The sequence below is a fragment of the uncultured Albimonas sp. genome (assembly GCF_963977235.1).
Lineage (GTDB): Bacteria > Pseudomonadota > Alphaproteobacteria > Rhodobacterales > Rhodobacteraceae > Albimonas.
Genome location: NZ_CAXBOD010000028.1, coordinates 1 through 56336, shown reverse-complemented (window position 1 = coordinate 56336; position 56336 = coordinate 1). Strand labels below are relative to the sequence as shown.

Here is a 56336-nt window from a genome sequence, read left to right as displayed (position 1 = left end):
TTGTTGGGATACAGGATTTTCCGCTGCCAGGCGTTGTTGAGGTTGATGATGTCCCAGGTCTTGGTCCCGCCCGAGCGCAGGTTGTTCACCGCCGAGGGATCCGAGATCAGCATCTGCGGGTTCACGTTCGCCCCGGTTTGGGTCGAGAACGGATCGAGCACTGGCTCCTCGGTGTAGCCTTCCCAGGAGTGGAGGTTGAGGTCCATGCGGAAGCCGCCGGACTTGAGCTCCTCGACGGTCTTCGCCCAGAGGTCGTCGGCGTAGGTCGCGCCCGGACCGGCCTTGACCCGGCCGCCGGCCATCGAGGCGGCGAAGCCGGCCCCCAGACCGGCGAGGACGGCGCGGCGCGAGGGACCCCGGTGGGGGGGCAGGAACTGGTTCTTGTTCATGCGGTGACTATTCCCTGTCTGGTCGATCTCCGGTCGGGGCTGCGTCCCCGATCCGCCGTTGGGCGCCCCGGCGACCGCCCCACGGCCGCCGACGCGCATCGCTGGTCAGGCCGCCGCCCATCGGGGGCGGCGAGGCAGATCTGCCGCCCGTGGGGGCGGCGGCGCAGATCTGCCGCCCACCGGGGGCGGCGGGGTCACTCGGCCGCGATGCCGCCGCAGCAGCCGGCGTCGGTGCTGGCCTCGTTGCGCTCGGGCGGCATGTTCAGCGCCGGGTTCATGTCGAAGAAGCCGTTGGGCATCAGCGTGAAGCCGGTCTTGACCACCGGCTGCACCGGGAAATCCTCGAGCCGGGGCATGTGGTGCAGGCCGAAGACGTGCCAGGCGACGATGTCGGCGCCCTCGACGGGACGCTGCTTGGCGATCCAGGCGGGAATGCCCTCGCTCCCGTCGGAGTGGTTCATGAACTCGCCGGCGGGGAAACGCTCCTCGGGGTCATAGGCGGTGACCCACAGGTCCTTGTAGATGAAGGGCATGCGCGAGCCCGACGGACCCTGCGGCTTGTTGAAGGCGGTGATCGAGCGGGTCGGCTCGAGCTTGAAGGCCGTGGGCCGGCCCATGCGGTTCTTCCCCTGGGCCGAGACGAACTTCCAATAGCGCTCCTTCTCCGGCGCCCGGGCGCGGCCGCCCTCCTGCGCGAGGGGCGTCTCCTGGATGTAGAAGGCGTTGCCGTAGGGGTTCTCGGGGCCCATCGGCGGGGCGATGGTGTCGCATTCCACGACCGTGCAGGCGTCGCCGTCGACCGCGAGGTCGATCCGCGCGCAGAACGTGTGCTGGTGGATCTGGCCGAGCACGCCCGGCGCGACCTCGGTGCCGTACTTGCCGGGGTTCCCCGGCTCGCAGCCGACGGTGTTGATGATGCCGGTGGCCTTCATCTCGAACTCGATGGTGCCGTCGAGCATGAAGTACCAGTAGGAGGCGTATTCGTAGTTTCCGACGGTGGAGATCGACGAGATCACCAGTTTCCGCGCCCGGCGCACTTCCGTGCGGTCGGTCCGGAAATCCCAGTGCTTCCAAAGGACGCCGTCGTCTTCTTCGTGGATGCAGATGGCGTTCCTGATCTTCTCGGGCGCGCCGTCGATGCCCGAGACATACCCGTCGAGATAGTGGATCGCGCCCAGGCAGTCGCAGCCCAGCTCCAGCGAGTTCGCGAGCTTGCCGAGGCCATATTCGCCGATGTCGAAGACGTTCTTGCGCGCGTGCTGCTTGGCCGGAGAGCCGTAGGGGACCACCATCTCGGCGATCGAGAGGCGGTAGAACACCGGCCGGCCGTCGAGCTTCACGTCATGGAGCGTCAGCCCCTCGCGGCCGTTGAAGCCGATCACCAGGTCCCAGTCGGCCCAGGTGATGCGCCGGCCATCCATGTCGAAGCTCACGCCCTCGGGCTGGACCACGTCGATGGGCTTGAGGTCCTTGCGGAAGCCGTCCTGGAACTGGGCTTCGTAGTTGACGTCCTCCTTGGGGACCTCGCGCACGCCGTAGTCGTCGATGCGGATCACTTCCATCTTCTTGACGTCGACGACCGGGTTCAGCCCCTCGATCGGGTGGGCGTAGAGGTTGTCGTAGGGCCCGGACTTGACCCAGCAGAAGGTGTGGGCGACGTGCTTGCCCTCCTCGCCCTCGACGCCGAAGTTGCCCGCCGACCAGGGGTCGACGCACACGAGGCTCACGTCCTCGATCCCGCGTTTGGCGCAGGCGGCCTGGAACTCGGGGTTCTCCTTCACGGTGGCTTCGATCTGGAGGAACTCCTCGGCCATGATCATCGGCCGGGCGCCTTCCACAAAGGTCTCGGACAGGATCCTGCCGGCCGAGAGCGAGACCACGTATTTCCACACGCCGATGCGGCCCATCTCGAAGACGTTGACGCGCGCCTCGCGGGGGAAGTCGTCGCCGGGCTCGAAGGCGCGGACCTTCTTCTTCGAGGGCTCCTTGAGCTCGATCATCTCGAAGCGCAGGGCCTCGGTCGCGCGGGCGGCGCGGACAAGGGCTGCGGCGGCGGCGATCTCGGACTCGGTCAGCGGCTCCAGAGGATGGGTGGGCGCGTGATCGGCTGCGATGGGGGTCTCGGGCTTGTTCATGTCCATCCTCGACTTCGGCGCCGTCGCTCGCGGCGCGAGGGTCTCCGTTCGGCTGCGCCGGAGGGCCGGCGTGCTGGGCAGGGGAAGGCTGCGCCTCGGATCGTCTTGCTGTCGACAAAAAATAGGCACGAGGTTTGTGTCTGGTCGAAAACTGCGCAGTATTGTCCGGACATGCCTGCAATAGAGGCGCCCGCTCTCGCATCGCGCGAGCGGGCGCGGCCAGGCTCCGCCGTGAGGCTGGCGGGCCCGGGGCCGAAGCCCTAGTCCAGCGCCTCAAGCGATTCGGGCAGGATCTGGCCGCCGTCGACCACCAGCGTCTGGCCGGTGACGTAGCCGGCCTCGTCGGACGCGAAGAACAGGGCCGCGTGGCCGATGTCGGCGACCGAGCCGATCTTCTTGAGCGGGATCGAGGCGGCCATGGTGGCGAGGTAATCCTCGCCCAGCCCGTCCAACCCCTCGGTCATCACATTGCCCGGCAGCACCGCGTTGATCGTGGCCCCGACCTTGGCGAGCTCGATCGCCGCGGTCTTCAGGAAGCCGAGCTGCCCGGCCTTCGAGGCGCCGTAGTGCGCCCACCCCGGGAACCCCGTCACCGGCCCGGTGATCGAGGAGGTCAGCACCACGCGGCCGCCGGGCTTGCCCGCGAACACCGGCAGCACGGCCTTGGTGCACAGGAAGGCGCTGCGCAGGTTGGCGGCCATCACCGCGTCCCAGTCCTCGGGGGTCATCTCGGCGATGCTCACCTGCGGGAACACGCCGGCGTTGGCGCACATCACGTCGAGGCCCCCGAAGGTCTCGAGCGTCGCCGCCGCCAGGCCCTGCACCGAGGCCCAGTCGGAGACGTCGCAGGCGTGGGTCGCCACGGTGGCTCCGCCCGCGGTCAGTTCGGCCGCCGTCGCCTCCAGCGCCTCCGTCCCGCGGGCGGCGAGCATCACCTTCGCGCCGCGGTCGGCGAAGACCTTCGCGATGCCCTTGCCGATGCCCTTCGACGCCCCGGTCACCACCACCACGCGTCCCTCGATCGATGTCAGCACGATCCCGTCTCCTTCGCTGCATTGCCGAGCGGGACGCCGCAATTCTTGTGCCATGCAGCATGGCTCGCTAGCGTCCGGGCGTCTGGCGCCGCGCTTGCACGTCCTGACAAGCAGCGGGCAAGCGACGGGCAAGCGGCGGACAGGCGGCGCAGCGGAAGAGGGGACGACGGCGGATGACGGGGCTCTACACGGACGCGTTCCTCGAGGATCTGCGCGCGCATGCCGGCGCGCTGGCCCCGCAGTGGGGGCTCTCGCCCGCCACGCAGGCGCGCCTGCTCAACATCTCCGAGAACGCCACCTTCCGCCTCGACGACCCCGCGGCGGCCGCCCCCGTGGTGGTTCGCGTCCATCGGCCGGCCTATCACTCGCCTGCGGAGATCGCCTCCGAGATCGCCTGGCTCGAGGCGCTGCGGGCCGAGGACGTGGTCGCGACCCCCGCCATCCTGCCCCTCGCCGCGGGCGGCAAGGTCGCCACGTTCGCGCATGACGGCGAGACCCGCCACGCGGTGGCCTTCGAATGGATGGAGGGGGCCGAGCCCGAGGCCGGCGCGGGCCTTGTCCCCGGTTTCCGCGACCTCGGCGCGATCTCGGCCCGCCTGCACGGCCATGTGCGGCGCTGGGCGAAGCCCGCGGGGTTCGTCCGCAAGACCTGGACCTGGGAGACGACCGTCGGCCCCGTCATGCACTGGGGCGACTGGCGCGCCGCCGAAGGGCTGGACGCCGAGGGCCGCGCGATCCTGGAGCGGACCTCGGAAGCCCTGCGCGCGCGGCTGGCGGCCTATGGCGAGGGGGCGGATCGGTTTGGCCTGATCCACGCCGACCTGCGCCTGGCGAACCTGCTGGAGAAGGACGGACGCCTGGGCGTGATCGACTTCGACGATTGCGGCTTCGGCTGGTTCGCCTACGACTTCGCCGCCGCGATCTCGTTCCTCGAGACCGAGCCCTACATCCCCGACCTCGCCGCCGCCTGGCTGGAGGGCTACGCGAGCGTCGCCCCCCTGCCGCCGGAGGCCGAGGCGATCCTGCCCCACATGGTCATGCTGCGCCGGATGCTGCTGACCGCCTGGATCGCCTCCCACGCCGAGACGCCGACCGCGCGGGAGCTGATGGCGGGGGGCTACGCCTCCGGCACGGTCGCGCTCGCCGAACGCCACCTCGCGACCGTCTGAGGAAGCCGCCCATGACCGCCGAACCCCGCGCGATCCTGTCGATGAACGCCTTCTCGGGCGAGGCGGGGGACGATCCGCTGCTGGCCCGGCGACTGGCGAACATGGGGGCGGCGGCGGTGCTGTTCTACGACCGGCCGGTGGAGATGGTCTCGGGGCAGGGCGCCTGGATGACCGACCGGGCGGGGGCGCGATATCTCGACTTCTACAACAACGTCCCTTCGCTGGGGCATTGCCACCCCGCCGTCGTCGAGGCGGTGCGCGAGCAGATCGGCCGGCTGAACATCAACAGCCGCTATCTGGTCGAGGTCGTGGACCGCTACATCGAGGCGCTGAAGGCGACCCTGCCGCCGGAACTGTCGAACGTGGTGCTGAGCTGCACCGGGTCGGAGGCCAACGACCTCGCCCTGCGGCTCGCCGAATGCTGGACGGGCAAGCGCGGCTTCGTGGTCACGCAGGCCGCCTACCACGGCAACACCGCCGCCACGACCGAAATCTCTCCCAGCGCCTGGAAGAAGGGCGGCGGGTCTGCGCGCATCCGCACGGTGCCGGCGCCCGACCCCGCCGTCTATGGCGAGGATCTGGCGGGGGGCTTCGCGAAAGCGGTCGCCGAGGCGGCGGCGGAGCTGGAGGCGTCGGGCCACGGCTTTGCGGGGATGATCTGGGACTCGATCTTCTCGTCCGACGGCGTGCATGCCGACCCCGAGGGGGTCCTGAAGGCGGCCGAGACCGCGATCCGCGACGCCGGCGGTCTGCTGATCGCCGACGAGGTGCAGCCGGGCTTTGCGCGCACCGGCGTGATGTGGGGGTTCGAGCGTCACGGGCTTGCGCCGGACATCGTCACCACCGGCAAGCCGATGGGCAACGGGTTTCCCATGGCCGGAACCATGACGCGGCCCGAGATCCTGTCGCGCTTTGTCGAGGACTTCGGCTATTTCAACACCTTCGGCGCCAACCCCGTGGCCGCCGCGGCGGGGCTTGCGGTGGTCGAGACGATCAAGGCCGAGGGCCTGGTCGCCCGCAGCGCCGCCGCCGGCGCCCGCCTGAAGGGCGAGCTTCAGGCCCTTGCCGCCGATGACCCCCGCATCGCCGGGGTGCGCGGCGCGGGGCTGTTCCTGGGGGTGGAGCTGGGCCGCGACGGCGCCCCGGACGGGGCGCTGGTTCGCGACGTGCTGGCCGGGCTCGGCCGTCGCCGGGTCCTGATCGGCGCAGCCGGCCGCTTCGGCGAGACGCTGAAGCTGCGCCCGCCCCTGATCCTGAGCGACGCCGAGGCGAGCCTGTTCGTCGAGGCGCTGGCCGACACGCTGGCCGAGACGCCCTGACCCCGGAAGGACCCCCGATGCCCGACTTCGCCGCGCCCGACGAGACCACCCGCATCAAGCTCGACACCGGGCACGAGGTGGTCGCCTACGCCTGGGGGGAGGGGGAGCCGGTGGTCCTGCTCTCGGGCGGGCCGGGCCTGCCCTGCCGCTATCTGGCCGAGCCGCATCTGCGGCTGGTCGAGCAGGGGTTCCGGGTGATCAGCTACGACCAGCTCGGCACCGGCGCCTCGCACCGGCCGGAGGATCCGAAGCTGTGGCATGTGGCGCGGTTCGCGACCGAGGTGGACCAGGTGCTCAAGGCGCTGGGCCTCGAGAAACCGCACCTGCTGGGCCACTCCTGGGGCGGCTGGCTGGGGATGGAGTTCGCCGTGACCTGTCCGGGCCGGCTGAAGAGCCTGACCCTCGCCGACACCGCCGGCGACATCCCGCATCTGGTCAGCGAGCTCAACCGCCTGCGCGGCGGTCTGGGGATCGAGACGGTGCGCATGATGCAGCGGCGCGAGGCGCTGGGCCAGTACGAGCACCCCGAGTATCTGGCCGCGATCACCCTGCTGAACTACCGCCACATGTGCCGGCTGGACGCGTGGCCCGAGCCGATGACCGCCTCGGTCGAGGACTGGAACATGGCCCCCTACTTCGAGGTGCAGGGCCCCAACGAGTTCCACTACATCGGCAATCTCAGCCACTGGAACCGGCTGGAGGCGCTGGGGGGCTTCGACGCCCCGGCGCTGGTCCTCTGCGGCGCCCACGACGAGATGACCCCGGCCTGCGCCCTGCGCCTCGCCTCGGCGATCCCGGGCGCGGAGATCGAGGTCTTTCCAAACAGCGCCCACTGCCCGTTCTACGAGGAGCCCGAGGCCTATTTCGCCCGCGTCGGGGGCTTCCTGAAAGCCGCCGCGGGCTGAGGGCGCAGCGCCGCAACGCGACGCCTCGTCCGCTCGTCGCCGCGGTTCCGGGCGGCCCGTTGCGGGGTCGCGCCGGGGCGCGGCGCGCCCGGCGTCAGCCGATCCGCACGCGGCCAGGGCAGCGCGGGGGAGGCGGGCCGGCCGCCTCAGACCTCGTCGAGACCGGGGATGACCAGCGGGGGCAGGGGGGGCGCGTCGTCCCCGTCGCCCTCCTCCGGCTCGGGCTCGGCATAGGCGTCGAGGTCGAGGCTCGGCGCGTTCAGCGGGCGGATCGCGTCGGGGGCGGGCGTGTCGTCGGAGCCCAGCGGCAGGGGGGCGGGCAGGGGCGAGGCGAAGGCGGTCTCGTCGAAATCCAGCTCCAGCGACAGGGCGCGCAGGGCGTAGGCCTTCAGCTCGACAAGGAACTCCGGCGCGTTTCGGGGCACGCGGCGGTGGGAGATTGCGCCGGGCTCGCCGGGCCAGGGCTCCTTGACCGCCACCTCGTCGCGGGCGTTGAGCGGGTCGATCAGACCGGCGAGATAGTCGGCCATCCCCGGCCGGGAGGTCGCGACCGCGATCGCGCCGCGGGCGTCGATGCGCCCCTCGCCCAGCCGCGTGCGGCGGCCTTCGGGGTCAAGCCAGGCGATCGCGATCGGGGTGGCGGCGGCGTCGTGCATGCGCTCGGGATCCATCGTCTGGTGCTCCTCAGATCTGGGCGGGGGCTTCGGCCCGGTTGCCTGCGAGGGCCACGTCGGCCTGCGCCGCGTCTGCGCCGGCCTCGCCCTGGGCAGGCGGCGGGGGGCCCTGGACCAGCGCGCGGACGCCCTTGCCCGCGGCCCAGGCCTCCCACTCCAGCGGCTGGGTCTTGTAGGCGTGGTGACCGCCGGTCTCGGCCTTGATGTATCCGCCCGAGGCAGAGTTGGCCTGGAAGATCCGGGCCTGATCGTATTCGGGGTCGTCGGGGTCGATCAGCCCTTCCTCCAGCCGGCGCACCAGCTCGGCCTGGTAGTTGTGCACGTTCTCGTGGACCACGGTGTCCAGCATCTCGAGGAAATCGTCCATCATGGCGCTCGGGTGCCCGTTGATCCGCACCGTCTGCATCGCCGCGTTGAAATAGCCCGAGGGCGCGGGCATCGCCGCCTCGAAGATCTCGACCGTGGCGGGGGCCATGCCGTAGATCTCGCACTCCACCGCCACGGTGCGCTGCAGAGCCTCGACCCGCGCCTCGAGGGGCAGGTCCTTCCAGTTGGCGCGCGCGGCCTGCAGGTCCTCGTCCTCGGCGATGCGGCGCGCCAGCTCCTGCTGGCGGCCGGTCTCGAGGGCCAGGAACTCCGGGCTCGGCGTCATCGCCTCGTAGAGCCTGGCCTGCAGCGGGGCCTCGTCGGGGTCGAGCCTGCCGCGTCCGGCGCGCAGGTCGGCGAGAAGTTGCAGCTTGGCGTCGGTCGAGAGGGCGCGCAGCTCGTCCATCGGGCGGGCCGCAAGCTCGGCCTTCGCCTGCGCGCGGGCGGCCTGCGCCTTCGCGGCCTCGACCTCGTAGAGTTCGGCTTCGAGGTCCGCGGCCAGGGTCGCGCCGTCGCGGGGATCGACCGAGCCTGCGGGCAGGGTCACGGTCGCGCGCGCGGCGTCGAGCTGGGCCTTCGCCGCGGCGTCGAGCGCCGGCACGGCGGCCAGCGCGCCGGCGAAGTCCTGCAGGCGCATCTTCTCGTCGACGACGACGCGGGCCTCCTCGCGCGCCCTGGCCAGGCGCTTGAGTTCGGGCGTCAGCGGGGCCAGCGCCTCGGCCTGCCGGCGGGCGGGCCGGCCGGCGGCCAGGGCGGCGTCGACGGCGTCGAGGGCGGGGCGGGCCGCGTCATGCTCGGACTTGAGCGCGAGAACCTTGTCGACGGCGTCCAGCAGCGCGGGCCAGGCCGCGTTCGCCTCGGCGTAGCGATGGCCCTTGTAGGCGGCTTTCCAGGCCAGGTAGCGCGGGCCCAGGACATGGATCGCCTGGGCCACGGCCTCGGTGCTCGGGACCATGGCGCAGGCCGTCGTGACGTCGCCGCCGCGGGCCTTCCAGCCGGCTTTCAGCGTCGCGAGCTCGGTGTTCAGCGCGTCATGGGTGGGCCTGTAGGCGTCGAAGGCCCGCAGCGTCGCCTCGATCGCGTCGAGCTTCTGGCCGGCCTCGTGCCAGCGCTCGGCGGTCTTGAGGACGGTGAACTCGGCGGTCTGGGCGTCGAGCTCGGCGCGAAGGCGGGCGCCCTCGGGGTGCACGTCGGTCGAGAGGGCGCGGGCCTCGCGGAGCCGGTCGGCGAGCGCAGGGTTGACGCGCGCCTTCACCCGCTCGCCCAGCGCCCGGGTCGTCTTTGCGGTCTTCTTGCGCACGGACTTGATCCAGAGGGCGATCTTGCGGGCCGCCTGCCACCACGAGATCGCCTGCATCCAGCGCCGGTCCGCGGCGCTGTCGCGCGCGAGGGCCAGCGTCTCGTCCATCCGCGCGAGGTCGGCGTCGAGCGTGGGGCGGTTGGCCTCGGCGATGGTGCGGGCGGTCTGGCAGATCGGGTCGGTCCTGGCGATCACCGTCTGCAGGGCCTCGAAGGTCTTGCGCGCGGCGTTCCGCTCGTCCGGCTCGCGGGCCAGCATCGCCCGCGCCGCCGCCTCGAGCGCGTCGAGGCGCGCCTGCCAGTCGGGATCGCCCTTTGCGTTGGCGTCCGCGAAATCCTCGTGGGCCGCGACCAGCGCGTCGCGCGCCTTCAGGCCCCTGGGCGTCGAGGCGCGCACCTCCAGCGCCTGGTCCAGCAGCGGCTGCGCCGCGCCATAGGCCGCGGCCGAGGCGGCCTGGTTGGCGCGCGCCGTCGTCTCGAGCGCGAGAAGCGCGGGGATCTGGTCGACCACGTCCTCGGCGGCGCGCAGCGCGGTCTCGGCGGTGTCGAGGTCCGCGGCTCTGGCGGCGGCCTGGTAGGTCCGGTCGATGGCGCGCACCGCCTCCTTCCAGTCGGCGAGCCTGGGGCTCGCCGCGGCCTGGCCGGGAATGGGCGCCATCGCCGCCGCCACAGCGTTCCAGCGGGCGTAGATGTCGTCCTGGCGCGTCTGCGCCGCGTCCGCCCGGGGCTTGAGCGCGTCCAGCGCGTCCATCGTGGCGTCCAGCTCGTCGGCGAGCGTCAGGCAGGCGGCCCAGTCATGGGCGTCGCGCGCTGCGATCATCTTCCCGTCGAGTTCCCGCCATCGCCGGTGCAGGGCCAGCGTCTCGGGCAGGGCGTCCGGGACAGGGGCCATGGCCGCGCTGCGGGCCTGCAGCGCGCCGAGCCGTTGCAGGGCCTGCGCCTCGTTGGCCTTGAGCGCGTCGAACTCCGGCTGGCGGGCGACCAGGACCCGGGCGTCGATCACCGCCAGGCGCAGCGTGGAGAGCGCGCTGTCGTAGGCGTGGCGGGCCATCTCCTCGTGGTGCCATCTGTCGGTCGACGCGAAGGCGGCGATGTCCTCGGCGAACGCGCCGCCGATGTCGTAGATCCTGCGCGCGGCCGAGAGCAGGTCGGCGTGTCTGGCGGCCTCGGCCAGCACGCGCGCGCGCAGGGTCTCGGCGGCCTCGACGGCCGGAGCCTCGGCGCGGAGGTCGCCGGCGACGGCGGCGATGCGGGCGACCACGTCGGCGGGCGCGGCGGCGAGGTCGCGGGTGGCGATCATCTTGTCGAGCTGCGCCTTGAGCCGGTCGAGCTGGCGGTGCAGCGCCTCGGCGCGGCGGGTCCCGCGGGGCACGGCGTCGGCCGCCTCGACCTCGGCGCGGATCGCCTCGAAGTCGACGCGGGCGGCCGCGATCCGGGCCTCGGCCGCCTCGGCGTCGCGCAGGGGGTCGGGTTCGGCGGCGACGGGGTCGTCCCTGAGCAGGTCGGCGAGCCGGACCAGCGTCTTGATCGCCGAGGGAAGCTCGCCCGCGGCCGCCTTGAACTCGGCGAACTCGAGGGTCGTGCGGATCATTGCGGCGGTGGGGACGCCGGCCTGGATCGCGGCCGCCGCCTTGGGGGCGATCTCGTCATGGGCGGCGGCGTAGCGGGCGCCGAGCTCGTCGGCGCGGCGGCGCTGGGCGAGGTCCTTCAGGCGGCTCTCGACCCGCTCGGCGATGCGCACGGCCCTGGCGAAGTCGCCGCGCCCGGCCGCCTCCTGCGCCAGGCCCAGCGTGTCGCGCACGGTCGCGGGATTGCCGGCCCGCCCGGCGAAGACGTCTTCGAGCAGTTGCTCGAGCCGCGCCGCGGCGCCGGTCCATTCGGCGCGGGCGGTCGCCTGGGCCTCGTCCTCGTCCTCCGACACGACGGGGTCGGTCCGGGGGGGCGCCGTCCGGGTCCGGGCGTCCCGCGCGCCCGCGTCGGGGGCCTCGCCCTCGAGCATCGCGCCGGCCGCGTCGCAGATCGCGACCTTGCGGCTGGCGCCCACCACCGTCCTGAAGAATTCGCGCAGCTTCTCGGCGAGGCCGGCGGCGGGCGTCTCTTCGCAGCAGAGGCGCAGGACGCCGCCCTCGAGCCGCATCTCCCCGCGCGCGGTCCGGCTCTTGCCCACGCGCTGCTTGGCGAGACGCTCCTGCTCGGCCGGGCTCTTGCTTTTCAGGGCGAGGAACACCGTGTCTGCGGGCTTGGCGGCGATGCACAGGCCGAAGGGGCGGGCGGTTCCGGCCGCGGCGGAGATCGCGGTCTTGAGGTCCCTGACCTCCTGCTCCGTCATCGGCTGGCCCATCGCGCGCGCTCCTCCTGCTGCGGGGTGTGCTCATGGGTGACCGCGCGCGCGAAGAAGGTTCATGCGGACGACGAGGCGCCGCCGCGAAGGTGGGGGAGGGCGCCGCGCCCCGGGGGTCCGGGGCGCGGCAGGGTCGGCGGGCGGGGGGCGGCCGCCTCACTCCCTGGGGTGGGTGATGTCGACCACGCCCTGGATGAAGGCGGCGATCTTGGAGATCTGCGCCTCGCTCAGCTTGCCCTCGAAGCTGGGCATGCCGCCGTCGGTCAGCGCGCCGCTGAGCACGACATGGGGCAGGTCCGAGATCATCGCGGGGTCCGAGTAGCCGAGGTTGGGGACGTTGCCGCTCTTGCCCAGCGCCGGCGTGCCGTGACAGGTGGCGCAGTTGGCGACGTAGAGGCCCTGGCCCTCGGGGATGTCGGCGGGGTCGTACTCGACCCCGCGCAGCAGGGTCAGCTCCCGCTCGGGGACCGCGAACTCGGGCATCTGCGCGTCGCCGCCCAGCTTGAAGGTGAACACGGTGCCCGGGCCGACGGTCTCGGTGTGGCGGCCCTGCACGCCGTAGGCGCCGCCCCATCCCGCGGCGATGGTCACGTACTGCTCGCCGTCCTTCGACCAGGTCATCGGGGCGGCGATCACGCCCACGCCCAGCGTGGTCGACCACAGTTCCTCGCCCGTCTGCGCATCATAGGCCAGGAAGCGGCCGTCCGACGCGCCCTGGAACACCAGCCCCCCCGCGGTGACCAGCGTGCCGCCGTTCCACGGATAGAGGTATTCGCGCCGCCAGGCCTCGGACTGGGTCTCTGGGTCCCAGGCGATCAGCATGCCGCGCGCCTGGCCGGTGGGGGCCACCGCGTTGAGGTAGAAGCCCAGGTTCCAGCCGTTGCCCGAGCCGTAGGAGTTGGCCGAGGCCTCGTTGAAGGTGCGCTCCATGTCCGGCATCAGCGTCAGGGGCACGCCCTGGGCGGGGATGTAGACCAGGCCAGTCTCGGGGCTGTAGCTCATCGGGTGCCAGTTGTGGGCGCCGTAGGCCGAGGGGGTGACCTCCACCGCCTGGCCGGGCCTGGGACGCGCGCCGACCAGCTCCACCGGCCGGCCCTCGTCGTCGTAGTGCGAGGCCCAGGTGGCGTGGGCGAAGGGCTCGGCCGAGAGATACTCGCCCGTCTCCCGGTCGAGGATGAAGAAGAAGCCGTTCTTGGGCGCCTGCATCAGCACCTTGCGGGCCTCGCCCTGCCAGTCGATGTCGGCCAGGATGATGGTCTGGGTCGAGGTGAAGTCCCAGGTGTCGCCGGGGGTGTTCTGGTAGTGCCAGCGATACTCGCCGGTGGCCGCGTCCAGCGCCACGATCGAGGCGAGGAACAGGTTGTCCCCGCCCTCGGGCGAGCGGACGTCGCGGTTCCACGGTGCGCCGTTGCCCACGCCGATATACAGCAGCCCGAGGTCGGGGTCGTAGGCCATCGCGTCCCAGACGGTGCCCCCGCCCCCCATCTCCCAGTATTTGGCGGAGGGATCCCAGGTCTCGGCCGCCATCTTCATGGCGTCGTTCTCGAAGGGTTTTCCGGGGTCGCCGGGGACGGTGAACCAGCGCCAGGCCTGCTCGCCGGTCTCAACGTCATAGGCGGTGACGTAGCCGCGCGCGCCGTATTCGGCGCCGCCGTTGCCGATGATGACCTTGCCGTCGATCACCCGGGGCGCGCCGGTGATGGTGTAGGACCAGTCGTGGTTCCAGACCGTGTCGACCTTCCACAGCCCCTCGCCGGTGGCCGCGTCGATGGCGTGCAGCACGCCGTCGTAGGCGCCCACGAAGACCTTGCCGTCCCAGATCGCCACGCCGCGGTTGACCACGTCGCAGCAGCCCTTGTAGCCGGTCTCGGGGTCGACCTCGGGGTCATAGACCCACAACTCCTCGCCCGTCACGGCGTCGAGCGCATGGACCACCGACCACGAGGCGGTCACGTACATGATGCCGTCGACCACGATCGGGGTCGCCTCGACGCCGCGGCGGGATTCCATGTCGTGCGACCAGGCGAGGCCCAGCTCGCCCACCGTCTCGCGGTCGACCGACGTCAGCTTCGAGAAGCGCTGTTCGTCGTAGCCGAGACCATAGCTGAGCCAGTTCTCGGTTCCGCCCTGGGCGTTGGCGGCGATGGCCGCGCCGTCGATGCCGGCCGTGGCGGCGCGGATCTGCTCGGGGCTCGGGGCCTGGGCCTGCGCGGGGGACGCGCCGGCCAGAACGAGCGCGGCCAGCGCGCCCGGTATCGCAAGGGATCTCATCTGTTTCCTCCCAATCGGTTGTCCGATTTTCTTGTCCCGCGGGGCCGCCGGCGGAGGCCGCCCCGCGGTCTGCTCAGGCCTTCATTGCGGCCTTCACCTTGTCGGCGGTAATCGGCAGGGAGCGCACGCGCGCCCCCACCGCCCTGGCCACCGCGTTGCCGATCGCGGGCGCCACCACGGTGACGCCCGGCTCTCCCGCGCCGGTGGGGTAGGCGCCCGAGTCGAGCACCGCCACGTCGACCTGGGGCATGTCCCACATCCTCAGCGGGGTCAGCCGGTCGAAGTTGTCGGCCTGGATGGCGCCGTTCTCGAAGCCCACGTCCTCGAACAGCGCCATCGACAGCCCCCACAGCGCCGCGCCCGAAAGCTGGGCGCGCACCCCGTCGGGGTTCACCGCCGTGCCCACGTCGGTGGCGAGCGTAAGCCGGCGCACGGTGACGAAGCCGTCCGAGGGATCGACCTCGACCTCCGCCGCGCAGGCGGTCCAGGAGGCCGCGCTCCGCTCCTGCGCCGCGGAACAGGCGAGGCCGACGGCCACGTTCGCCTCGCGCGGCTGGGCATAGCCGCCCCGGTCCGCCACGTCCTGCAGCACCCGCGCGAGGCGCCTGGCGCCGCCGGTCATCGCCCCTTCGCCCGCGTTCTTGCCCGCGCCGTCGAGCAGGCGCAGGCGCAGGGCCAGCGGATCCTCGCCGAGCTCCGCCGCGACCTCGTCGAGGAAGCTCTCGACCGCCCACATCTGCCAGCCCGGCCCGACCGAGCGCAGGTGGCCCGGCGGCATCGCCGACTGGGCGAGCTGGTTCAGCGACAACAGCGCCCGCTGGTCGGGGATCGTGTACCAGTGGTCGGCCCCGTTGATCGCGAACCCGTCGAGCTTCTTCTCCGGGTCGCCCGAGAGGTCCGGCGTCAGGAACGCCGGCGCCTGCCGGGCCGAAGCCCAGGCCGAGGCCGAGTGGCTCTTCCAGGCCGTGACGGCGCCGTCCTTGAGCCCCGCGGTCAGCCGCACCGTGGCCGCCGGCCGGGTGAAGTCGCACAGCGTGTCGACCTCGCGCGAGTAGACCAGCTTCACCGGCGCCTCGACCGCGCGGGCCACGTGGCAGGCCATCACCACGTAATCCGCGTCGAGCCGCCGCCCGAAGCCGCCGCCCAGCAGGCACTGGCGGAAGACGATCTTCTCGGGCGCCACGCCCAGCGCCTGCACCAGCCCGGTCATCAGGGTCTGGAACTGGTTGCCGGCGTGGATGTGGTAGGTCCCGTCGCGGATCTCGACGGTGGCGTTCATCGGCTCCATCGGGGCGTGGACGTTGACGCCGGTGGTGTAGTCGGCGGTCAGGGTCGAGGCGGCGCCGGCCAGCGCCGCGTCCACGTCGCCGTCGTCGACGAACAGGCGCGTGTCCTCCTCGGTCTCGATCAGGCGGCGGGATTCGGCATGGATGTCGGCGAGCGAGACGTTGGCGTTGGGGCCCGGGTCATAGTCGACCTTCAGCGCCCTGGCGGCCTGGCTCGCGGCCCAGTAGCCGCTGGCCACCGCCGCGACCCAGCCGGTCTGCACGCCCAGCGGATCCTCGATCACCACGTGGCGGACATAGCCGGGGACCTTCGCGGCCTCGGTCTCGTCCACCGACAGGACCTTCGCGCCGTAGCGCACGGGCGGGGGCGCGGGCACGGCGACGAGCATCCCGGGCAGGGTCACGTCGATGCCGTAGACGCCGCTGCCGTCGACCTTGGCGGGGATGTCGAGCTGGGCCACCTGCTGGCCAACCACCCGACGCTCGGCGGCGGGCTTGAGGACGAGGGCGGCCATCTCCTCTTCGGAGAACGTCCGCGGGCTGAGGCCGGAGGCCGCCAGCTCGCCATAGGTGATCTGCTGGCCGTTGCCCGAGATCACGCCGTCTTTCGCCGAATAGTCCTCCGGCGCGCCGCCCAGCTTCGCGGCGGCCATCTCGATCAGCGCCATGCGCCCCGCGGCGCCGGCGCGGCTGAGCGCGTCGAAGGTCCAGTTCACCGACCACGAGCCGCCGGTCAGCATCAGCCCGTGGCGCGGATCGAAGCCGACGTAGGCGAGGTCGACGTTCTCCCAGCCGCACTCCAGCTCCTCGGCGACCGTCTGGGCGAGGGCGCCGCCGACGTGCTGGCCCATCTCGGCCTTGGTCACGTGGATCACCACGCGGCCGTCGGCGTGGATGTCGAAGAACAGGCTGGGCGAGATCATCTCGGCGGAGGTCGAGGCCGTGGCCGCTCCGGTCGTGGCGGCGTAGCCCATGGTCAGCGTGGCGCCCGCGGCGCCTGCGCAGACCAGGAAGCCCCTGCGCGTGAGGGGCATGCGATGGTGGGTCATGTCCGGCGTCTCCCTCAGCCCGCGGCGGTTTCGATGGCCGCAAGGATGCGGTCGTAGGTCATGCAGCGGCAGATGTTGCCGCCCATGTGGGAGACGATGTCCTCGCGGGTGGGGGCGGGGTTGCTCGCCAGCAGGGCGGCGGCCTGCATGATCTGGCCCGACTGGCAGTAGCCGCACTGGGGAACCTGGGCCGAGATCCAGGCGAGCTGCAGGGGGTGGCGGCCCTCGGGGTGGAGGCCCTCGATCGTGGTCACCTCGGCGCCCTCTGCGGCCGAGACCGGGGTCTGGCAGGATCGCACCGCGACTCCGTCGAGATGCACGGTGCAGGCGCCGCAGAGCCCCGCGCCGCAGCCGAACTTGGTGCCGGTCAGGCCCGCGGCCTCCCGGATCGCCCACAGCAGGGGCATGTCGTCGGGCACGTCGAATTCGCGCGCCTCGCCGTTGAGGGTCAGTTTCATGGCTTCCTCCCGTCACCGCGGACTCTTTTCGCGCCGCGCCGGGAAGGGGGCCCCCGCCGGACCGGTTCCGGCGAACGGGGGCGAGCGTGAGGAGGGCGGACCGCGCCCCGGAGGGGGCGGGTCCGCCGGCCTGGCGATCCGGCTGGGCGCAGGGTTCCTGCGCGAAAACGTTGCGCCCCGCGGGCCGGGGCGTCTTGGCCTATCGCGCCACGCGGATGGGATTCGGACGACATGGTCCCGCCCGGGGGCGGTCGCCCGGACCGCGTGCGGCGCCGCCCGGAGGGGCTGCGCGGAGGGACTGCATCCTGGGCCTGGGCCTGGGCCTGGGCCGGGGCCGGCGGGCCGGCGCGCGTCCCGCGCCGGGCCGGGTCAGGCGGGGGCGGGTTGGGCGCCTTCGCCACGGGCGTAGGCCAGGGGGGTGCAGCCGTGCAGGCGGCGGAAGGCGCGGTTGAAGTGGCTCAGGTCGTTGAAGCCGGCGGCGTAGGCGATTTCGGCCACCCGCGGGCGGGGGCCGTCGGCGGCGCCCGCGCGCAGCGCCCGGCGAACCCGGTCCATGCGCCGGGCCATCAGCTCGGCCGAGAAGCTGGTGCCGCGACCCAGCAGGTCGCGCTGCACCTGCCGCTCGGACAGGCCGGCGCGCGCGGCAAGCGCGGCGAGCGAGAAATCGGGGTCCGTCGCGCCGCGCTCGATGGCGTGGATCAGGGCGACGGCGCGGTCGCCGCCGCGGTCGATGCGGTCGAGCGAGGGGGCGGCCGGATCGCGGCGGAAGGCGAGGCGGGCGAGCTCGATCAGGAAGCCGCGGTTGGCCGCGTCGTCGAGGCCCTCGGTCGCGATGAAGCCCATGGCGTCGTGCAGGGCGTGGCCGCGCGCGTCGTGGGCGGGGCGCGCCTCGCCGACCGCGATCTCGCCGGGGGCGTCGCGCATCAGGGCTTCGCGGGGGACGTGGAGGGTGGCGGTCTCGGCGCCGCCCTCGCCGTAGCGGATGGCGACCGGCAGGCGCGAGTCGATCAGCGCGCAGTCGCCCGGGCCCAGCCGGCAGAGGCGGCCGTCGTGCTCGAACTCCAGCCAGCCGCGGAGCTGGCGGGCGAGGTAGAGGCAGTCGACGTCGTCGCGCCGGATGCAGGCGCGGTCGCGGGCGAGGCGGGCGTAGTTGGTGAAGATGTGGCTCATCGCCATGCCGCCGAGACTGAGCTTGCCGAAGCCCGCGCGGCGGCGGGCGAGGTCGGGCCCGGGGTCGACCTCGAAGTTGCCGCAGAAGCTGCGCAGCGTCTCGCGCCACGCCTCGAAATCGAGGTCGTCCCGCATGATCCGAAATCCTCCCAACGCCGCGCCGGGTAGTCCCCGGTCGTCTGCGCCGCGCGTCGGGGCCGTTCTTCGGCCCTCGCCTTCCGCCCGGCGTCGTCGCGCAAGGATAGCGAAGGGCGCCGTATGGGTAAACTTCCGCGTGCAGGTCGGCGGCAAGGGCGGGGTCCCTCGCCTGCCGCCCGTCCCGGGCCTCCTCGTCCCCCGGGCCGACGCCGAAAGCGCGCCGCGGGCGGGACCGCGTCGCCCGCGCGAGGGTCGACGCGGCGCGTTCCTGTCCGGGAGACGCCGCGTCCGGTCCGGGGGCGGGAGGCGCCGCGACCGGCGCCGATCCGGTGTCGCGGGGGCGCCCGCGGCGCGGGGCGGGCGTCGGCGCCTGGGGGGGAGCGGCGCGGGGCGGCTCAGTCGGCCATGCGGGTGGCGAGGCGATAGTCGGTCAGCTCCTCCTCCACCAGCAGATACATGTCCTGGGGCGGGGTCTGGAGGGAGTGGACCATGATCACCGGATCGACGCCCATCTCGGCGAGGTAGGAGAGCGTCTCGCCCTGGCCCTGCTGGATCCGCTCCACCGCCAGGAAGGCCGGCAGGATGGTCGATTCGTCGTAGTAGTGCTGGTGCAGCCCCACCCAGGCGGTGCGCGAGACGATGCGCTCGACCCCGCCCGCCAGCGCGTAGGGGCAGGCCGAGAGGCAGGCCGCGTCGGGCAGGGCGAGGGTGTTCAGCTCCAGCTCCCGCAGCCGCCGGCCGATGGCCAGCGCCTGGTCGACCGCGCCGCCGGGGCTGTGCAGGGCCACCGCGTCGGGGGGCTCGGGCAGGCTTTCGACATAGCCGCGCAGGCGGGCGGCGGCGCCTTCGTCGATGCCCCCGGCCGCCAGCATCACCCGGCCGAATTCCTGCGTGTCGTGCATCGAGAATTCCAGCCGCCGGGGCAGCGTGGCGGGCAGGCGCACCGGCCCGTCGGAGGGCTGCTCGGGGCCCAGACGCGAGGGCACCTGGCCGGGCGAGAACGGGCGGCGCTGGTCGCCGGGGGAGACGGGGGTCTCGGGCCGGGTGCGGATGCCGTCGCGCCCGGCGAAGTCGATCTCGCCCCAGCCGGTCTCAACCGCGACGAGGCCCGCCACAAGCACCTGGGCGAGAAGGCACAGGCGCAGGACCAGCCGGGCCGAGGGCAGGCGGGAGAAGGGCGGGCGAGGGGGCGACGCGCCGGACGCGTCGCCGGGATCGGGCGCACGGGAGGCGGGCGCCCGGGGGTGGGACTCGCGGGGATGGGCCTCGCGGGGATGGGCCTCGGGGGGGTGGGACCCACGGGGGTGGGAGTGATGGGGGTCGGGCTCGCGGGGGGCGGGGCCGAGGGCGGCGGGGTCCGCGGCGACGGGCGAGACGCTCACGCTACTCGGCCGCGTCGAACTTCGGGCGGGCGGCGGCGCGTTCCTGCTCTCGCGCCCGCTCCCGCTCCGGCCGGGGATCCCGGTCGGGGTCGTGTCGCGGGTCACGACCGCGGTCGTCGTCGCGGCGGCGGGCATGGTCCCGGTCGGGATCACGGGCGGGCTCACGGGCGGGATCACGCTCGGGCGCGCGCCCGGGATCACGCTCGGGGGCGCGCTCGCGCTCCTGCGCGCGGCTGCGGGCGCCGGAGCGGTGCAGGGCCTCGTCGTCCGCCGCCCCCATGGCGCCCTCGATGTCCTTCATCGCCCGCATGGCGGCGCGCAGGTCGGCGAGCGTCAGGGTCGCCTCGACCCCCGCCCCCTCCTTGCCTCGGCGGATGGCGGCCTGGGTCACGGCGAGGATGAACACCAGCACGCCGGGCAGCAGGTCGATGGCGATGGCGCCGGCCCAGGAGGGCGCGAAGTTGCCCGCATAGCGGATCACCGCGTCGGCCGAGGAGATCGGGGTGTAGGTCGTCTCCTGGGGGGGCGGCATCGCCAGCACCTCCTCGGCGGCCGCCCGCAGGGTCGCGGCCCGCCCGTCGAGCGACTCGAGCACCGAGCCGATGGTGGCGGCCTGGTCCTGGCGCACGCCCGCCGAGCGCCCGTCGAGCTCGGGCAGCACCACCGAGGCGCGCAGGTCCTCGGCCGCGCGCGCCACCAGTTGCGCCACCTGGAGCTGGCGCAGGGTGGTGATCACGCCCGCCAGCCGCACCGATTCCTCGGAGAAGGTGACCGAGCGCTGCTCGACCGAGCCCTGCTCGACGATCAGCGCGCGCATCCGCGAGAGAATGTCGTTGCCCTCCTCGAAGGCGGCCTGGATGGGGGCGTTCTGGGCGGCGATCTGGGCCTCGAGCGCGCGCAGCTCGTCGGCCTTCTGGTTGAGCAGGCGGAAGACGGCGCCGCGGCCGGCGGCGCCGGACAGCTCGCCCGCCCGCTCCTGCTCGGAGAGATCTTCGAAACTGGTGCGGGCGCGGGCGACGTCGCGCTCGAGCCCCTGGGCGGAGACGGCGACGAGGTGGGCGCGCTCGAGGCTCGCCTGATAGTCCTGGACGGTGCGCGCGAGATGCTGCTCGACCGCGGCGCCGCCGGCCAGCGCGGCGGCGTTCAGCCAGCTCGACATCGCCACGATGGCGAGCGAGCCGACGAGCGTGGCGAGGCTGAGCCCCACGAAGCCGCCGGCCGTGCGCATCGCGGGCAGCAGGCGCAGGAGATAGCTCCAGAACACGAAGATGCCGACCGAGACGGCGATGGAATAGGCCACCGCCGCAAGGAAGCTCATCGCGCCGGTGTCCTCGAGCAGCGAGGACACGCCCAGATAGGTGTAGATGCCCGAGGCCACCGCCAGCACCCCAAGGGCGGCCGGCGTGATGGCGTCGAGCCAGCTGAGGTGCCCCTCGAGCTCGCGGGCGGAGCGAAGTCCGTTGACCTCGTCCCGCGTCAGATCGTGTTCCGTCAATCGTCGCTCCCACCTGCCCCCAACGGCAATATGGGATTGTCCGGCCCACCATCAACGCGCGCGCCGGTCACCGCTTCGCCAGCCGCCGGGGGGCGGCGTCAGGCGGCGTCGGGCGGCGATGTGGGGGGCGGGGCGCGCGCGGCCGCTCAGAAGCCCGCCGCGCAGCCGTCCTTGCGGGGGTCGGAGCCGGCCGAGTAGCCCCCGCCGGGCAGCCGCCGGATCAGCTGGGCGCCGCCGAAACCGAAGGAGACGTCGGGGCTTTCGAGCGTGATCTGGTGGCCCATGGCGCGCAGGGACGCCACCAGGGCCGGGTCCATCGCCTGCTCGCAGGCGACCCCCAGCCCCTGGGTGATCCGCCAGCGGGGGGCGTCGGCCGCGCTCTGCACGTCCTGGTTCCAGAGCTGGGTGCGCAGGACCATCTGCACATGGCCCTGCGCCTGCATCGGCCCGCCCATCACGCCGAAAGACATCTCCGGCGCGCCGTTCTTCATCAGGAAGCCGGGGATGATGGTGTGGAACGGGCGCTTGCGGGGACCCACGACATTCTGCGAGCCGGGATCGAGCGAGAAGCCGCAGCCCCGGTTCTGAAGGCTGACGCCGGTGCCCTCGGGCACCACGCCCGAGCCGAAGCCCATGTAGTTCGACTGGATGAACGAGATCATCATCCCCGAGGCGTCGGCGGCCGTCAGATACACCGTGCCCCCCGCCCTGGGCGCCCCCGCCCCGAAGTCCTGGGCATGGCCCGCGTCGATCAGCGCCGCGCGCTCCGCCAGATAGCCGGGCGAGAGCAGGTCCTCGACCCCCACCGAGGTCATCGCCGAGAGGTCGGCCACATGTTCCTCGGCGTCGCGCAGCGCGAGCTTCATCGCCTCGATCATCAGGTGGACGGCCTCCGGCTCGTCCGGTCCGAAGCAGCGCACCGGCAGATGCTCGAGGATGCCGAGCGCCATGCAGGCGGCGATGCCCTGGCCGTTGGGGGGGATCTCGTGCAGCTCGGCGCCGTCGAAGGCGCCGCGGACGGTGCCGCACCAGTCGGGGGCCTCGGCGGCGAGATCGTCGAGCGTCATCGCGCCGCCGTGGCGGGCGGCGTCGGCGACGATCCGCTCGGCGATCTCGCCGCGATAGAAGGCCTCGCCGCGGGTGGCCGCGATGCGGCGCAGGTCGGCGCCGGCGGCGGGGTTGGCGAAGCGCTCTCCGGGGGCGGGGGCGCGGCCGCCGGGCAGGAAGGTGCGAGCGAAACCGGGCTGGGCTTTCAGCGAGACGCTGCGCGCCCAGGTGGCGGCGATCATCGGGGTGACGGCGAAGCCGCCCTCGGCCAGGCGGATCGCCGGGGCGAGCAGGGTTTCGAACGGCAGGGTCCCGAAGCGCGCGTTCAGCGCCATCCAGGCCCCGACGGCGCCTGGGACGGTCACCGCCTCCCATCCGCGCTCGGGCATCGCCTCGCGGCCGGCGAAGCGCTCGGGGCTCCAGCCGGCGGGGGAGCGGCCCGAGGCGTTGAGGCCGTGCAGCTCGGACCCGTCCCAGAGGATCGCGAAAGCGTCCGAGCCCAGGCCGTTGCCCGTGGGCTCCACCACCGTGAGCGCGGCGGCGGCGGCGAGCGCGGCGTCGACCGCGTTGCCCCCCAGCCGCAGCATCTCGAGCCCCGCCTGGGCGGCCAGCGGCTGCGAGGTCGCCACCACGTTGTCGGCCATCACCGGCGAGCGGCGGGAGGGGTAGGGGGCGACGATCGGGAAGGTCATGGAAAGCTCCGCGGAGGGCCTAGAGGCTCTGGCGCACGTCGAGCGCGTCGCGCAGCCAGTCGCCGATGAAATTGATCGCCAGCACCACCAGCATGATGGCGAGGCCGGGGAACACGCCGAGCCACCAGGCCTGGGAGACGAAGCCCCGCCCGTCGGCCAGGATCAGCCCCCAGGTGGGCGTCGTCGCCTCGACCCCGAGGCCGAGGAACGACAGCGTCGCCTCGCCCAGGATCGCGTAGCTGACCGAGACGGTGGCCTGCACGATGATCGGCGCCATGGCGCTGGGCAGGACATGGCGCAGAAGAATGCGGCCGTCGGAGAAGCCCATGGTGCGGGCGGCGTCGACGAACTGCTCCTCGCGGATCGTGAGGGTCATGGAGCGCGCGATGCGCGCGAAATCGTCGAGGAACGCCAGCGACACCGCCACGATCACGTTCACCAGCCCCGTGCCGAACACGGCCACCAGGTAGACCGCGATGATGAAGTTGGGAAAGGCCCATTGCAGGTCGATGTAGCGCATGATCACGAGGTCGAGCCAGCCCCCGTACCACCCCGCCGCCATCCCCAGCGCCACCCCCAGCGCCAGCGCGATCACCACCGTCGAGACCCCGATCAGCAGCGACACCCGCGTGCCGTGGAGGATGCGCGAGAGCAGGTCGCGGCCGAGGTCGTCGGTGCCCAGCGGATGGGCCCAACTCGGCCCGCTCATCATGTCCAGCGTCATCTCGTTGGGATCGTAGGGGGAGATCAGCGAGGCGAAGGCCATGCCGATCACGAAGACCGCCAGCACCGCCAGCCCGACCTGCGCCTTGCGGTCCCGGGCCAGCGCCTGCCGCAGGCGTCCGCGGCGGCGGGGGGGCAGGGCCTCGGTCTCGGCGGGGGGGAGGGCCGCGTCGGTCATCAGTCGTACCGGATGCGCGGGTCGAGCGCGCCGTAGGCGAGGTCGACCAGCAGGTTGGAGAACACGAAGAAGGCCGAGATCACCAGGATCGCCCCCTGCACCACCGGGTAGTCGCGGGCCTGGATGCCGCCGATCAGCACCCGGCCCAGGCCCTTGATGGCGAAAACGTTCTCGACCACCACCGCGCCCGAGATCAGCAGCGCGAAGGCGATGCCGACCACGGTGATCACCGGGATCATCGCGTTGGGCATGGCGTGGCCCCACAGGATCGCGCGCTCGCGCAGGCCCTTAGCGCGGGCGGTGCGCATGTAGTCGGCCTTCATCACCTCGAGCAGGGAGGAGCGGATCATCCGCGCGATGATCGCCGAGAAGGCGGTGCCCACCGCGATGGCCGGCAGGATCAGATGCTCGAGCCAGCCCCAGAAGCTCTCGGACATCGGCACGTAGCCGATGGCGGGCAGCCATTGCAGGTTGGCCGCGAAGACGATGATCAGCAGGATCGCGAGCCAGAAGTCGGGCATCGAGAGACCCAGGAACGCCCCCAGGCTGACCGCCGCGTCCGCCCTGGTGTTGCGCCGGGTCGCCGAGACGATGCCGGCGGGAACCGCGATCGCCACCGCGATCACGAAGGACAGCAGCGCCAGCGACAGGGTGCGCGGGAAGGCCTCGGCGATGATCGTGCGCACCGGCTGGTTGGAGCCGTAGATCGAGGCCCCCAGGTCGCCCTGCAGCGCGTTCCACAACCACAGCGCGTATTGAACCGCGACCGGCTGATCGAGCCCGAGCCTGGCGCGCAGCGCGGCCTCGGCCTCGGGCCCCGCGGCGTCGGCGAGCATCGCCGCGATCGGGTCGCCGGGCACGAGGCGCAGCATGAAGAACACCAGCGTCGCCACCGCCCACATCACGGCGATCGCGCCCAGCGTGCGTCGGATCAGGAAGACGGTCATCGCCCTGCCTCCGTCTGCGGTCCGCGGACCGGTGTTTCGGACAGGGCCCGGCCCCGGTCGGGGCCGCGCCCGCGGTTCGCCCGCCGCGGCGGATGCCGGGACGCGCGGCCTGTCCCCGCCGCGCGTCCCGGCCCCGCGCTGACGACCCCTCGGCGGAGCGGGGCGGCGCGGATCGCCGCGCCCCTCGCCCGTCTCCGCCCGTCGTCGCGGCGGGTCGCCGGCGGCCGCCCCCTCCCGGGCGGCCGCCGGACCCTTCGGCTCAGCCCAGCGTCACGCGGTCGAGGTCGACCAGGCCGGGGATGCGGCTCTCGGCCGGGTAGTCGACGTTGGCCGCGCGGACCAGGACGTCGACGGGGTGGTAGAGGAACCCGCAGGCGACCTTGTCCGAGGTGATCTTGTTGGCCTCGATCACCATCGCGCGGCGCGCCTCGGGATCCGGGGTCACCGACTGCCTGGCCGAGAGCGCGTCCACCTCGGAGGACGAGAAATAGCCGAACGGCATCGCGTCCTTGTCGCGCGTGCGGCCGTTGAACTTGCAGGTGGTGGTCATCCAGTCCTCGAGCGCGTCGTCGGGGTCGTAGTCCCCGCCCGAGCCGGTCAGCGTCATCTGGAAGTCCATCGCCTGGAACCGCTCGAGCTGGACGGTGAACTCCATCACCTCGACCTTCACGGTGATGCCCAGCGCCTGCTTGAGGATGTTGGCCACCACCAGCCCGTCGCGCTTGTGGGAGGAGCGCACGTGCAGGCTGATCTCGGGGAAGCCCTCTCCGTCCGGATAGCCGGCGGCGGCCATGAGCTCCCGGGCGCCGTCGGGGTCGTAGGCCTGCTCGGAGGTCTCTGCGATGGCCTCGTCGTAGTAGAAGGCCATCGCCGCGTTGACCGAGCCGTAGGCCGGCAGCCCGTAGCCGAAACGCGCCTGCTTGACGAACAGGTCCCGGTCCAGCGCCTTGGCGAGCGCGAGGCGGACCATGAAGCCGGGCTCTTTCTTCAGCTCCTCCAGCGGCTTGTCGAAATCCTCGACCTTCATCGGCTCGACCCAGGGGTTGAGCCAGACCGACTGGAAGCCGGGGCCGGGCTTCACGTCGGTGATCAGGTCGGGGTTGGCCTTGAAACGGTCGATCAGCTGGGCGGCGATGGGGTTGCCGCCGACGAGCTGGATGTCGCCCGCCTCGACGGCGGCGGCCAGCGGCTCGACCCCGTCGACGGGCTGGATGACCACGCGGTCGAGCTTCGGCCGCTCGGGGTCGAAGTAGCCCGCGTGCTTCTCCAGCACCACGCCCTGGCCGAGCACGTGGGAGGCGATCCGGAACGGCCCGGTGCCGACGGGGGCGAGGCCGTAGGCCGCGTCGCCCATCTCGTCGAGCGCCCGCTTCGAGACGATCGAGAGGACCCGGCCCGAGGCCCGTTCGGTGGTCTTGGTCAGGAAGCTCGCCTGCGGGGCCTTGAGGGTGAACCGCACCTCGTGGTCGCTGAGCTTGTCGAGCGAGGCGACGTTGGAGAGGTTGGCCGAGTGGATCGACTTCGCCGCGTCCGAGGAGCGCGCATAGGTGTAGAGCACGTCGTCGGCGGTGAAGGCGTCGCCGTTGTGGAAGGTCACGCCCTCGCGCAGCTTGAAGGTGTAGACGAGCCCGTCCTCCGAGATCTCCCAGCTTTCGGCGAGGTCGCCCTCGGCGATCAGGTCCGGCTTGATGTGGGTCAGGCCCGAGAGGACGTTGGAGGTGATCTGGAACTGCAGCACCTGGGTCATCTGGCCGGGGTCCAGCGTCACGATCTCGGCCACCCCCGCCCAGGCGCAGGTCAGCGTGCCGCCGGACTTGCCCTGCGCGAGCGCCCTGGTCAGGCCGCCGGGCGCGAGCCCGGTCGCGGCCAGCGCGCCGCCGGCCGCCAGCAGCCGCAGCGTGGCGCGACGAGACAGCCGGGGGCCCGAGAGCTCGTCCCGGCGCAGGCCGAACAGCGGGTCGCTCGGGTCGAAGTCATGGGCCTCGGCGAGGGCGGCTTTCAGCTCGGCCTCGGTGGGGGGCTTGTCTTTCATCGGTGCATCTCCTGTCGGACTTGGGCCGGGTTCGGCGAAAGGTCGACGGGTTTCCCGTCGGATTGGCCGGTCCCGCGGGTCGATGACCGGGCGAGCCAGCAGGCGGCGCCGTGCCCGGCGCCGACCGGCGCAAGCGCCGGGATCTCCTGGGAGCAGCGCGCCACCGCGATCGGGCAGCGCGGGTGAAAGGCGCAGCCGGGCGGCGGGGCTGCGGGGGAGGGGGCCTCGCCCTGGAGGGGGATCACCTCATGGGCGCGGGCGAGCTCGGGGTCCGGCTCGGGCGCCGCGTCGATCAGGGCGCGGGTGTAGGGATGCTGCGGGTCGGCGAAGAGCGCGTCCGAGGGCCCCTGCTCGACCACCCGGCCCAGATACATCACCGCCACCCGGTCGCAGAGGTGGCGCACCACCGACAGGTCATGCCCGATGAACAGGTAGGTCAGCCCCAGCTCTCGCCGCAGCTCGGCCAGCAGGTTGATCACCTGCGCCTGCACCGAGACGTCGAGCGCGCTGACCGCCTCGTCGCAGACGATCAGCTCGGGCTCCATCGCCAGCGCCCGCGCGATGCCGATGCGCTGGCGCTGGCCGCCCGACATCTCGTGGGGATAGAGCTCCATGAACCGGGCGGGGAGCCCGCAGAGGTCCATCAGCTCGGCCACCCGCGCCTTCGCCTCGCGGCGCGGGCGCAGGCGGTGGACGCGGATCGGTTCGGCCACGATCTCGCCGGCGGTCATCCGCGGGTTCAGCGACGAGAACGGGTCCTGGAAGATCGCCTGCGTGCGACGGCGGAAGGCGCTCCGGTCGGCGCGGGTCTTGATGTGGCGGCCGTCGAACAGGATCTCGCCCTCGCTGGGGGGCTGCAACTGCAGGGCGGCGCGGGCCAGCGTGGTCTTGCCGCAGCCGCTCTCGCCCACGAGGCCCAGCGCCTCGCCGCGGGCGATCTTCAGGCTGACGCCGGCGACGGCGCTGACCTGGCCGGTCTCGCGGCGCAGCAGGCCCGAACGGATCGGGAAGCGGACGTGCAGGTCCGCAAGCTCGAGCAGCGGCGGGCTCATCCGGCGGGCTCCGCGACCGGGACGGGCAGGGGGCGCCAGCAGGCGAAGCCGCGCCCGTCCCGGGTCTCGAATGGGGGCGCCTCCGCCCGGCAGCGGGCCTCGGCGCGCGGGCAGCGGGGGTGGAAGCGGCAGCCGGCGACAGGGCGCATCGGGTCGGGGGGCGAGCCGGGGATCGGGCGCAGCCCGTGGGCGCGGTCGAGGTCGAGCCGCGGCACGCTGTCGAGCAGCCCGCGCGTATAGGGATGCCGCGGCGCCTTGTAGAGCGCGCGCGCCTCGCCCGTCTCGACCACGCCGCCCGCATACATCACGCAGACCCGGTCGGCGTAGCGCGCCACGATGCCGAGGTTGTGGGTGATCAGCGCCAGCCCCACCCCGTCGTCGCGGCACAGCTTCGCGGTCAGCGCCAGGATCTGGGCCTGGATGGTGACGTCGAGCGCGGTCGTCGGCTCGTCGGCCAGGATCAGCTTCGGCCCGCAGGCCAGCGCCATGGCGATCACCACCCGCTGGCGCATCCCGCCCGAGAACTCGTGCGGGTGCTGGGTCAGCCGGCGCTCGGGGTCGGTGACGCCGACGCGGGCCAGCAGCTCGGCCGCCCGCGCCCGCGCCTCGGAGCGCGAGACGCCCAGCTTGGCGCGCATTCCCTCGGTCAGCTGGCGGCCGATCGAGAGCACCGGGTTCAGGGCCGTCATCGGCTCCTGGAAGATCATCGCCATGTCGCCGCCGCGCAGGATCCGGCGCTCGTCCTCCGACAGCTGCGCCAGGTCGCGGCCCTCAAAGCGGATGCGCCCGGCGCCGAGGCTCAACTCCTCGGGCAGCAGGCCCATGGCGGCCAGCGCGGTCAGCGACTTGCCCGAGCCCGATTCGCCGACCACCGCCACGGTCTCGCCCTCATCGACCGTCAGGGAGGCGCCGTGAACCAGCCGCCGACGCTCTCCGTCGCGGGCCAGGTCGATGGCCAGGTCCTCGATCTCCAGGAGCGGCAAGGGCGAAATCTCCGCGCAGGCTCTGGCAGGGGCCCGGGAGGGCCGGAGGGGAGGGCGGCTAAACCGTCGCGCCCGACTCGACAGGTCCATGCGGAGCCATTATCGATATCGATAATACGGAACCAACTTCGGGGGGGAGTCAATGCAGTCGTCATCGGGGGCGTCATCGGGGGGGGCGTCATCGGCCGGGGCGTTGCCGGAGGCCGCGTCAGGGGCGCAGGCCCGCCGCGCGCCCGAGGGAGAGACCCCGGCCCCCCGCGCCGCCGCGGGGACCGGCCGGCGCGTCGACCAGGTGCATCTCGCCCTGCGCCGCGCGGTCCTGTTCCGCAATCTCGTCCCCGGCGACCACCTGCTCGAGCAGACGCTGGCCGCCGAACATGGCTGCAGCCAGGGCACCGTGCGCGAGGCGCTGCTGCGGCTCGCGGGCGAGGGGCTGGTCGAGCGTCGCGGCTATCGCGGCACCGTGGTCACCGACACCAGCCTGCCGGAGGCCGCGGGCATGGTCCGCGTGCGCCTGTCGATCGAGCGGGCCGTGGCGCTGCGCATCGCGGCGGGGCAGGCGGACCTCTCGGACCCGCGGCTGGTCGCGATCCTCGAGGGGATGGACGCGGCCCATGCGGCGGGGGACCTCTACCAGTGCTCGGAACTGGATCGGGAGTTCCACGCCACCCTGACCGAGGCCGCCGGCATGGGCCTGCTGCGCCCGATGCTGTGGCGCTGCGCGCTGCACATCCACCGCTTCACCCTGGGCGGGCTGGAAGTCCCGCGGCCGTTCTTCCAGGAGGCCGGGGTGGGCGACGAGCATCGCGCCCTGCTGGCCCAGCTGAGCGCCGGCGACGCGACCGCCGCCGCCGGCGCCATGGCCGAGCATCTGGGGCAGGTGCTGACCCGCTGGGCTCCCTCGCTGCACGCCGCCGCCGGGGGCGAGGCCGCCTTCGCCCCCTGAGAGAGGAGCGCCCCGCCGATGACCTATTCGATCCTCGCCCGCGACCCTGCGACCGGCGAATTCGGCCTCGGCGTCGCCAGCCGATTCTTCGCGGTGGGGGCGCTGGTCCCCCATGTTCGCCCCTCGGCCGCCGTCGCCACCCAGGCCTTCGTCAACCCGCTGTGGGGCGTCGAGGGCGCCGACCGGATCGCGGCGGGCGAGGCGCCTGACGCGGTGCTCGCCGATTTCGTCGCCCGCGACGCCGGCGCCCCCCAGCGGCAATGGCACGCCATCGACGCGGCCGGGCGCATCGCGGCCCACACCGGGGCCGCGTGCGTGGACTGGGCGGGGCACGCGGCGGGGGAGAACGTCTCGGTCGCGGGCAACATGCTGGCCGGACCGGGGGTGATCGCGGCGGCGCTCGAGGGCTGGCGGGCGGCCCCCGGCCTGGCCATGGCCGACCGGCTGCTCTGCGCGATGCGCGCGGCCGAGGCCGCGGGCGGCGACAGGCGCGGCCGCCAGTCGGCCGCGATCCGGATCCACGACGGCGAGGTCTATCCCCGCCTCGACCTGCGCGTCGACGACCACGGCGCGCCGCTTGACGAGCTCGCCCGCCTGCTGGCCGTGGCGCGGGAGCGGTTCACGCTGTTCGCGGCGGAAATGGGCCGGGCCGGGGCCTTCTCCGGCAGAACCGACCGGGCCCCCCTCGACGCCGCGCTCGCGAAGCTGGAGGCCGAACGCGAGGCCCGCGGCGAGACCACCCGTTCCCTGGCCGCCGATCCAGACTGAAGCGCCGCGCGCCCCTCCGGCCCCGCGCCCGCGGCGGGCCGCGCGAGGCCCCGGGTCAGGCCCGGGGCGCGCCGGCGGCGGAGGGGGCGAGCGCCTCGCGCGGTCAATCCGGCGTCCAGGCGGCCCCGCCGCCGCCGCCGGCGTCGTCGGGCGAGGCGGCCTTGCGGGCGGCGAAGACGTAGCCGGCCGCCGTCATCGCCTCGGCCGCGGGCAGGCCCGCGCGCCGGGCCAGAGCCGCCTGCACGCCCGGGCCCATCGCGTAATCGCCCCGGCCGCCGAAGCTGCGCGCCACGGGCGCGGCGAGATCGGGGCGCGCGGCGAGCCTCGCCTCGAGCGTCGCGAGGATGCGGGCGCGGACGGGGGGCGGGGCGGCCTCGGCCTGGATCGCCAGCGCCTCGACGATGGGGGCGAGATCGGCGGGGTCGCGCCCCGCCTCGGACGCAAGGAACCGGGCGTCCAGCGCCTCGACCCCGGCCTCGCCCTGCAACTCCACCAGCGCCACCGCCCAGGCCCCCAGCGCGGGCGAGATTGCCTCGCCCGGGGCCGCCGCGCCCAGCCGGCCCGCGACCAGCGCCTGCGCCCGCGGGCCGCCGGCAAGGCCCAGCAGCAGGGCGTGGATCGGCTCGCTCTGGCCGGCGGCGGGGTCGCGCAGGCTTTCGGCGAGGGCGTCCGCGCCCAGCGGCAGGTCCAGCGCGCGCAGCGTCGGGTAGGGCGCGCGGTCGAGCTCGCGCAGCGCGAGGCGCCGCAGGCGGCCGTCGCGGGCGCCGAGCATTTCGGCGGCGAGCGCGATGCGCGCGGGGTCGAGCGGGTCCTGCCAGCCCGGGGCCTCGGCCAGGATGCGCTCGATCGCGGGGCGGGTGACGCGGTCCACCACCTCGAGCCGCCGCCAGACGTCGTCGAGCGGGTCGTGGGCGAACAGCACCGCCTCGTCGGCGTCGAGCGCGGGCGGGCGCGCGTCCGCCCCCGCCGCGAGGAAAGCCGCCGGATCGGGCGCGTAGGCGGAGGTCGAGACCGCCCGCGGCGCGCCCGACAGGACCCAGCGCGCGGGGTCCTCGGGGTCGGCCACGCCCAGCGCCACGGCGTCGGCGTCAAACAGCCGGTCGACCAGGGTCAGCGGCGGCAGCCAGGCGTCGAAGGCGCAGGCCCTTGCGGCCGGCGCGACGGCCAGCGCCAGCATCAGCGCGGCGCCCCACGCGGCCCGGCGCGGCGCGCGCCTCACCTGTAGGGCTCCACCCGGTCGGCCGAGATCGAGTAGCCCACGTCGGCGAGCTGCGTCTCGGCGGCCGAGGCGCCGAACATGCCGGTGACGATCACCGGCTCGAACATGTCCGCAAGCTCGTAGGGGGTCCCGGTGGTGACGAAGACGATCTGGTTGGGCGGGGGCGGGGGCACGTGGATGCAGGCGCCCACGAAGGGGACCAGCAGGAAGGCCGTGGTCCCGGTCCCGTCGTAGTCGAGCGGCACCACGAAGCCGGGCAGGCGCACCCGCTTGCCGTCGTAGGCGCGGGTGACCTCGGCCGCCGTCTCCTGCTCGAACCCCGAGCTCATCTCTCCGTGCTGGACCACGCCCAGCTCGCTCAGCCGCCGGTAGCTGTCGCCCTGGCCGAGCGCGGGGATCAGGTCGTCCCAGTTCAGGTCGAGGGTCTCCTCGGCGCGCAGCGTCCCGGGCCAGGCGGGGGCCAGCGCCAGCGCGCCGAGCCCCGCCAGAAGCCGGCGCCGGGCGGGAGAGGGGCAGGGCGTTCGTCGCAGCATGGTCTCGGTCTCCGGCCGCCGATCGGGGGTCGCGTCAGGTTCGCAGGGTCATGCCGTCGGCGAGCGACATGCGCCAGGCGCGGATCGCCGGCGGCAGGCCCGCCAGCGCGCCCGCCGCGATCACGGCGGCAAGCAGCGCCAGCTCCCGCGCGCCCGGCGCCGACAGAGGCAACCACAACCCCCAGGCCGAGTCGATCCACGGCCGCGCGAGCGCCAGCAGCCCATAGAGCATCCCCAGCCCCAGCGCCGCCCCCGCTCCCGAGAGCATCGCGGCCTCCAGCACCAGCAGCCCCAGGATCGTGCCCGGCCGCGCCCCCACCGCGCGCAGGATCGCCATCTCGCGCCGCCTTGCGTCGAGCCCGGCGAAGACCATCGCCGCGAGCCCGATCAGCGCCGTCGCCACCACCATGCCCGAGACCGCGACCAGCGCCGTCTCGGCCACCCCCACGATCGCCCACAGCTCCTGCAGCGCGACGCCGGGCAGGACGGCGAGCAGCGGCTCTTCGGGGTATTCGTTGATCCAGCGTTGCAGGCCGAAGATCTGCAGGCGCGACTTCACCCCCACCAGCGCCGCGGTCACCGCGCCGGGCGAGAGGTCCATCGCGCGCGCCGCGTCTGCCGAGACCCGCGCGCCCTTCGGGGCCTGCGCCCCGCGCGACCAGTCGACATGGATCGCCTCGATCGCCTCCAGCCCCACGTGCACGGTGCGGTCCACCGGCGTGCCGGTGCGCGCGAGGATCCCCGCGACGCGGAACGGCTTGTCGGCGTGGTCGGTGAAGGAGGCGAGGCCGTGGGCCACCACGATCTCGTCGCCGAGGGCGTAGCCGAGCCGCTCGGCCACCTCGGCGCCCAGCACCGCGTCGAACAGGTCCGCAAACGCCGCCCCCTGCGCGAAGGCCAGCGGCCGGCCGCCGCGATAGCGGTAGCGCTGGAAATACTCGGGCGTCGTGCCCAGCACCCGGAAGCCGCGGTGGCTGTCGCCCAGCGACAGGGGCACGATCCACTCGACCTCGGGCCGCGCGGCCACGTCCTCGTAGCTCTCCCAGGTCAGGTTCGCCGTGGCGTCCCCGATCCGGAACACCGAATACAGCAGCAGCTGCACCGAGCCCGAGCGCGCCCCCACGATCAGGTCGGTCCCCGAGACGGTGTCGGCAAAGCTGGTCTTCGCGCCGGTCCTGACCGTCTCGACCCCCAGCAGCAGGCAGGTCGAGAGGGCGATCGCGGCCACCGTCAGCAGCGCGGTCAGTCGCCGGTTGAGCAGCGACAGGAATGCCAGCCGCGCGAGGCTCATGCCGCCGCCCCCCGGGCGCCGCGGGCGATCTCGGGCAGCGCCACCGAACGGTCGAAGCGGGCCGCGAGCGCGGGATCATGGCTGACCATCAGCAGGGCGGCGCCCGCCGCCTCGGTCTGGGCGAACAGCAGGTCGAGGAACGCCCCCTGCGCGGCGACGTCGAGCGCCGAGGTCGGCTCGTCGGCCACGATCAGCCCCGGCCCCCCGATCAGCGCGCGCGCCGCGGCCACCCGCTGCTGCTGGCCGACCGAGAGCTCGGCCGCGGGCGCGCGCGTGACCAGCGCCTCGCTCAGGCCCAGCGCGGCCGAGAGGCGCAACGCCTCGGCCCGCGCGCCCCGGCCCAGCCGCGCGCGGCGCGCGGGCGCAAAGCGCAGCGGCAGCAGGATGTTGTCGAGCGCGGTGGCGTAGGGCAGCAGGTTGAACATCTGGAAGATCACGCCGATCCGCTCGGCCCGGAAGCGGTCGCGGCGGGCGGGGGAGAGGGAGGAGAGGGGCTCGCCCTCGACCTCCACCGCGCCGGCCTGCGGGCTCGCCACCCCGCAGACCAGCGCCAGCAGCGTCGACTTGCCCGAGCCGGAGGGCCCGTGCAGGAACACCCGCTCGCCCCGCGCGACCTGCAGGGCGTCAACCTCGAGCGCGAAGCCCTCCGGCGCGCGTCCCGCCCCCCAGGCGTAGCGCACCCCCGCCAGTCGCAGCGCCGGCGTCATCGCTCAGAGCGCGCCGTCGAGGTCGAGCTCGGGCGAGGCCCGCTCGACCTCGAAGGCGCGGGCGCCGCGGTCGGAGACGACCTGGACGGCCAGTTCCTGCGCGCCCTCGAACCGCTCGAAATAGGGGAAGGCGAGGCGGTCGACGGCCTCGGCGTCCGCGCAGCTCAGCTCCCACAGGGCGCGGAACTCGGCGTGGCCGGCGGCGGCGTCATGGTCGTCGTGCGCGTGCTCGTCGCCGTGGTCGTCGTCATGCGCGTGGTCGTCGTCGTGATCTTCGTCGTGGGAGTGGTCGTCGTCGTGCCCGTCGTCGTGCGCGTGCCCGTCGTCGTGCGCGTCGGGATGGTCCCCGACAAGCTCCGAGGCGACCTCGATCGCCTCGCACCCGGCGGCCTCGGGCAGGGCGATCAGCTCCAGCGGCTGGGTCAGCAGGTCCAGCGCGCGCTCGATCGCGGCGCGGTCGGCCTCGCTCTGGGGGGCATGTTCGAAGCCCACGATGTCGGCGCCCGGCGCCTGCAGCGCGATCGCCAGCCGGTCGCCCTCGCGCGCGATGTCGAGCTGGCCGTGGCCGTGGACATGGGCGCCCAGCTCCCGGTGATCCTGCGCGGAGGCGGGCAGGGCGGCGAGCATGGCGGCGGAAAGCGCGAAGGGAGCGAGGCGGCGCGTCATGGAGGGCCTTTCGGAGCAAGGGGCGGAATCGCCGTCGCGGCGACCCTAATGGATCGGGATGGTATGTTATAGCATAACTTTGATGACGCCCGCGGCGCCGCCCGGCCTTGTCGTCAGGGCGGCGCCGCGGACATCTTTCAGGCGGCCCCGGACCGGGCCCGAGGCCGCCGGGCGGCTTCCTCAGCGGGCGTCCCCCGCGCTGGCGGCCGCCAGCGCCTGGGCCTGCAGGGCGTCGAGCCGGGCCAGCGCCGCGGCCTCGTCCCCGTTGCAGGCGCGCCGCGCCCGCGACCAGGCCCGCGCGGCCGAGCGCGGGCTCCACGGCAGGACGGCGCGCGCGAGCCAGCGGCGCAGAGGCTGCGGCAGGCGGTCGAACTCGGCCATCGGGTCGCCCGCGCGGCGACGGGCCCGCAGCGCGGTGGCGCCCCGATTGCCGGCGCGGGGGGAGGCGCGGCCGCTCATCCCGGCTGCCGGCCCCAGGCGGGGAACGGGTCGGGCAGGGCGCGCCAGGCCTCGGGGGCGAAGTCCGCGGCCTCCTCCGCGCTCAGCAGGGCGGCGTCGAGCGTGGCGGTGATCCGCGCCCGGTCGAGGCCCACGCCGATGAACACCAGCTCCTGGCGCCGGTCGCCCCAGGGCGCCTGCCAGCGGTCCATCGTGCGGGCGACCGACTCGGGGTCCTGGGGCCAGCGCTCCCGCGGGACCGAGGCCCACCAGCCGCCCAGCGGCCGCACGGACGAGACCGCGCCCGCGAGGCTGAACTCCGCCACCCATTGCGGGCGGGTGGCGATCCAGAAATGTCCCTTGGCCCGGATCGCGCCGGGCAGGGGGCCGTTCAGCGCGGCGTGGATCCGCGCGGGGTGGAACGGCCGCCGGGCGCGGTAGACGAAGGAGGTGACGCCGTATTCCTCGGTCTCGGGCACATGCTCGGCGAAACCGTGCAGCTCTTTGGCCCAAAGCGGGTGCATGTGGGCGCGGTCGACGTCGAAGAGGCCCGTCTCGAACACCCGGTCCAGCGGCGCCTGGCCCCAGTCGGCCTCGATCAGCCGGGCCTCGGGGTTGAGGCTGCGCACGATGGCCCGCGCGGCGCCGGCGCGCCCGGGGCCGGCCAGACCGATCTTGTTGAGCACCACCACGTCGGCGAACTCGATCTGGTCGGTCAGCAGGTCGACCAGCGTGCGCGCGTCGCCCTCGCCCAGCGACTCCCCCCGCTCGCCGATGAAATCGTGGCTGGCGAAATCCGCGGCCAGCGCGGCGGCGTCGACCACCGTGACCATCGCGTCGAGGCGGGCGACGTCAGACAGGCTCCGGCCGTCCTCGTCGCGGAATTCGAAGGTGGCCGCGACCGGCAGCGGCTCGGCGATGCCGGTCGACTCGATCAGCAGGTGGTCGAAACGGCCCTGCGCCGCCAGGCGCGAGACCTCGGTCAGCAGGTCCTCGCGCAGGGTGCAGCAGATGCAGCCGTTGGTCATCTCGACCAGCGTCTCGTCGGCGCGCGAGAGGTCTGCCCCCCCCTCCCGCACCAGGTCGGCGTCGATGTTGACCTCGGACATGTCGTTGACCAGCACCGCCACGCGCCGGCCCTCGCGGTTGGCGAGCACGTGGTTGAGCAGGGTGGTCTTGCCGGCGCCGAGAAAGCCCGACAGCACGGTCACGGGCAGCCGGGGGTCGGCGGGATCGGGGCGGGGCATGGCGCGGCTCCTCAGAAGTCGAGTTCGAGGTTGAGGGAGAGCGCGGCGTCGGCCGCGGCGTCGGTCAGGCCGAACAGCACGGCGGCGCGGGGCGTCAGGCTGCGGCCGTCGAGATCGAAGGTCATCGCCAGCGCCGGCCCCGCGTAGTGCGCCTGGTCGCTGAAGGCGGGGGCGTTTCCGAACGCCTCCTCGACGCCGCCGTGGGCCTCGAGCCCGGCCTGCAGCCCGCCCCCGACCCCGGCCATCGCCGAGAGCGCGTAGGCGAGGCCCGGGTCCCCCTCGCCGAAGGGCGTCTCGACGAACAGGTTGCCGATCAGCGTGACGCCGTGGGCCGAGATCTCGGCGACCGGACCGAAGACCAGCCCGCCGTCGCCGATCCCCCCCTCGAACGGCGCCTCCAGCTTGGCGTAGACGCCCGCGGACCAGGCGAGGTCGGCGTCGTGGCCGTGGGAGTGGCCGTGCGAGTGACCCCCGGCGCCCTCGCCGACGGGCAGCATGAACAGGTTCTCCCACTCCAGCGCCTCGGCCTCGACGCCGGCGCCGCGGGGATTGGCGAGCTCCACCGCCAGGGTGGTCTTCCAGAACGAGGTCACGCCGTAGCCCAGCGCCAGTTCGTGGACCGAACGCTCCTCGCCGTCCGCGACATGGCCCAGCGACACGGCGTTGAGGGACTCGAGCTCGAAAGCGCCGCGCTCGACGCCCGGATGCACGACGTGGAAGGCGCCCTCGGCCAGCGCCGGCGCGGCGGGCAGGAGCAGGAGGGCGGCGGGGGCGAGGCTGCGAAGGATGGTCATGGGTCTCCCGGCGGGCTGGACTTGATTCGTTACGTTATAACATAACGCATCGCCTTCTGACCCAATCCGCCCCGGCCCGCAAGGCCCCGCCGACCGTGGAATCGCTCGCTGGCGCAGGGTCATCGGCAGGGTCATCCGCGGAAGCTCGGGGTCATCCGCGGGGGCTCGGCCGGCAGCGAACCGGGACGCGCGCCGCCCGCGCCCTCAGCCCGCGACCGGCGCGACGCCGCTTCCCCCTTGGACCGGCGGCTCGCGTTCGCTATCCCCTCGGGTCCCAGATCACGAGGGAGCCCCGCCTTGGACACGTCCGCCGACAGCCCGTCCCCCGCGCCCGCCAAGCCTGCCTCCAAGGCGGCCGCCGAGGCCCCGCTCGCCCAGAAGATCGCCCGGCTGATCGCCGAGGAGATCGGCGCCCGCCCCCCCCAGGTCGCCGCCGCGGTCGAGCTGCTGGACGGAGGCGCGACGGTTCCCTTCGTCGCCCGCTACCGCAAGGAGGTCACCGGGGGGCTCGACGACAGCCAGCTGCGCACGCTCGCCGATCGGCTGACCTACCTGCGCGAGCTGGAGGCGCGGCGCGCCGCGATCCTCAAGTCGATCTCCGAGCAGGGGAAGCTGACCGACGAGCTCGCCCGCGCCGTCGCGGGGGCCGAGACCAAGGCGACGCTCGAGGACCTCTATCTCCCCTACAAGCCCAAGCGCCGCACCAAGGCGATGATCGCGCGGGAGAACGGGCTCGAACCCCTGCTGCGCGCGATCCAGGAGCGGCGGGGCGAGTCTCCCGAGGCGCTGGCCGAGGGCTACGTGAACGAGGCGGTCAAGGACGGGAAGGCGGCCCTCGACGGGGCTCGCGACATCCTGGTCGAGGAACTGGCCGAGAACGCCGACCTGCTGGGCCGCCTGCGCGCGTTGATGCAGCGCACGGGCGTGGTCTCGGCCGCGGTCGTGCCGGGCAAGGAGCAAGAGGGGGCCAAGTTCTCGGACTACTTCGCGCATTCGGAGAAGTGGGCGACCATGCCCTCGCACCGGGCGCTGGCGATCATGCGCGCCCAGAACGAGGAAATCGTGACGGTCGCCATCGCCCCCGACCCCGAGACCGGCGAGGCCCAGGTCGAGGCCGCCGTCGCCGCCGCGGTGGGCATCCGGGGCGAGCAGCCCGGCGACCAGTGGCTGCGCAAGACCGCCGGCTGGGCCTGGCGGGTGAAGCTGAGCCTGACGATGTATCTCGACCTGATGGGCGACCTGCGCCGGCGGGCGCATGAGGAGGCCATCGCCGTCTTTGCGCGCAACCTCAAGGACCTGCTGCTGGCCGCTCCCGCCGGGCCGCGCGCGACGCTGGGCCTCGACCCCGGCATCCGCACCGGGGTGAAGGCCGCGGTGGTGGACGCCACCGGCAAGGTGCTGGAGACGGCGACCCTCTACCCGTTCCAGCCGAAGAAGGACGTCCGCGGCGCCGAGGCGAAGATCGTCGAGATGGTCCGTCGCCACGGCGTCGACCTGGTGGCGATCGGCAACGGCACCGCCTCGCGCGAGACCGAGCGGCTGGTCGCCGATGCGCTGAAACTGCTGCCGGCGGGAGACAAGACCCCGACCAAGGTGGTGGTCTCGGAGGCCGGCGCCTCGGTCTATTCCGCCTCCGAGCTCGCGAGCCGGGAGTTCCCCGACCTCGACGTCTCGCTGCGCGGCGCGGTCTCGATCGCGCGGCGCCTGCAGGACCCGCTGGCCGAGCTGGTGAAGATCGAGCCCAAGTCCATCGGCGTGGGCCAGTACCAGCACGACGTCGACCAGCACCGGCTGGCCAGGGCGCTCGACGGGGTGGTCGAGGACGCGGTGAACGCGGTGGGGGTGGACCTCAACACCGCCTCGGCGCCGCTGCTGGCGCGGGTGGCCGGCGTGGGCCCTTCGCTCGCGCAGTCCATCGTGACGCATCGCGACGCCAACGGCGCGTTCGGCTCGCGCAAGGCGCTGAAGAAGGTGTCGGGCCTCGGCCCCAAGGCGTTCGAGCAATGCGCGGGTTTCCTGCGGGTGCAGGGGGGGGAGGAGCCGCTCGACGCCTCCTCGGTCCACCCGGAGGCCTATGACCTCGCGCGCTCCATCGTGAAGGCCTGCGGGCGGGACATCCGCTCGATCATGGGCGATCCCTCGGCGTTGAAGGGGCTGGAGCCGGAGGATTTCGTCACCGAGGCCTTCGGTCTGCCCACCGTGCGCGACATCCTGGGCGAGCTGGAAAAGCCCGGCCGCGACCCCCGGCCGGAGTTCAGGACCGCTTCCTTCGCCGACGGGGTCGAGGAGATCTCGGACCTGCGCGAGGGGATGCTGCTGGAGGGCACGGTGACCAACGTGGCGGCCTTCGGCGCCTTCGTCGACGTCGGCGTGCACCAGGACGGGCTGGTGCACATCAGCCAGCTTGCGGACCGGTTCGTGAAGGACCCGCACGAGGTGGTGAAGGCGGGCGACGTGGTGAAGGTGCGGGTGATGGAGGTCGACGCGCCGCGCAAGCGCATCGCCCTGTCGATGCGCAAGCAGGCCTCCGCCGACGAGGGCGCCCCGCGGGGCGAGGCGCGTCGCGGCGGCCCGCGCGAAGCGCAGGGCGGTCGCGGCCGGGGCCCCGCAGGACCCGGCGGCAACGGACCTGGGGGCAACGGACCTGGGGGCAAGGGACCTGGCGGCCCGGGCGGCGGCCGCGGCCCCGGCAAGGGGCCGGGCGGCGGCGGGGGCAAGCCGGGCGGGGGCAAGCCGGCCCCCGGCCCCGGCGAGGGCGCGCTGGGCGCCGCCCTGCTCGAGGCCATGCGCAAGCGCACCTGAGCCTGGCGCCGCTCGCCCCGGCATGAGCGGGGCGAACCCGGCCAGCGGGCGCGACCGGGGGAACGCCAGGGCGCCCCGGGCTTGACCCGGGGCCTCTCCCGACATGGGGCTCGAGCGGCGCCCTGCGCCGTCCCGCGACCGCTGCGCGCGGTCGCGGGCGGGAAGCGCCGCGTCGGCTGTGGCGCCCGGTGCCGGCGCTCCGCTCGCGGCGCATTGCCGGCGGTTGTCCCGGCCCGACCGGCGCCCGGGAGCGCCCGGCGAGCCGTCGCCCGATCCGGGGGCTCGCCTTGCGGCCCGCGGCGGTCGCCCCCGGCGCCCGGTCCGCCCTGCGCCGCGGGCGGGGCGCCGGGACCGGGCGTCCGGCCTGTCGCGGCGCCTCGCGCAAGACTGGCGCCCGGTCAAGCCTCCGCGCTAGGCTCGCCGCATCCTTGCGCGACGGGAGACCGCTCATGACCGACCTCGCCGGCGGCTGCCTCTGCGGCGCGGTGCGGCTGCTGGCCAGGGGCGCGCCGCTGCGCGTCGGGCTCTGCCACTGCCTCGACTGCCGCAAGCACCATGGCGCGCCGTTCTACGCCGCCGCCGCCTTTCCCCCCGAGGCCGTCGAGATCGCGGGCGAGACCCGCGACTGGCGGGGCCGGCACTTCTGCCCCCGCTGCGGGTCGTCGGTCTTCGCCCGCTCGGAGGGCGAGGTCGAGGTGCACCTCGGCGCCCTCGACGCGCTCGACCGGCTGGTCCCGACCTACGAGCTCTGGACCTGCCGGCGCGAGTCCTGGCTGCCGCCGCTCCCGGGCGCCGCGCAGTTCGAGCGGGACCGCGTCCCGCCCGATCCGGGCCCGCAGGGGTGAGCCTGCAGGACCGGGCCGCGCCTCAGCCGACCTCGATCGGCAGGCTCTCGTCCATCGCCCATTCGGACATCGAGGCGTCGTAGACCGCGACGTCCTCGAACCCCAGCTGGTGCTGCAGGAAGGCGTCGAGCGTGGCCGCGATCCCGCCTCCGCAGTAGTTCAGCACGCGCTTGCCGGGCTCGGCCCCCGCCGCCGCGAAGGCGGCCGCCGCGGCCTCGGGCGAGACCAGACGTTTGCTCGCCGGGTCCACCAGCGCCGCGGCGGGCACATTGCTCGATCCCGGGATCCGCCCCGGCCGGCCGTAGCGGGCGCTTTCCCCCGAATGCAGCTCCGGGCTCAGGGCGTTGAGCGAGCACACCGCCCCGTCGCCGATCGCGGCCAGCATCTCCCGCTTGCCCACGAACAGGTCCGGCCGCTCCTGCGCGGTCAGCTTCCCGGGGGGGTAGTCGACAGGCTCGGTCGAGACGGGGCGGCCCTCGGCCTCCCACAGATCGAACCCGCCATCCAGGATCGCGGCGTCGTCAAAGCCGATCCAGCGCAGCAGCCACCACACCCGCGTCGCCCATTGCGGCGTGCCGCGGGAATAAAGCACGACCTGCGTCCTCCCGCCCACGCCGGCGCGGGCGAAGGCCTCGGCCATCTGCGGCGCGGGCAGGCGCATGAAGCGCGTGGCGGCCTCGGGCTGCGAGAGCTCCTCCTGCAGGTCCAGGAAGCGGGCGCCGGGGATGTGGCCGGTCTCGTAGTCGGCCCGCCCGCTCTCGACGCGGTAGGGGCGGCCGGTGTTCTCCTCGTAGCGCAGGTAGACGGTGCAGTCGAAGATCCGCAGCGACGGGTCGCCGAGCCGCGCCTGCAGGGCCGCGCCGTCGATGATCGCCTCGGGGCGACGCCAGGAATGGGTCATGGGGGTCCTCCTCGGGCCGGTCTGATCGCCGGCGCTCGGGAGGCACCCTGCCGAGCGCGCGGGCCGGCATCAAGGCCCGCGAGACGGACGAAGGCCGCGCCGGGACGTCCGGCGCGGCCTTCCGCGGGAGTCGCGACCCCGGGCGTCGCGACCCCGGGAGGCGCGGGCCTACTCGGCGGGCGTGCGAGAGGCGGGAGCCACGTCGTCCACGACGGGATCGCCCGCTTCGGTCGCCTTGTCCCCCAGGATCAGCGGGTAGATCAGGAAGAAGGCCGCCGCCACGAGATACCCTCCCGTCGGCCCGGCCAGCGAGGGCCAGTGCAGCGCCGCCCCGTGGATGATGCCGACCGAGGACATGACCGCGCCCGCAAGCGTGAAGCCGCCCGCGACCTTGAAGTTCCCGTCGATCAGCGAGGCCACGATCGCCCCCCAGATCAGCCCGGTCAGGATCGCCCCCTGGCTCAGCGCCAGGTGGCCGGTGTAGTGCGCCCCCTGCTGGAGGAGGGCCGCGGTCAGCGCCGGGTCGCCGAGCTGGGGCAGCCCCTCGACCCCCGAGGCCCCCAGCGCCCCCATCAGCGAGCCCCACTTGGTGATCAGGAAATCCGAGACATGGGGCAGCATCGCAAAGCCCACCGCGGCCATGTGCGCGGGCCGGACCGAGGCGGCGGTGTTGGCGATCAGCGACAGCGCCACGAAGACCAGCACGGGCGCCGCCGCGGCCACCGGCATGAGGTCGCCGAGGAAGGCCAGCAGCCCGAAGATCGCCGCCAGCGGGATCACCACGCCGACCCCCACGACATAGCCCGCATGCGCCCCCATCCGCTTGTAGGCCGGATGCCCGATATAGGCGGTGGTGGGGAAGGGAGAGCCGAACAGCGCCCCGATCATCGTGCCCGCGCCGTCGGTCACCTGGCAGACGGCGACGGGGTAATGGTCGCCGGCGGCCTCGGCGCTCTCGACGTTGTTCATGGTCTCGATGAAATTGTAGATCTGCACCGGGATCAGCACCAGGAACAGCTCGGGGTTGGCCCACAGGTGCTGCACGCCCGCGACCAGGTCGCCGAACCAGGGCACGGGCGGGTAGAACCCCAGACCGTCGACCGAGATCGAGGACTCCCCCAGCACCAGCGCGATGACCACGCCCACGACCAGCGCGGCGAGGCCCGCGGGCACGTCGAAGGGCAGCCTGAAGCGCCCCACCAGGCCCCACAGGATGATCGCGAGCGAGGCGAAGCCCACCAGCGGCTTTTCGAACACCTCGGCCAGCGGCACGGCGCCGATGTAGACCAGCGCGATGCCGCACAGCGTGCCCAGCATGCCCGCGCGCGGGGTGACGGCCTTCAGCATCGGACCCACGACGGCGCCGAGCGCCGCCACGATGCCGCCGATGAAGCCCGCGCCGATGCCCACCTGCCAGGCCAGCAGCGGGTCCTGCGTGGCCCAGTAGATCGGGCCGATGACGCCGAAGAGATAGACGAACATCACCGGGGTCGAGATGCCGTAGGGCAGGGCGGTGACGTCCCGCCCCGCCCTGGCCGCCGCGCGTCTGGCCAGCAGCGTGTAGACCGCGATGCCGAAGACGATGGCCACCGCAGCGCCGGGCAGGATCCGGCCGAACACGATCTCGTCGGGCATCCCGAACACGAACCGGCAGATGCCCGAGAGCACCAGAAGGTTGATCAGGTTGTCGGTGAACAGCGCCCAGAAGGCGCTGTAATCGCTCTTGTGGAACAATTTGTAGCTGTAGCTGTAGCTGCTAGATCCGGGCGGGTTCGTGCTCACGGTCGGTCTCCTCGATCCGTCGGTCCTGCGGAGTGCAATCGGCCCGGGCCCTCTTGCGCACGGGCGCTTCGATCCCCGCCCGCCGACGCGCGCGGATCGGGTCTGCGAGGAACGGGGCGGCCTCGAGGCGCAGCCCGGTCGCGTCGCGGATCGCGGCGGCGAGCGCGGCGACGACCGGGTTGCGGGGGCGCTCGGACATCGACCCGGCGCCGCGCGGGCCGAGGCGGTCGTGGGCCTGCGCGAAATGCGCCCCGGCCACCGGCAGGTCGCCCATCGAAGGCAGGCGGCGGCCGCGGAAGGCGGGGGTGGCGACGCGCCCCTCCCCGTCGAGGTCCGCCTCCTCCCACAGCGCGGCCCCAGTCGCCGGTGCGACCCCGCCCCGTGCGTCCCCCAGAACGTCGGAGGCGCCCTCCCCGGCGCCTCCGACGCGGGGAGACGCCGCCCCGGGGGGCGCCTCCCCCGCGGACGCGCCCCCAGCGGACGCGCCGCACCCCGACCGCTCCCCGGCGGCCGCGGTCGCGGCGGGGCGCTCCCCAGCAGGCCCCCCCGCGATCCGATCCGTTCCGACCAGCGCGCGCTCGAAAATGTCGAGGCGCTGGTCGAGCCCGAGCCCGCAGCTCCCGCATGCGACGGCGTGGGGCCCCGCGTCGAGCGGGTCCTCGTGCCGGGCGGCGGGCGTCAGGCGGGAAGTCCCCGGACCGTCCATCTGGACGGTGCGGGCGCCCCAGTCGCCCGCCTCGCAGTCCTTCTGGACGCCCACGCGGCCCTGCGTGCGCGGGAAGCCGCGCAGGCGCTGGCCGGGGCCAGGGGGCGCCGAGAGGGTCGTGCCGTCGGTCGTGACCCTCATCCCCGGGCCCCCGCCAGCACGGACACGCGCCCGTCGCCCGGCGCCTTCATCTCGGCGATGGTGGAGGTGGCCGCGATCTCGAGCCCCCCCGGCCCGACGCGCAGCGGCGCCCGGATCGCGCCCCCCAGGTCCGCCAGCGCGCGCAGCCCCGGTTGCGGTTCCCGGAACAGACCGGCGCCGCCCGCGGGCCACGCCTCGGCGGCCGCCAGCCGCCCAACCCGGGCCGTCGCCGCGTCACCCTCGGGCCGCTCCAGCGTCTCCCCGCCGTTCAGATCCACTCGCACGCCTCCGCCGGGCGGCGGCGCGGGGCCGTCGCCGGATCTCTCCGTCGTCCGTCTGGTTATTCCCTCGTCCAGGGCGCAGAACCCCGGCGTTCGGCGGGTCTTGTCGGCCGCCGACCGGTTCACTTTACGGCTCTGCCAAGAATTTGATACTTTCAATAAGAGATCGCTATGATGCCGAAACGGCAACACCAGCGAGACTCCCATCCATGGCCATCAATGCGCGCGAACCCGAGCCCGAAACCGCCCAGGCGGAGGACGACGCCCGCCCGCGCAAGGACGCGCTTTCGCCCGCGCTGCTGGCCCGGGTCTTCCACCAGCCTGCGCTGATCTATTTCAACGCCGCCGCCGAACATCTCTCGATCCGCGAGGCGGCGCGGCGGCTCAACGTCGCCTCCTCGGCCGTCTCGCGCCAGATCAGCCAGATGGAGGACGCTCTGGGCCTCGAGCTGTTCGAGCGCGAGGCCCGCCGCCTGAAGCTCGCCCCCGCCGGCGAGATCCTGTTCCGCCACACCCGCCGGATCTCGGCGCCGCTGGAGTCCGCGGTGGCCGAGCTCGACATGCTGCGCGGTCTGCGCACCGGCCGCGTGCGCATCGCCACGATCGAGAGCGTGGGGCTCAGTTTCCTGCCCACCCTGATCGCCGAGTTCGGCCGCCGCCACCCGCGCATCCATCTCGATGTGGCGGTGTTGCCGGCGGCCGAGGTGATCTCGCGTCTCGCGGCCGGGGAGGTCGACGTGGGCTTCGGCTTCATCGCCGTCGCGCCGCCGCCGCGGATCGAGGTGGCCCTGCGCCGGGACGTGCGCATCGGCGCCCTGATGCGCCCCGACCATCCGCTCGCCGACACGCCCCACCTGACGATCGCGGACTGCGTCTCGCACCCGCTGGCGGTGGCCAAGCCCGAGATCTCGATCCGCTCGGTGATCGAGCCGTTCCTGCTGCGCGCCGCCCCCGCCCTGCCGCCGCTGGTCGAGGCGGATTCGATCCGGATGCTGGTCGAGCTGGCCCGCTCTGGCCGCTACGCCTCGGTGATGACGCCGATCGGCGCCCAGTCCGAGATCGCCTCGGGCGTCCTGCGCTTCCGTCGTCTCGAGGACCCGGGCCTGCCCACCAACCGCTTCGCCCTGATGACCGGCGCCGGCGGCGGCCTGCGCTTCGCCCCGGCGGCCTTCTTCGAGCACGCCAAGCACTTCCTCTCGACCATCGAGCTCCCCGGCGCGGTCTGACGCGGGGATCGCCGGACGCGGCGATCCAGAATTGGGGGGCGGAGCACAACCCCGCGGACGCTGCTCCGGCCAGGATGCGAACCGCGTCTCAGGTCCGGCAGTCTCCGCACAGGCTGCCCGGATCGATCGAAGCGGGCGGGAGTATTTGCCGCCAGTTGCCTGCATGGCGCCTGCCGAGACGTTCCGTTCATCGCGGAGGCCGCGCGTCTCGGCCAAGGCCGGGCGAAGCGTCATCTCTCTGATGAAGCGCCCGATCCGCCTCGGATTGCCCCGCGCGCCGTCCGCCAGAATTCCGTGCGATCCGCCAGGCCCACTCCGTCGCCCGCTCGCCCCTGGCCGGGACCCCGCCTGAGGGGCCGCCAGGGCGTAAGGCTCAGAGCTTGCCTTCCGCGAGCATCTCGCGGGTGCGCTTCAGCGTCGAGACGAGAGCGGCCTTGTAGCCTTTGTCGCTGTCGAATTGCGCCTGCTCGGCCTGTTCCTCGGAACCGTTCGGCGCCCTGTCGCGCAGTCCGAGATAGCAGTAAAATTTGAGCTGAAGCGCGCCGGTTTCGTCCTCGAACACCTCGTTGACGATGGCCCCTTCGCGCGGGCCGGTCGCCTGAAAGAAGGTGACCTTGCGCTGCGGCTCGAGCACGATGACCTCGCGCAGATCTGCACCGGCGATGGTGGCGTCACGAACGAAGTGCGTGGCGCTCTCCTCGGTCACGTCGCACTTGGCGCAAAGGCCGGGCGGAAGGAACAACCGGGCGTCGCGCGCTTTCAGCTCGAGGCCCTTCCAGACCTGTTCGCGGGTGAGCGGAGTTTCGCCGTCCGGATTCACCGAAACGGTGGCGGTCGAGAAGATCATGGCGGTGGTCCTTGTCTGGAGGTTGGCGGTTGGCGGTTGGAAGGTCAGCCGGCGATCTGCGCGACGTAATCGCGATAGGAGCGCAGCGGGCGGCCGAGCAGCGTGGTGAGACGGTCCACATCGCCGGCCTCGGGCAGCATCCCGTCGGATACGAAGCGTTCGGCCATCAGACGCATGTCGTAAGCCATCCACCCCGGCATGAACTGGCGCATGTTCTGCTCGAAGCCGGCCGTATCCTCGCCGGGATAGGCGATCTCGCGGCCGAGACTGTCGCTCCAGATGGCGGCCGCGCTCGCGCCGGTCAGCGTATCCGGGCCAACCAGATTGATGCGGGTGAGCGGGAGGGGCGTGGGCGACTGTTCGCGGCGGACCAGTTCGATCGCGGCGATCTCGCCGATATCGCGGGCGTCGATCATCGCGAGGCCCTTGTCGCCGATCGGCATGGGATAGATGCCATAGCCGGTGATCGCGTCCAGAATCGTGATCTCGTTGTCCATGTAATAGGCCGGGCGCAGGATGGTGGCGCCCATCCCCATCTGCTCGATCATCCGCTCGACGCCGAACTTGCCCGCGAAATGCGGCACGTTGACGTAGATGTCGCTGTGGATCACCGAGAGATAGACGATCCGATCGATCCCCGCTTCGCGGGCGACGTTGAGCGCGATCAGCGCCTGGGTGAATTCGTCGGCGACGACAGCGTTCAGCAGGAACAGCGTCGAGACGCCCTTCATGGCGTCGCGCAGCGAGTCGACGTCGAGCAGGTCGCCCCGGACGACATCGACGCCCGCGGGAAAGCTGGCCTTTGCGGGGTCGCGAACGAGCGCGCGGACATCTGCGCCGCGTTTGACGAGCTGGTCGACGACGTTGCTTCCGACATTGCCGGTCGCGCCGGTGACGAGAACGGTCATGGTGTTGCTCCTTGGGGTCAGGTGTTGGCCTGATCTCAAGTTAGCGATCCACATTCGCGTCGATAGACGCCATATCTGGACGGAACGTCTCACCAGTGGAACACTTATGGACCTGCTTGCTCTCGCCGACTTTAATCTGGTCGCCCGCCACGGCGGGTTCGGAAAGGCGTCCCGAGCCTCGGGCCGTCCGAAGGCGACGCTGTCCCGCCGTGTGGCTGAACTTGAAGCGAGCCTCGACCTGCGCCTGTTCGAGCGTGGCGCGCGCGACCTGAAGCTGACGGAGGAGGGACGCGCGCTGTTCGAGCGGACGAGCCAGTTGCTCACCGAGATTGACGAGACCGCCGCTGCGATCGCCTCAGGCGGCCAGAACCCCCGCGGAAGATTGCGGATCAGCGCGCCCCTGCTCTTCTCGCAGACCGCGATGGGAAAGCTGGCGGCCGGCTTTGCGCTGAAATACCCGGAGGTCCGGCTCGAGGTGACAACCGAGGACCGGGCCGTCGATATGATCGAGGAAGCCTATGACCTGGTGATCCGGGTCAATCCCGAGCCGGATGAGAACCTCGTCGGGCGGATCTTCCTGCGCGACCGGCTGGTGGTCGTGGCAAGCCCGGGTCTGCCGCGACCGACGGATGACAGCGCTGTTCCGGCCGTCGTCCGCGGGCCGGGCAATGAGGCCCAGGCCTGGAACGTGCTGACGACGGCGGGCCGGGCGAGCATCTCCGTCAATCCGATCCTCAGCCTGTCGTCGCTCGTCATGGTTCGCGATGCGGTCCGGATGGGCGTGGGCGCCGCGCGCCTGCCGATATCCCTCGTCAGCCGCGACCTCGCCGACGGCAGGCTGGTCCACTGGGGCGACGTGGAGGGACCGGAAATTGCCTTGTGGACGCTCTACCCCACCCGTCGGCTGCTGAGCGCCCGCGTCTCGGCGTTCCTCGATCATTTGAGGGAAGCCTTCCCGCATGGAACGCCCGACGAACTCGCCGCTTGTCTCGGGAGTTGAGATCTCCCGCGCGCAGGCGGGTATCCCAGTCAGCGGCGAGCAAATCGCTCTCTCGCACGAAGAAGCGGCTCGCCGTCCGGCCCTTCGACCGCGCGATGCGCCGTCCGGACCGAATTGCCGAAGGCTGCGCCTTCCAGCTTCGCCCGTTCTGGCTGAAGCCGAAGTCATTGTATTTTATACGGAAATGGCGCACCCGACAGGATTCGAACCTGTGACCTCTGCCTTCGGAGGGCAGCGCTCTATCCAGCTGAGCTACGGGTGCTTCGAGGGCGGTGTATAGCGCCCGTCGAAAGGCGGTGCAACGCGCGATTGGAGGGGGTCAGGCCTTCGGGCGGGCGGCTTTCTCGGCGACGCCCGAGACGCCCTCGCGGCGCTCCAGTTCGCTCAGCACGTCGGCCAGCGAGACGTCGCGCGCGGCCAGCATCACCAACAGGTGGTAGAGGGTGTCGGCGGCCTCGGACTTCAGCTCGGCGCGGTCGTTGGCCGCGGCCGCGATCACCGCCTCGACGGCCTCCTCGCCGAATTTCTGGGCGCATTTGCGCGGGCCCTTGGCGAACAGCCGCGCCGTGTGGCTGCTGGCAGGGTCCGCCCCCTTGCGCGAGCGGATCACGGCGTCGAGCCGCGCCAGGACCGACAGGTCCGGCGTCGGGGCGGACAGGGGGGCGGAGACGGGGGCCTTGGGCATGGCGGGGCTCCTCGCAGGGCGCGCGGGATCGGGGGCGGGATCAGAGGCGAACGGGGATGCCGGCGGCGGCCATGGCGGCCTTCGCCTCCCCGATCGTGTGGTGGCCGAAATGGAAGATCGAGGCGGCGAGCACGGCCGAGGCGTGGCCCTGCGTCACGCCCTCGACCAGATGCTCGAGCGCGCCGACCCCGCCCGAGGCGATGACGGGGATCGAGACGGCGTCGGCCACGGCCCGGGTCAGGGGCAGGTTGTAGCCCGCCCGCGTGCCGTCGCGGTCCATCGAGGTCAGCAGGATCTCGCCGGCGCCGCGCCGCTCCATGTCCCGGGCGAAATCGACCGCGTCGATGCCGGTGGCGGTGCGGCCGCCGTGGGTGAATATCTGCCACTGGCCGGGGGCGACGGTGCGGGCGTCGATGGCGACCGTGATGCACTGGGCGCCGAACTTCTCGGCGGCCGCGTCGATCACCTCGGGGGTGTTCACCGCCGCGGTGTTGAAGCTGACCTTGTCGGCGCCGGCCAGCAGCAGGTTGCGCACGTCCTCGACCGTGCGCACGCCGCCGCCGATGGTCAGCGGCATGAAGCACTGCTCGGCGGTGCGGGCGGCGATGTCGAGGAGGGTGCCGCGGTTCTCGTGGCTGGCGGTGATGTCGAGAAAGCAGAGCTCGTCCGCGCCGGCGGCGTCGTAGGCGCGCGCGGCCTCGACCGGATCGCCGGCGTCGATCAGGTCGACGAAGTTCACGCCCTTGACCACGCGGCCGTCCTTGACGTCGAGGCAGGGAATGACGCGGGTCTTCAGCATCGAGAGTGGCCTCCGGGCAGGGGGGCGGCGCGGGCGGCACGGGATATAGCGCGCGCGGCGGGGCGAGGCCATGGGGCAGGGAGGCGCCGCGTCGGGCGGGGCGCCGGCGAGGAGGGCGGGCCCGCGGCGCGCGGCTGGCGGGGCGCGGGGTGCGACGGGCGCGGGGGGCGCTTCAAGACTCACCAAAGAACATGCCCGCGCCTGTTCTCCGGATCCGTCCCTCGCTGATTGATGCCTGAGCGACTCGCCCCGCCCGGTCAAGGACAAGCCCCCTTCGGGGGTCGCCTGCGGCGATCCCTGACCGGACGGGGCGAGTCGCTCTGATCGGCATCAGCGAGAGACGGCTCCGGAGAACAGGCGCTCGGGGGGGCGCCCGTTGCCGGCGGCGCTCAGCCGGCGAGGTGGGCGGCGGCTCCGGCGGGGTCGAGGCGCCCGTCGTAGAGGGCGCGGCCGGAGATCACGCCGTCGAGCGGGGCGCCGCAGGCCTTTGCGGCCCGGATGTCCTCCATCGAGGAGACGCCGCCCGAGACGATCACCGGGATCGCGACGGCATGGGCGAGCGCGGCGGAGGCCTCGATGTTGGGGCCCTGCATCGCGCCGTCGCGGTCGATGTCGGTGTGGATGATCGCGGCGACGCCCGCATCCTCGAAGCGGCGGGCGAGGTCGACGGCCTCGATGTCGGTGGTCTCGGCCCAGCCCTCGACCGCGGCCATGCCCTCGCGGGCGTCGATGCCCACGGCGACCCGGCCGGGGAAGGCGCGGGCGGCGGCCTTCACGAATTCGGGGTCGCGGACGGCGGCCGTGCCCAGGATCACGCGGGCGACGCCGCGGGTCAGCCAGGCCTCGACCTGGGCCATGTCGCGGATGCCGCCGCCAAGCTGGGCAGGGATCGAGATCGCGGCGAGGATCCGCTCGACCGCCTCGGCGTTGGCGGGGCGGCCGGCGAAGGCGCCGTCGAGATCCACGATATGCAGCCAGGCGCAGCCGGCGTCCTGGAAGGCGCGGGCCTGGGCGCCGGGGTCGTCGTTGAAGACCGTGGCGCTGTCCATCTCGCCGCGCAGCAGGCGCACGCAGCGGCCCTCCTTCAGGTCGATGGCGGGGTAGAGGATCATGGCGCCGGTCTCCGAAGTCTGCAGGCGAGGCAAGGGCGGCGGAGATGTGGACCGGACCGCCGGAGAAGGCAAGCCGGGCGGGCGGGGAAGGGCGCGCGGCCCCCCGCCCGCGGCGCTCGGCCCGGGCGCCGCGCCGGAACGCGCCGCGGGCGGAAGGCGGATCGAGGGCGCGCGGGCGGCCGCGGCGCGCTCAGGGCCTCCAGGCGAGGAAGTTGGCGATCAGGCGCAGGCCGGTGGCCTGGCTCTTCTCGGGGTGGAACTGGGTGCCGGCCATCGTGTCGCGCGCCACCATCGCCGTGACCGGGCCGCCGTGCATCACGTGGGCGAAACGGGCCGCGGGATCCTGCGGGGTGAGGTGGAAGCTGTGCACGAAATAGGCGTGGTCGCCGTCCGCGATCCCCTCGAGCAGCGGGTGCGGGCGGTCGATGACCAGCGGGTTCCAGCCCATGTGCGGGATCTTCAGGGCGGGGTCGTCGACCTCGATCGGGGCCACGTCGCCCGCGATCCAGCCGAAGCCGGAGTGGGCGCCGAACTCCAGCCCCCGGTCGGCCATCAGCTGCTGGCCCACGCAGATCCCGAGGAAGGGCGTGCCGGCGGCGACCCGCTCCTCGATCGCCTCCCACATGCCCGGCACCGCGCGCAGGCCCGCGGCGCAGTCGCCAAAGGCGCCCACGCCGGGCAGGACGATGCGGTCGGCGCGGCGCACGGTCTCGGCGTCGGCGGTCACCACGACGGGGCCGCCGGCCCCGGCCTCGCGCGACATCCGCTCGAAGGATTTGGCGACCGAGTGCAGGTTGCCCGAGCCGTAGTCGACGATGGCGGTTCCGGGCGCGGTCGTCATAGCGCCCCCTTGGTGCTCGGCAGGGCGCCTTTCTGGCGGGGATCCTCCTCGACCGCCTCGCGCAGGGCGCGGGCGACGGCCTTGAAGGCGCTCTCGGCGATGTGGTGGGAGTTCTCGCCGTCCAGCTTCGCCACGTTCAGGGTCATGCGGGCGTTCATCGCGAAGGCGGTGAAAAACTCGCGCACCAGCTCGGTGTCAAAGGCGCCGATCTTCTCGGTCGGGAACGCCACCTTCCACACCAGGAACGGCCGGCCCGAGAGGTCCAGCGCCGCGCGCACCAGGGATTCGTCCATCGGCAGCAGGCAGGATCCGTAGCGGCGGATCCCGCGCTTGTCGCCCACCGCCTGCGCCAGCGCCTGGCCCAGCGCGATGCCCACGTCCTCCACCGAGTGGTGGTCGTCGATATGCCGGTCGCCCGAACAGCGCACCGTCATGTCGATCAGCGAGTGGCGCGCGAGCTGGTCGAGCATGTGGTCGAAGAACCCCACGCCGGTGGCGCAGTCATGCGCCCCGGTCCCGTCCAGGTTCACCTCGACCGAGATGTCGGTCTCGTTGGTCTTGCGCGTCAGGCTGGCGGTGCGCATCGGACAGGCCCCCTATCTTGCGGACGGCAGGGGTATAGCCCCGGCGCGGCTCCGCGGAAAGGGCGCCGCGCGACGCGCGCGGAGGCGGGCGTGGAGCAGGCGCGCAAGCGGGCCGGGCGCCGGCGAGGGGCGGGGGCGGAGGCGGGCGAGGGGCCCTCCCGCAGGCGCCCCTTGCGTCAAGCCGGGTGGCGTCCCGGCGGCGCCCCGCCTATATGGCCGCTCGACACCGAACCCCTCCCGGCCGCTCGACGGCAGGCACGAAAGACCCGGAGACCCCATGAGCGCAGACGACTTCCCCGGCTGGCACGGCACCACCATCCTCGCGGTCCGGCGCGGCGGCAAGGTTGTGGTCGCGGGCGACGGACAGGTCTCGCTCGGCAACACGGTCATCAAGGGCACGGCGCGCAAGGTGCGCCGGATCGAGCCGGGCGGCGCCCCGGTTGTGGTGGGCTTCGCCGGCTCCACCGCCGACGCGTTCACCCTGCTCGAGCGGCTGGAAGGCAAGCTCGAGGCCCAGCCCGGCCAGCTGCTGCGCGCCTGCGTCGACCTCGCCAAGGACTGGCGCACCGACAAGTATCTGCGCAACCTCGAGGCGATGCTGATCGTCACCGACGGGGCGCAGCTGTTCGTGATCACCGGCGCGGGCGACGTGCTCGAGCCCGAGCACGACGTCGCCGCCATCGGCTCGGGGGGCCTCTACGCGCAGGCCGCCGCCCGCGGGTTGATGGAGACCGAGCTCGACGCCGAGACCGTGGCCCGCAAGGCCATGGCCATCGCCGCCGAGATCTGCGTGTTCACCAACGGCAACCTGACGGTCGAAACCCTTGACGGCTGATCCCGCGCCTGACGCCCCCGCCGCTGCGCTCGATGCGAGCGATCTGCGCGCCGCCGTCGGCGCGGGCATGATCGACGAGCGGCAGGCCGTGCGGCTGGCTGCGCTGGGCGAATCCCGACGCGGCCTGCGCGCCCATGTCGGCGACGAGCCGTTCGAGCTGTTTCGCGGCCTCAACGACGTCTTCGTCGCCGCGGGCGTGGCGATCCTGGGCATGGGCGGCTGGCTGCTGGGCCTCGCCTTCGGGCAGTTCGGCCCCGGCCTGATGGGCGTGATCGGCGCCTGGGCGCTGGCCGAGTACCTGACCCGTCGCCGCCGCATGACGCTGCCCAGCCTGTTGCTGGCGATCGGTTTCGCCGTCTCGGCGGGGATGGTGGCCACGGGCCTGTTCGTGGATGCCGACGCGCTGGCGGGGCCGGGACCCTCGGTTCCGACGCTTGCGGCCGTCACCGGGACGGCGCTGGTCGCGGCCATCGCCTTCTTCCTGCGCTTCCGGCTGCCCTTCGCGCTGTTTCTCGCGGCGCTGGCCGCCTACGCCACGTTGCTGATCGTGCTGGCCGGGGACGGCCAGGCGGCGGTGCAGGCGATGATCGCGGGCGGAGGGGCGGCGGCGCTGTTCGATCTCGGCGCCTCGTCGGCCTTCGCCATCGGCACGCTGGTCTTCGGGATGATCTGCTTCGCGCTGGCGCTCGGCTTCGACCTGCGCGATCCCCATCGGGTCACGCGTCTGTCGGCCTGCGGGTTCTGGCTGCATCTCGCCGCTGGTCCCGCCATCGTCAACACCGTGGCGCTGAGCCTGCTGCGGGAGCCCACCGCCCTTTCCGGCGCGCTGATGGCGCTGTTTCTGGCGCTGCTGGCGGCGCTGGCGCTGGCGCTGGATCGACGATCGCTGCTGCTGGCGGCCGCGGCCTACCTCGCCTCGATGGTGTGGAGCGTGGTGGACGCGGCCGGCCTCGGCGCCGCCGGCGGGCTGATGCTGCTCGGCGCGCTGATCATCGGGCTGGGCGCGGGCTGGGTGACGCTTCGCACCGCCCTGATGCGCGCGACGCCCGACTTCCCCGGCAAGGACCGCCTTCCCCCCTGGGCGCCCGCCGCCTGATCCTTTTTGCCACGCGCGCGGCCCAAGGGCCCGCGGCGCGACGACGGAGACCGACATGTCCGACCTGACCCCCCGCGAGATCGTCTCGGAGCTCGACCGTTTCATCATCGGCCAGCAGGAGGCCAAGCGCGCCGTCGCCGTGGCGTTGCGCTCGCGCTGGCGGCGCCGTCAGCTCGACGCCGACCTGATGCATGAGGTGACGCCCAAGAACATCCTGATGATCGGCCCGACGGGTGTGGGCAAGACCGAGATCTCGCGCCGTCTCGCGAAGCTCGCCCAGGCCCCCTTCATCAAGGTCGAGGCCACCAAGTTCACCGAGGTCGGCTATGTCGGCCGCGACGTCGAGCAGATCGTGCGCGACCTCGTGGAGGCCGCCATCGTGATGCTGCGCGAGCGTCGGCGCGAGGAGATGAAGGCCACCGCCCACGGCGCCGCCGAGGAGCGGGTGCTGGACGCGCTGACCGGTTCGGGGTCGCGCGACTCCACCCGCGACATGTTCCGCCGCAAGCTGCGCGGCGGCGAGCTCGACGACACCGAGATCGAGCTGGAGATCGAGGACACCTCCAACCCCTTCGCCGGCCTCGACATTCCCGGCCAGCAGCCGGGGCAGATGGCGGATCTGGGCTCGATCTTCGGCAAGGCGCTGGGCGGGCGCACCCGCAAGCGCAAGGTCAAGGTGAAGGACAGCTACGAGCTGCTGATCGCCGAGGAGGCCGACAAGCTGGTCGACCAGGAGAGCCTCGCGCGCGACGCCATCGAGGCGGTCGAGCAGTCGGGGATCGTGTTCCTCGACGAGATCGACAAGGTCTGCGCGCGCGAGGGCGCGAAGGGCGCCGACGTCTCCCGCGAGGGGGTGCAGCGCGACCTGCTGCCCCTGATCGAGGGCACCACCGTGACCACCAAGCACGGGGCGGTGAAGACCGACCACGTGCTGTTCATCGCCTCGGGCGCCTTCCATGTCTCCAAGCCCTCGGACCTGCTGCCCGAGCTGCAGGGCCGCCTGCCGATCCGCGTCGAGCTCAAGGCCCTGACCGAGGCCGATTTCGTGCGCATCCTGACCGAGACCGACAACGCCCTCACCCGCCAGTACACCGCGCTGCTGGAGACCGAGGGGGTGAGCGTCGAGTTCTCCGAGGACGGCGTCGGCGCCATCGCGGAGTTCGCCGCCGAGGTGAACCGCACCGTCGAGAACATCGGCGCGCGCCGCCTGCACACGGTGCTCGAGCGGGTCTTCGAGGAGCTGAGCTTCGAGGCCCCCGACCGCGGCGGCCAGTCGGTGACCATCGACCGGGCCTATGTCGAGAGCCGCGTCGGCGCCCTGGCCCATTCCGCGGACATGAGCCGCTACGTCCTCTGATCGGCCGCGCGTCGATCCCCCCGGGAATGTTCCCGGGCCCGATGCAGGGTCGCCCTCTCGATCCGCCTGCGCCGCGGGCCGCCGGTCGGCCCGCGCCTGACCGCATCGCGAGCCCTGCCTCTGGCGTCGCGACGGGCCCTGCGACTGGCGGCGGCGCCTGTCCCCCGGCGTGCGCCCCCGCCCCCGGCCCGCCTCCCGCCCACCCTCCCCGGCGGGCCGGGGGCGGAGGCGCACGCCTCCCGTCGGGCCAGGCCGCGCGGTTTCTGCGGCAACGAAGCGGGCGGCCCGCGATTGCGCCAGTCGCCGGAACGCGGGACATTGCGCGCCGGTCCGCGACCAGAGCGAAGGCGCGCTGGAGCGCGACCAGAGCGAAGGCGCGCTGGAGCGCGACCAGGGCGAAGGCGCGCTGGAGCGCGACCAGGGCGAAGGCGCGCTGGAGCGCGAC

48 protein-coding genes and 1 tRNA gene (1 of these 49 running past the window's edge) are annotated in these 56336 nt (G+C 73.2%); 12 read left to right on the top strand and 37 right to left on the bottom strand.

The window, feature by feature from the left end; translation table 11 throughout:
- From AAC134_RS13915 to fabG, 3 genes are all read right to left on the bottom strand, one after another.
- Positions 1-389, bottom strand: the 5' end (the start) of a protein-coding gene (locus AAC134_RS13915; protein ID WP_339949702.1) for a PotD/PotF family extracellular solute-binding protein. 874 nt of this gene lie to the left of the window's left edge; the window shows 389 of its 1263 coding nt (coding positions 1-389); the start codon lies at positions 387-389; the stop codon falls past the left edge of the window.
- A gap of 194 nt (positions 390-583) precedes the next feature.
- Complete coding sequence (locus AAC134_RS13910) at positions 584-2524, bottom strand: primary-amine oxidase (protein WP_339949701.1); 1941 nt, start codon at positions 2522-2524, stop codon at positions 584-586.
- A 260-nt stretch (positions 2525-2784) separates the two neighbouring features.
- Positions 2785-3558, bottom strand: a complete 774-nt coding sequence (gene fabG, locus AAC134_RS13905) for a 3-oxoacyl-ACP reductase FabG (protein WP_339949700.1) — start codon at positions 3556-3558, stop codon at positions 2785-2787.
- Between the two features lie 173 nt (positions 3559-3731).
- Between fabG and AAC134_RS13900 the strand changes: the two genes are divergently transcribed.
- Genes AAC134_RS13900 through AAC134_RS13890 form a run of 3 tightly spaced genes read left to right on the top strand, consistent with a single transcriptional unit; the run spans position 3732 to position 6951 of the window.
- Positions 3732-4727, top strand: coding sequence for a phosphotransferase (locus AAC134_RS13900; protein WP_339949699.1), 996 nt, complete (start codon positions 3732-3734; stop codon positions 4725-4727).
- 11 nt (positions 4728-4738) lie between these two features.
- Entirely contained in the window at positions 4739-6046 is a 1308-nt protein-coding gene (locus AAC134_RS13895) for an aminotransferase class III-fold pyridoxal phosphate-dependent enzyme (RefSeq protein ID WP_339949698.1), read from the top strand.
- 17 nt (positions 6047-6063) lie between these two features.
- Positions 6064-6951: a proline iminopeptidase-family hydrolase gene (locus AAC134_RS13890; protein ID WP_339949697.1), complete on the top strand. Its 888-nt coding sequence runs from the start codon at positions 6064-6066 to the stop codon at positions 6949-6951.
- 146 nt (positions 6952-7097) lie between these two features.
- Here the strand turns inward: AAC134_RS13890 and AAC134_RS13885 are convergent, their stop codons facing one another.
- The 14 genes from AAC134_RS13885 to AAC134_RS13820 all read right to left on the bottom strand — a co-directional run bounded on the left by AAC134_RS13885 (position 7098) and on the right by AAC134_RS13820 (position 28534).
- Positions 7098-7622: a hypothetical protein gene (locus AAC134_RS13885; RefSeq protein ID WP_339949696.1), complete on the bottom strand. Its 525-nt coding sequence runs from the start codon at positions 7620-7622 to the stop codon at positions 7098-7100.
- A gap of 13 nt (positions 7623-7635) precedes the next feature.
- A complete protein-coding gene (locus AAC134_RS13880; protein WP_339949695.1) occupies positions 7636-11631 on the bottom strand; it encodes a hypothetical protein in 3996 nt (1331 codons plus the stop codon).
- Positions 11632-11787: 156 nt separating this feature from the next.
- A complete protein-coding gene (locus tag AAC134_RS13875; RefSeq protein ID WP_339949694.1) occupies positions 11788-13902 on the bottom strand; it encodes a PQQ-dependent dehydrogenase, methanol/ethanol family in 2115 nt (704 codons plus the stop codon).
- 73 nt (positions 13903-13975) lie between these two features.
- Complete coding sequence (locus AAC134_RS13870) at positions 13976-16237, bottom strand: molybdopterin cofactor-binding domain-containing protein (protein WP_339949693.1); 2262 nt, start codon at positions 16235-16237, stop codon at positions 13976-13978.
- Positions 16238-16251: 14 nt separating this feature from the next.
- Positions 16252-16695 (bottom strand): (2Fe-2S)-binding protein, encoded by a 444-nt coding sequence (locus AAC134_RS13865; protein WP_339949692.1) that lies wholly within the window; start codon positions 16693-16695, stop codon positions 16252-16254.
- Positions 16696-17064: 369 nt separating this feature from the next.
- On the bottom strand, positions 17065-18000 hold the full coding sequence (locus AAC134_RS13860) for a helix-turn-helix domain-containing protein (protein WP_339949691.1): 936 nt from the start codon (positions 17998-18000) through the stop codon (positions 17065-17067).
- A gap of 398 nt (positions 18001-18398) precedes the next feature.
- The gene (locus AAC134_RS13855; RefSeq protein WP_339949690.1) at positions 18399-19385 is read right to left on the bottom strand and encodes a hypothetical protein; all 987 of its coding nucleotides are present in this window, start codon (positions 19383-19385) and stop codon (positions 18399-18401) included.
- A 1-nt stretch (position 19386) separates the two neighbouring features.
- Positions 19387-20880: a hypothetical protein gene (locus tag AAC134_RS13850; RefSeq protein ID WP_339949689.1), complete on the bottom strand. Its 1494-nt coding sequence runs from the start codon at positions 20878-20880 to the stop codon at positions 19387-19389.
- Between the two features lie 146 nt (positions 20881-21026).
- Positions 21027-22619 (bottom strand): gamma-glutamyltransferase family protein, encoded by a 1593-nt coding sequence (locus AAC134_RS13845; RefSeq protein WP_339949688.1) that lies wholly within the window; start codon positions 22617-22619, stop codon positions 21027-21029.
- A gap of 19 nt (positions 22620-22638) precedes the next feature.
- Positions 22639-23520 carry an ABC transporter permease gene (locus tag AAC134_RS13840; RefSeq protein WP_339949687.1) on the bottom strand — a complete coding sequence of 294 codons (882 nt, stop codon included), beginning with the start codon at positions 23518-23520 and terminating at the stop codon, positions 22639-22641.
- The gene (locus tag AAC134_RS13835; protein ID WP_339949686.1) at positions 23520-24467 is read right to left on the bottom strand and encodes an ABC transporter permease; all 948 of its coding nucleotides are present in this window, start codon (positions 24465-24467) and stop codon (positions 23520-23522) included. The genes AAC134_RS13840 and AAC134_RS13835 overlap by 1 nt, the downstream gene beginning before the upstream one ends.
- A 259-nt stretch (positions 24468-24726) precedes the next feature.
- Positions 24727-26499: an ABC transporter substrate-binding protein gene (locus AAC134_RS13830; RefSeq protein WP_339949685.1), complete on the bottom strand. Its 1773-nt coding sequence runs from the start codon at positions 26497-26499 to the stop codon at positions 24727-24729.
- Positions 26496-27551: an oligopeptide/dipeptide ABC transporter ATP-binding protein gene (locus AAC134_RS13825; protein WP_339949684.1), complete on the bottom strand. Its 1056-nt coding sequence runs from the start codon at positions 27549-27551 to the stop codon at positions 26496-26498. The genes AAC134_RS13830 and AAC134_RS13825 overlap by 4 nt, the downstream gene beginning before the upstream one ends.
- Positions 27548-28534, bottom strand: a complete 987-nt coding sequence (locus AAC134_RS13820) for an ABC transporter ATP-binding protein (protein WP_339949683.1) — start codon at positions 28532-28534, stop codon at positions 27548-27550. The genes AAC134_RS13825 and AAC134_RS13820 overlap by 4 nt, the downstream gene beginning before the upstream one ends.
- A 292-nt stretch (positions 28535-28826) precedes the next feature.
- On the opposite strand from AAC134_RS13820, the gene AAC134_RS13815 reads away from it, so the two are divergent.
- Together AAC134_RS13815 and AAC134_RS13810 are read left to right on the top strand one after the other, a co-directional pair.
- A complete protein-coding gene (locus AAC134_RS13815; protein WP_339949682.1) occupies positions 28827-29480 on the top strand; it encodes a GntR family transcriptional regulator in 654 nt (217 codons plus the stop codon).
- Between the two features lie 18 nt (positions 29481-29498).
- Positions 29499-30248 carry a DUF1028 domain-containing protein gene (locus AAC134_RS13810; RefSeq protein ID WP_339949681.1) on the top strand — a complete coding sequence of 250 codons (750 nt, stop codon included), beginning with the start codon at positions 29499-29501 and terminating at the stop codon, positions 30246-30248.
- Between the two features lie 103 nt (positions 30249-30351).
- Here AAC134_RS13810 and AAC134_RS13805 read toward each other — a convergent pair whose 3' ends face one another.
- The 8 genes from AAC134_RS13805 to AAC134_RS13770 all read right to left on the bottom strand — a co-directional run bounded on the left by AAC134_RS13805 (position 30352) and on the right by AAC134_RS13770 (position 37143).
- A complete protein-coding gene (locus AAC134_RS13805) occupies positions 30352-31467 on the bottom strand; it encodes a hypothetical protein (RefSeq protein WP_339949680.1) in 1116 nt (371 codons plus the stop codon).
- Complete coding sequence (locus tag AAC134_RS13800; protein WP_339949679.1) at positions 31464-32000, bottom strand: DUF3299 domain-containing protein; 537 nt, start codon at positions 31998-32000, stop codon at positions 31464-31466. Before AAC134_RS13800 ends, AAC134_RS13805 begins: the two co-directional genes overlap by 4 nt.
- A 34-nt stretch (positions 32001-32034) precedes the next feature.
- Positions 32035-33291 carry an ABC transporter permease gene (locus AAC134_RS13795; protein ID WP_339949678.1) on the bottom strand — a complete coding sequence of 419 codons (1257 nt, stop codon included), beginning with the start codon at positions 33289-33291 and terminating at the stop codon, positions 32035-32037.
- Positions 33288-33998 carry an ABC transporter ATP-binding protein gene (locus AAC134_RS13790; RefSeq protein ID WP_339949677.1) on the bottom strand — a complete coding sequence of 237 codons (711 nt, stop codon included), beginning with the start codon at positions 33996-33998 and terminating at the stop codon, positions 33288-33290. The genes AAC134_RS13795 and AAC134_RS13790 overlap by 4 nt, the downstream gene beginning before the upstream one ends.
- Positions 33999-34001: 3 nt before the next feature.
- Entirely contained in the window at positions 34002-34664 is a 663-nt protein-coding gene (locus tag AAC134_RS13785) for a DUF2796 domain-containing protein (RefSeq protein WP_339949676.1), read from the bottom strand.
- Positions 34665-34844: 180 nt separating this feature from the next.
- Positions 34845-35123, bottom strand: coding sequence for a DUF6525 family protein (locus AAC134_RS13780; RefSeq protein ID WP_339949675.1), 279 nt, complete (start codon positions 35121-35123; stop codon positions 34845-34847).
- Complete coding sequence (locus tag AAC134_RS13775) at positions 35120-36349, bottom strand: GTP-binding protein (protein ID WP_339949674.1); 1230 nt, start codon at positions 36347-36349, stop codon at positions 35120-35122. The genes AAC134_RS13780 and AAC134_RS13775 overlap by 4 nt, the downstream gene beginning before the upstream one ends.
- 11 nt (positions 36350-36360) lie before the next feature.
- Positions 36361-37143, bottom strand: a complete 783-nt coding sequence (locus AAC134_RS13770; RefSeq protein ID WP_339949673.1) for a hypothetical protein — start codon at positions 37141-37143, stop codon at positions 36361-36363.
- A 381-nt stretch (positions 37144-37524) separates the two neighbouring features.
- Here AAC134_RS13770 and AAC134_RS13765 point away from each other — a divergent pair, with 381 nt between their 5' ends.
- Together AAC134_RS13765 and AAC134_RS13760 are read left to right on the top strand one after the other, a co-directional pair.
- Positions 37525-39945 (top strand): Tex family protein, encoded by a 2421-nt coding sequence (locus AAC134_RS13765; protein ID WP_339949704.1) that lies wholly within the window; start codon positions 37525-37527, stop codon positions 39943-39945.
- Between the two features lie 449 nt (positions 39946-40394).
- Positions 40395-40790, top strand: a complete 396-nt coding sequence (locus AAC134_RS13760) for a GFA family protein (protein WP_339949672.1) — start codon at positions 40395-40397, stop codon at positions 40788-40790.
- Between the two features lie 22 nt (positions 40791-40812).
- Here the strand turns inward: AAC134_RS13760 and AAC134_RS13755 are convergent, their stop codons facing one another.
- The 4 genes from AAC134_RS13755 to AAC134_RS13740 form a co-directional block, all read right to left on the bottom strand.
- A complete protein-coding gene (locus AAC134_RS13755; RefSeq protein WP_339949671.1) occupies positions 40813-41691 on the bottom strand; it encodes a sulfurtransferase in 879 nt (292 codons plus the stop codon).
- A gap of 168 nt (positions 41692-41859) precedes the next feature.
- A complete protein-coding gene (locus tag AAC134_RS13750; protein WP_339949670.1) occupies positions 41860-43473 on the bottom strand; it encodes a xanthine/uracil/vitamin C permease in 1614 nt (537 codons plus the stop codon).
- The gene (locus tag AAC134_RS13745; protein WP_339949669.1) at positions 43448-44320 is read right to left on the bottom strand and encodes a hypothetical protein; all 873 of its coding nucleotides are present in this window, start codon (positions 44318-44320) and stop codon (positions 43448-43450) included. The genes AAC134_RS13750 and AAC134_RS13745 overlap by 26 nt, the downstream gene beginning before the upstream one ends.
- Complete coding sequence (locus AAC134_RS13740) at positions 44317-44598, bottom strand: hypothetical protein (RefSeq protein ID WP_339949668.1); 282 nt, start codon at positions 44596-44598, stop codon at positions 44317-44319. Before AAC134_RS13740 ends, AAC134_RS13745 begins: the two co-directional genes overlap by 4 nt.
- A 212-nt stretch (positions 44599-44810) precedes the next feature.
- Here AAC134_RS13740 and AAC134_RS13735 point away from each other — a divergent pair, with 212 nt between their 5' ends.
- Positions 44811-45827 carry a LysR substrate-binding domain-containing protein gene (locus tag AAC134_RS13735; protein ID WP_339949667.1) on the top strand — a complete coding sequence of 339 codons (1017 nt, stop codon included), beginning with the start codon at positions 44811-44813 and terminating at the stop codon, positions 45825-45827.
- A gap of 373 nt (positions 45828-46200) precedes the next feature.
- Here the strand turns inward: AAC134_RS13735 and AAC134_RS13730 are convergent, their stop codons facing one another.
- A complete protein-coding gene (locus tag AAC134_RS13730) occupies positions 46201-46674 on the bottom strand; it encodes an SRPBCC family protein (RefSeq protein ID WP_339949666.1) in 474 nt (157 codons plus the stop codon).
- Positions 46675-46718: 44 nt separating this feature from the next.
- Positions 46719-47582 (bottom strand): NmrA/HSCARG family protein, encoded by an 864-nt coding sequence (locus tag AAC134_RS13725; RefSeq protein WP_339949665.1) that lies wholly within the window; start codon positions 47580-47582, stop codon positions 46719-46721.
- Between the two features lie 106 nt (positions 47583-47688).
- Between AAC134_RS13725 and AAC134_RS13720 the strand changes: the two genes are divergently transcribed.
- Positions 47689-48582 (top strand): LysR substrate-binding domain-containing protein, encoded by an 894-nt coding sequence (locus AAC134_RS13720; RefSeq protein ID WP_339949664.1) that lies wholly within the window; start codon positions 47689-47691, stop codon positions 48580-48582.
- A 185-nt stretch (positions 48583-48767) separates the two neighbouring features.
- Here AAC134_RS13720 and AAC134_RS13715 read toward each other — a convergent pair.
- The 6 genes from AAC134_RS13715 to hisB all read right to left on the bottom strand — a co-directional run bounded on the left by AAC134_RS13715 (position 48768) and on the right by hisB (position 52603).
- A tRNA-Arg gene (locus tag AAC134_RS13715) sits at positions 48768-48844 on the bottom strand.
- Between the two features lie 57 nt (positions 48845-48901).
- Complete coding sequence (locus AAC134_RS13710; protein ID WP_339949703.1) at positions 48902-49219, bottom strand: phosphoribosyl-ATP diphosphatase; 318 nt, start codon at positions 49217-49219, stop codon at positions 48902-48904.
- An 88-nt stretch (positions 49220-49307) separates the two neighbouring features.
- Positions 49308-50066, bottom strand: a complete 759-nt coding sequence (gene hisF / locus AAC134_RS13705) for an imidazole glycerol phosphate synthase subunit HisF (RefSeq protein ID WP_339949663.1) — start codon at positions 50064-50066, stop codon at positions 49308-49310.
- Positions 50067-50455: 389 nt separating this feature from the next.
- Positions 50456-51178 (bottom strand): 1-(5-phosphoribosyl)-5-[(5-phosphoribosylamino)methylideneamino]imidazole-4-carboxamide isomerase, encoded by a 723-nt coding sequence (hisA, locus tag AAC134_RS13700; protein WP_339949662.1) that lies wholly within the window; start codon positions 51176-51178, stop codon positions 50456-50458.
- A gap of 190 nt (positions 51179-51368) precedes the next feature.
- Positions 51369-52019 carry an imidazole glycerol phosphate synthase subunit HisH gene (hisH, locus tag AAC134_RS13695; RefSeq protein ID WP_339949661.1) on the bottom strand — a complete coding sequence of 217 codons (651 nt, stop codon included), beginning with the start codon at positions 52017-52019 and terminating at the stop codon, positions 51369-51371.
- Positions 52016-52603 carry an imidazoleglycerol-phosphate dehydratase HisB gene (hisB, locus tag AAC134_RS13690; RefSeq protein ID WP_339949660.1) on the bottom strand — a complete coding sequence of 196 codons (588 nt, stop codon included), beginning with the start codon at positions 52601-52603 and terminating at the stop codon, positions 52016-52018. Before hisB ends, hisH begins: the two co-directional genes overlap by 4 nt.
- 277 nt (positions 52604-52880) lie before the next feature.
- On the opposite strand from hisB, the gene hslV reads away from it, so the two are divergent.
- Genes hslV through hslU form a run of 3 tightly spaced genes read left to right on the top strand, consistent with a single transcriptional unit; the run spans position 52881 to position 55891 of the window.
- Positions 52881-53438 (top strand): ATP-dependent protease subunit HslV, encoded by a 558-nt coding sequence (gene hslV, locus AAC134_RS13685; protein ID WP_339949659.1) that lies wholly within the window; start codon positions 52881-52883, stop codon positions 53436-53438.
- On the top strand, positions 53428-54534 hold the full coding sequence (locus AAC134_RS13680; RefSeq protein ID WP_339949658.1) for a hypothetical protein: 1107 nt from the start codon (positions 53428-53430) through the stop codon (positions 54532-54534). Before hslV ends, AAC134_RS13680 begins: the two co-directional genes overlap by 11 nt.
- 55 nt (positions 54535-54589) lie before the next feature.
- Entirely contained in the window at positions 54590-55891 is a 1302-nt protein-coding gene (gene hslU / locus AAC134_RS13675; RefSeq protein ID WP_339949657.1) for an ATP-dependent protease ATPase subunit HslU, read from the top strand.
- Positions 55892-56336: the final 445 nt, after the last annotated feature.

Bases quoted from the DNA above. Each gene is read 5' to 3' on its own strand.
- AAC134_RS13910 (WP_339949701.1), bottom strand. From the start codon at position 2,524: ATGAACAAGCCCGAGACCCCCATCGCAGCCGATCACGCGCCCACCCAT.
- AAC134_RS13900 (WP_339949699.1), top strand. From the start codon at position 3,732: ATGACGGGGCTCTACACGGACGCGTTCCTCGAGGATCTGCGCGCGCAT.
- AAC134_RS13895 (WP_339949698.1), top strand. From the start codon at position 4,739: ATGACCGCCGAACCCCGCGCGATCCTGTCGATGAACGCCTTCTCGGGC.
- AAC134_RS13890 (WP_339949697.1), top strand. From the start codon at position 6,064: ATGCCCGACTTCGCCGCGCCCGACGAGACCACCCGCATCAAGCTCGAC.
- AAC134_RS13885 (WP_339949696.1), bottom strand. From the start codon at position 7,622: ATGGATCCCGAGCGCATGCACGACGCCGCCGCCACCCCGATCGCGATC.
- AAC134_RS13880 (WP_339949695.1), bottom strand. From the start codon at position 11,631: ATGGGCCAGCCGATGACGGAGCAGGAGGTCAGGGACCTCAAGACCGCG.
- AAC134_RS13875 (WP_339949694.1), bottom strand. From the start codon at position 13,902: ATGAGATCCCTTGCGATACCGGGCGCGCTGGCCGCGCTCGTTCTGGCC.
- AAC134_RS13870 (WP_339949693.1), bottom strand. From the start codon at position 16,237: ATGACCCACCATCGCATGCCCCTCACGCGCAGGGGCTTCCTGGTCTGC.
- AAC134_RS13865 (WP_339949692.1), bottom strand. From the start codon at position 16,695: ATGAAACTGACCCTCAACGGCGAGGCGCGCGAATTCGACGTGCCCGAC.
- AAC134_RS13860 (WP_339949691.1), bottom strand. From the start codon at position 18,000: ATGCGGGACGACCTCGATTTCGAGGCGTGGCGCGAGACGCTGCGCAGC.
- AAC134_RS13845 (WP_339949688.1), bottom strand. From the start codon at position 22,619: ATGACCTTCCCGATCGTCGCCCCCTACCCCTCCCGCCGCTCGCCGGTG.
- AAC134_RS13840 (WP_339949687.1), bottom strand. From the start codon at position 23,520: ATGACCGACGCGGCCCTCCCCCCCGCCGAGACCGAGGCCCTGCCCCCC.
- AAC134_RS13835 (WP_339949686.1), bottom strand. From the start codon at position 24,467: ATGACCGTCTTCCTGATCCGACGCACGCTGGGCGCGATCGCCGTGATG.
- AAC134_RS13830 (WP_339949685.1), bottom strand. From the start codon at position 26,499: ATGAAAGACAAGCCCCCCACCGAGGCCGAGCTGAAAGCCGCCCTCGCC.
- AAC134_RS13825 (WP_339949684.1), bottom strand. From the start codon at position 27,551: ATGAGCCCGCCGCTGCTCGAGCTTGCGGACCTGCACGTCCGCTTCCCG.
- AAC134_RS13810 (WP_339949681.1), top strand. From the start codon at position 29,499: ATGACCTATTCGATCCTCGCCCGCGACCCTGCGACCGGCGAATTCGGC.
- AAC134_RS13800 (WP_339949679.1), bottom strand. From the start codon at position 32,000: ATGCTGCGACGAACGCCCTGCCCCTCTCCCGCCCGGCGCCGGCTTCTG.
- AAC134_RS13795 (WP_339949678.1), bottom strand. From the start codon at position 33,291: ATGAGCCTCGCGCGGCTGGCATTCCTGTCGCTGCTCAACCGGCGACTG.
- AAC134_RS13790 (WP_339949677.1), bottom strand. From the start codon at position 33,998: ATGACGCCGGCGCTGCGACTGGCGGGGGTGCGCTACGCCTGGGGGGCG.
- AAC134_RS13785 (WP_339949676.1), bottom strand. From the start codon at position 34,664: ATGACGCGCCGCCTCGCTCCCTTCGCGCTTTCCGCCGCCATGCTCGCC.
- AAC134_RS13780 (WP_339949675.1), bottom strand. From the start codon at position 35,123: ATGAGCGGCCGCGCCTCCCCCCGCGCCGGCAATCGGGGCGCCACCGCG.
- AAC134_RS13775 (WP_339949674.1), bottom strand. From the start codon at position 36,349: ATGCCCCGCCCCGATCCCGCCGACCCCCGGCTGCCCGTGACCGTGCTG.
- AAC134_RS13770 (WP_339949673.1), bottom strand. From the start codon at position 37,143: ATGACCATCCTTCGCAGCCTCGCCCCCGCCGCCCTCCTGCTCCTGCCC.
- AAC134_RS13760 (WP_339949672.1), top strand. From the start codon at position 40,395: ATGACCGACCTCGCCGGCGGCTGCCTCTGCGGCGCGGTGCGGCTGCTG.
- AAC134_RS13755 (WP_339949671.1), bottom strand. From the start codon at position 41,691: ATGACCCATTCCTGGCGTCGCCCCGAGGCGATCATCGACGGCGCGGCC.
- AAC134_RS13745 (WP_339949669.1), bottom strand. From the start codon at position 44,320: ATGAGGGTCACGACCGACGGCACGACCCTCTCGGCGCCCCCTGGCCCC.
- AAC134_RS13735 (WP_339949667.1), top strand. From the start codon at position 44,811: ATGGCCATCAATGCGCGCGAACCCGAGCCCGAAACCGCCCAGGCGGAG.
- AAC134_RS13730 (WP_339949666.1), bottom strand. From the start codon at position 46,674: ATGATCTTCTCGACCGCCACCGTTTCGGTGAATCCGGACGGCGAAACT.
- AAC134_RS13725 (WP_339949665.1), bottom strand. From the start codon at position 47,582: ATGACCGTTCTCGTCACCGGCGCGACCGGCAATGTCGGAAGCAACGTC.
- AAC134_RS13720 (WP_339949664.1), top strand. From the start codon at position 47,689: ATGGACCTGCTTGCTCTCGCCGACTTTAATCTGGTCGCCCGCCACGGC.
- hisF (WP_339949663.1), bottom strand. From the start codon at position 50,066: ATGCTGAAGACCCGCGTCATTCCCTGCCTCGACGTCAAGGACGGCCGC.
- hisA (WP_339949662.1), bottom strand. From the start codon at position 51,178: ATGATCCTCTACCCCGCCATCGACCTGAAGGAGGGCCGCTGCGTGCGC.
- hisH (WP_339949661.1), bottom strand. From the start codon at position 52,019: ATGACGACCGCGCCCGGAACCGCCATCGTCGACTACGGCTCGGGCAAC.
- hisB (WP_339949660.1), bottom strand. From the start codon at position 52,603: ATGCGCACCGCCAGCCTGACGCGCAAGACCAACGAGACCGACATCTCG.
- hslV (WP_339949659.1), top strand. From the start codon at position 52,881: ATGAGCGCAGACGACTTCCCCGGCTGGCACGGCACCACCATCCTCGCG.
- hslU (WP_339949657.1), top strand. From the start codon at position 54,590: ATGTCCGACCTGACCCCCCGCGAGATCGTCTCGGAGCTCGACCGTTTC.